47 protein-coding genes and 1 tRNA gene (1 of these 48 running past the window's edge) are annotated in these 57671 nt (G+C 58.2%); 26 read left to right on the top strand and 22 right to left on the bottom strand.

What is annotated here, in order from left to right; all coding sequences use genetic code 11:
* Nucleotides 1-343, top strand: partial view of an iron-sulfur cluster repair di-iron protein gene (ric, locus tag NZK35_RS04260; protein ID WP_259631357.1) — the 3' portion only. It extends 371 nt beyond the left edge of the window; the window shows 343 of its 714 coding nt (coding positions 372-714); its start codon lies beyond the left edge, outside the window; the stop codon is at nt 341-343.
* A gap of 168 nt (nt 344-511) precedes the next feature.
* Here ric and NZK35_RS04255 read toward each other — a convergent pair whose 3' ends face one another.
* A complete protein-coding gene (locus tag NZK35_RS04255; protein WP_259631356.1) occupies nt 512-655 on the bottom strand; it encodes a hypothetical protein in 144 nt (47 codons plus the stop codon).
* A gap of 182 nt (nt 656-837) precedes the next feature.
* Here NZK35_RS04255 and NZK35_RS34585 point away from each other — a divergent pair, with 182 nt between their 5' ends.
* From NZK35_RS34585 to NZK35_RS04220, 7 genes are all read left to right on the top strand, one after another.
* Nucleotides 838-1971, top strand: a complete 1134-nt coding sequence (locus NZK35_RS34585) for a c-type cytochrome (RefSeq protein WP_259631355.1) — start codon at nt 838-840, stop codon at nt 1969-1971.
* An 11-nt stretch (nt 1972-1982) separates the two neighbouring features.
* Entirely contained in the window at nt 1983-2657 is a 675-nt protein-coding gene (locus NZK35_RS04245; protein WP_259631354.1) for a cytochrome c3 family protein, read from the top strand.
* Nucleotides 2645-5809, top strand: coding sequence for a TAT-variant-translocated molybdopterin oxidoreductase (locus NZK35_RS04240; protein ID WP_259631353.1), 3165 nt, complete (start codon nt 2645-2647; stop codon nt 5807-5809). Before NZK35_RS04245 ends, NZK35_RS04240 begins: the two co-directional genes overlap by 13 nt.
* Nucleotides 5810-5889: 80 nt before the next feature.
* The gene (gene nrfD / locus NZK35_RS04235) at nt 5890-7365 is read left to right on the top strand and encodes an NrfD/PsrC family molybdoenzyme membrane anchor subunit (RefSeq protein WP_259631352.1); all 1476 of its coding nucleotides are present in this window, start codon (nt 5890-5892) and stop codon (nt 7363-7365) included.
* Nucleotides 7366-7386: 21 nt separating this feature from the next.
* The gene (locus NZK35_RS04230; RefSeq protein ID WP_259631351.1) at nt 7387-7956 is read left to right on the top strand and encodes a DUF3341 domain-containing protein; all 570 of its coding nucleotides are present in this window, start codon (nt 7387-7389) and stop codon (nt 7954-7956) included.
* A 3-nt stretch (nt 7957-7959) separates the two neighbouring features.
* The gene (locus tag NZK35_RS04225) at nt 7960-8718 is read left to right on the top strand and encodes a c-type cytochrome (RefSeq protein ID WP_259631350.1); all 759 of its coding nucleotides are present in this window, start codon (nt 7960-7962) and stop codon (nt 8716-8718) included.
* Nucleotides 8715-10037 (top strand): hypothetical protein, encoded by a 1323-nt coding sequence (locus NZK35_RS04220; RefSeq protein WP_259631349.1) that lies wholly within the window; start codon nt 8715-8717, stop codon nt 10035-10037. Before NZK35_RS04225 ends, NZK35_RS04220 begins: the two co-directional genes overlap by 4 nt.
* A 715-nt stretch (nt 10038-10752) precedes the next feature.
* On the opposite strand, the gene NZK35_RS04215 is transcribed toward NZK35_RS04220, so the two are convergent.
* Entirely contained in the window at nt 10753-11160 is a 408-nt protein-coding gene (locus tag NZK35_RS04215) for an RrF2 family transcriptional regulator (protein WP_259631348.1), read from the bottom strand.
* Between the two features lie 253 nt (nt 11161-11413).
* On the opposite strand from NZK35_RS04215, the gene NZK35_RS04210 reads away from it, so the two are divergent.
* From NZK35_RS04210 to NZK35_RS04180, 7 genes are all read left to right on the top strand, one after another.
* Complete coding sequence (locus tag NZK35_RS04210; protein ID WP_259631347.1) at nt 11414-14896, top strand: molybdopterin-dependent oxidoreductase; 3483 nt, start codon at nt 11414-11416, stop codon at nt 14894-14896.
* Between the two features lie 300 nt (nt 14897-15196).
* The gene (locus NZK35_RS04205) at nt 15197-16324 is read left to right on the top strand and encodes a 4Fe-4S dicluster domain-containing protein (protein ID WP_259631346.1); all 1128 of its coding nucleotides are present in this window, start codon (nt 15197-15199) and stop codon (nt 16322-16324) included.
* Between the two features lie 12 nt (nt 16325-16336).
* Nucleotides 16337-17350: an ethylbenzene dehydrogenase-related protein gene (locus NZK35_RS04200; RefSeq protein WP_259631345.1), complete on the top strand. Its 1014-nt coding sequence runs from the start codon at nt 16337-16339 to the stop codon at nt 17348-17350.
* Nucleotides 17347-18090 carry a molecular chaperone TorD family protein gene (locus NZK35_RS04195; RefSeq protein ID WP_259631344.1) on the top strand — a complete coding sequence of 248 codons (744 nt, stop codon included), beginning with the start codon at nt 17347-17349 and terminating at the stop codon, nt 18088-18090. Before NZK35_RS04200 ends, NZK35_RS04195 begins: the two co-directional genes overlap by 4 nt.
* Before the next feature lie 25 nt (nt 18091-18115).
* On the top strand, nt 18116-18406 hold the full coding sequence (locus NZK35_RS04190) for a GYD domain-containing protein (protein ID WP_259631343.1): 291 nt from the start codon (nt 18116-18118) through the stop codon (nt 18404-18406).
* Nucleotides 18407-18585: 179 nt separating this feature from the next.
* A complete protein-coding gene (locus tag NZK35_RS04185; protein WP_259631342.1) occupies nt 18586-20082 on the top strand; it encodes a nitronate monooxygenase in 1497 nt (498 codons plus the stop codon).
* 83 nt (nt 20083-20165) lie between these two features.
* A complete protein-coding gene (locus NZK35_RS04180) occupies nt 20166-20570 on the top strand; it encodes a globin domain-containing protein (RefSeq protein ID WP_259631341.1) in 405 nt (134 codons plus the stop codon).
* Nucleotides 20571-20681: 111 nt separating this feature from the next.
* On the opposite strand, the gene NZK35_RS04175 is transcribed toward NZK35_RS04180, so the two are convergent.
* Both NZK35_RS04175 and NZK35_RS04170 read right to left on the bottom strand, forming a co-directional pair.
* Nucleotides 20682-22607: a sialidase family protein gene (locus tag NZK35_RS04175; protein ID WP_259631340.1), complete on the bottom strand. Its 1926-nt coding sequence runs from the start codon at nt 22605-22607 to the stop codon at nt 20682-20684.
* Nucleotides 22608-22699: 92 nt separating this feature from the next.
* Entirely contained in the window at nt 22700-23452 is a 753-nt protein-coding gene (locus tag NZK35_RS04170; RefSeq protein WP_259631339.1) for an MIP/aquaporin family protein, read from the bottom strand.
* Between the two features lie 63 nt (nt 23453-23515).
* Here NZK35_RS04170 and NZK35_RS04165 point away from each other — a divergent pair, with 63 nt between their 5' ends.
* Nucleotides 23516-23698, top strand: coding sequence for a hypothetical protein (locus NZK35_RS04165; RefSeq protein ID WP_259631338.1), 183 nt, complete (start codon nt 23516-23518; stop codon nt 23696-23698).
* On the opposite strand, the gene NZK35_RS04160 is transcribed toward NZK35_RS04165, so the two are convergent.
* The gene (locus NZK35_RS04160; protein ID WP_259631337.1) at nt 23695-25461 is read right to left on the bottom strand and encodes a sialidase family protein; all 1767 of its coding nucleotides are present in this window, start codon (nt 25459-25461) and stop codon (nt 23695-23697) included. The two genes, NZK35_RS04165 and NZK35_RS04160, sit on opposite strands and share 4 nt — an antisense overlap.
* Before the next feature lie 352 nt (nt 25462-25813).
* Here NZK35_RS04160 and NZK35_RS04155 point away from each other — a divergent pair, with 352 nt between their 5' ends.
* The 4 genes from NZK35_RS04155 to NZK35_RS04140 all read left to right on the top strand — a co-directional run bounded on the left by NZK35_RS04155 (nt 25814) and on the right by NZK35_RS04140 (nt 29769).
* Nucleotides 25814-26893 (top strand): DUF3500 domain-containing protein, encoded by a 1080-nt coding sequence (locus NZK35_RS04155; protein ID WP_259631336.1) that lies wholly within the window; start codon nt 25814-25816, stop codon nt 26891-26893.
* A 281-nt stretch (nt 26894-27174) separates the two neighbouring features.
* Nucleotides 27175-28467 carry a 3-keto-disaccharide hydrolase gene (locus NZK35_RS04150; RefSeq protein ID WP_259631335.1) on the top strand — a complete coding sequence of 431 codons (1293 nt, stop codon included), beginning with the start codon at nt 27175-27177 and terminating at the stop codon, nt 28465-28467.
* A gap of 104 nt (nt 28468-28571) precedes the next feature.
* Complete coding sequence (locus tag NZK35_RS04145) at nt 28572-29381, top strand: hypothetical protein (RefSeq protein ID WP_259631334.1); 810 nt, start codon at nt 28572-28574, stop codon at nt 29379-29381.
* A gap of 148 nt (nt 29382-29529) precedes the next feature.
* A complete protein-coding gene (locus NZK35_RS04140) occupies nt 29530-29769 on the top strand; it encodes a hypothetical protein (protein WP_259631333.1) in 240 nt (79 codons plus the stop codon).
* Between the two features lie 178 nt (nt 29770-29947).
* Here the strand turns inward: NZK35_RS04140 and NZK35_RS04135 are convergent, their stop codons facing one another.
* From NZK35_RS04135 to NZK35_RS04070, 14 genes are all read right to left on the bottom strand, one after another.
* Nucleotides 29948-31297, bottom strand: coding sequence for a Gfo/Idh/MocA family protein (locus NZK35_RS04135; protein ID WP_407699764.1), 1350 nt, complete (start codon nt 31295-31297; stop codon nt 29948-29950).
* 207 nt (nt 31298-31504) lie between these two features.
* On the bottom strand, nt 31505-33025 hold the full coding sequence (gene ilvA, locus NZK35_RS04130; RefSeq protein ID WP_259631331.1) for a threonine ammonia-lyase, biosynthetic: 1521 nt from the start codon (nt 33023-33025) through the stop codon (nt 31505-31507).
* A gap of 207 nt (nt 33026-33232) precedes the next feature.
* On the bottom strand, nt 33233-33613 hold the full coding sequence (gene mnhG, locus NZK35_RS04125; RefSeq protein WP_259631330.1) for a monovalent cation/H(+) antiporter subunit G: 381 nt from the start codon (nt 33611-33613) through the stop codon (nt 33233-33235).
* The gene (locus NZK35_RS04120) at nt 33610-33939 is read right to left on the bottom strand and encodes a monovalent cation/H+ antiporter complex subunit F (RefSeq protein WP_259631329.1); all 330 of its coding nucleotides are present in this window, start codon (nt 33937-33939) and stop codon (nt 33610-33612) included. The genes mnhG and NZK35_RS04120 overlap by 4 nt, the downstream gene beginning before the upstream one ends.
* Nucleotides 33936-34409 (bottom strand): Na+/H+ antiporter subunit E, encoded by a 474-nt coding sequence (locus tag NZK35_RS04115; RefSeq protein ID WP_259631328.1) that lies wholly within the window; start codon nt 34407-34409, stop codon nt 33936-33938. The genes NZK35_RS04120 and NZK35_RS04115 overlap by 4 nt, the downstream gene beginning before the upstream one ends.
* Nucleotides 34406-35962 carry a Na+/H+ antiporter subunit D gene (locus NZK35_RS04110; RefSeq protein ID WP_259631327.1) on the bottom strand — a complete coding sequence of 519 codons (1557 nt, stop codon included), beginning with the start codon at nt 35960-35962 and terminating at the stop codon, nt 34406-34408. The genes NZK35_RS04115 and NZK35_RS04110 overlap by 4 nt, the downstream gene beginning before the upstream one ends.
* Nucleotides 35959-36306: a Na+/H+ antiporter subunit C gene (locus tag NZK35_RS04105; RefSeq protein ID WP_259631326.1), complete on the bottom strand. Its 348-nt coding sequence runs from the start codon at nt 36304-36306 to the stop codon at nt 35959-35961. Before NZK35_RS04105 ends, NZK35_RS04110 begins: the two co-directional genes overlap by 4 nt.
* Nucleotides 36307-36311: 5 nt before the next feature.
* On the bottom strand, nt 36312-36725 hold the full coding sequence (locus NZK35_RS04100) for a Na+/H+ antiporter subunit B (protein WP_259631325.1): 414 nt from the start codon (nt 36723-36725) through the stop codon (nt 36312-36314).
* A gap of 3 nt (nt 36726-36728) precedes the next feature.
* A complete protein-coding gene (locus tag NZK35_RS04095) occupies nt 36729-39155 on the bottom strand; it encodes a putative monovalent cation/H+ antiporter subunit A (RefSeq protein WP_259631324.1) in 2427 nt (808 codons plus the stop codon).
* Nucleotides 39156-39642: 487 nt separating this feature from the next.
* Nucleotides 39643-40818, bottom strand: coding sequence for an AGE family epimerase/isomerase (locus tag NZK35_RS04090; protein WP_259631323.1), 1176 nt, complete (start codon nt 40816-40818; stop codon nt 39643-39645).
* A gap of 307 nt (nt 40819-41125) precedes the next feature.
* The gene (locus NZK35_RS34580; RefSeq protein ID WP_323379609.1) at nt 41126-41611 is read right to left on the bottom strand and encodes a c-type cytochrome; all 486 of its coding nucleotides are present in this window, start codon (nt 41609-41611) and stop codon (nt 41126-41128) included.
* A 157-nt stretch (nt 41612-41768) separates the two neighbouring features.
* Nucleotides 41769-43151: a sigma-54-dependent transcriptional regulator gene (locus tag NZK35_RS04080; protein ID WP_259631322.1), complete on the bottom strand. Its 1383-nt coding sequence runs from the start codon at nt 43149-43151 to the stop codon at nt 41769-41771.
* A gap of 48 nt (nt 43152-43199) precedes the next feature.
* A complete protein-coding gene (locus NZK35_RS04075; RefSeq protein WP_259631321.1) occupies nt 43200-44465 on the bottom strand; it encodes a two-component system sensor histidine kinase NtrB in 1266 nt (421 codons plus the stop codon).
* Nucleotides 44466-44591: 126 nt separating this feature from the next.
* Nucleotides 44592-44676: transfer RNA gene (locus tag NZK35_RS04070), tRNA-Leu, on the bottom strand.
* Between the two features lie 563 nt (nt 44677-45239).
* Here NZK35_RS04070 and NZK35_RS04065 point away from each other — a divergent pair.
* Nucleotides 45240-47387 (top strand): esterase/lipase family protein, encoded by a 2148-nt coding sequence (locus NZK35_RS04065; protein WP_259631320.1) that lies wholly within the window; start codon nt 45240-45242, stop codon nt 47385-47387.
* Nucleotides 47388-47534: 147 nt separating this feature from the next.
* On the opposite strand, the gene NZK35_RS34575 is transcribed toward NZK35_RS04065, so the two are convergent.
* Entirely contained in the window at nt 47535-47912 is a 378-nt protein-coding gene (locus NZK35_RS34575) for a carbon storage regulator (RefSeq protein WP_323379608.1), read from the bottom strand.
* A 336-nt stretch (nt 47913-48248) separates the two neighbouring features.
* On the opposite strand from NZK35_RS34575, the gene NZK35_RS04055 reads away from it, so the two are divergent.
* Nucleotides 48249-48524, top strand: coding sequence for a hypothetical protein (locus NZK35_RS04055; protein ID WP_145217078.1), 276 nt, complete (start codon nt 48249-48251; stop codon nt 48522-48524).
* 183 nt (nt 48525-48707) lie between these two features.
* Here the strand turns inward: NZK35_RS04055 and NZK35_RS04050 are convergent, their stop codons facing one another.
* On the bottom strand, nt 48708-50363 hold the full coding sequence (locus NZK35_RS04050; protein ID WP_259631319.1) for a PDZ domain-containing protein: 1656 nt from the start codon (nt 50361-50363) through the stop codon (nt 48708-48710).
* Between the two features lie 315 nt (nt 50364-50678).
* Here NZK35_RS04050 and NZK35_RS04045 point away from each other — a divergent pair, with 315 nt between their 5' ends.
* From NZK35_RS04045 to NZK35_RS04030, 4 genes are all read left to right on the top strand, one after another.
* The gene (locus NZK35_RS04045) at nt 50679-51101 is read left to right on the top strand and encodes an ATPase (protein WP_259631318.1); all 423 of its coding nucleotides are present in this window, start codon (nt 50679-50681) and stop codon (nt 51099-51101) included.
* Between the two features lie 2 nt (nt 51102-51103).
* Nucleotides 51104-52558: a hypothetical protein gene (locus tag NZK35_RS04040; protein WP_259631317.1), complete on the top strand. Its 1455-nt coding sequence runs from the start codon at nt 51104-51106 to the stop codon at nt 52556-52558.
* 58 nt (nt 52559-52616) lie between these two features.
* Nucleotides 52617-53645 carry a FliG C-terminal domain-containing protein gene (locus NZK35_RS04035; protein WP_259631316.1) on the top strand — a complete coding sequence of 343 codons (1029 nt, stop codon included), beginning with the start codon at nt 52617-52619 and terminating at the stop codon, nt 53643-53645.
* A gap of 704 nt (nt 53646-54349) precedes the next feature.
* Nucleotides 54350-56068, top strand: a complete 1719-nt coding sequence (locus NZK35_RS04030) for a M28 family peptidase (protein ID WP_259631315.1) — start codon at nt 54350-54352, stop codon at nt 56066-56068.
* Nucleotides 56069-56226: 158 nt separating this feature from the next.
* Here the strand turns inward: NZK35_RS04030 and NZK35_RS04025 are convergent, their stop codons facing one another.
* The gene (locus NZK35_RS04025) at nt 56227-57204 is read right to left on the bottom strand and encodes a sugar phosphate isomerase/epimerase family protein (RefSeq protein WP_259631314.1); all 978 of its coding nucleotides are present in this window, start codon (nt 57202-57204) and stop codon (nt 56227-56229) included.
* Between the last annotated feature and the right edge of the window lie 467 nt (nt 57205-57671).

The raw sequence follows: 57671 nt of genomic DNA, 5'->3' as shown, positions 1-57671 counted from the left end.
TGTGGCTCTCAAAGCTGAATTGGAACCGCACATGATGAAGGAGGAGAGGATTCTATTTCCGATCGTGCGTCAATTAGAAGCGTCCACCGAACGCCAGGAATTTCATTGCGGTAGCGTCGGCAATCCCATTCGCCAAATGGAACACGAGCACGATCAAGCGGGCAATGCATTGGCGATTTTGAACGAGACCACCGACGGTTACACGCCTCCCGAGTGGGCCTGCAACACCTACCGCGCCATGCTCGATTCGCTCGCTCAGCTTGAACGAGACATGCACCAACACATTCACAAAGAGAACAACGTGTTGTTCCCCAAAGCCATTCAACTCGAACAACGTGCATAGGAAGCTGTTTTGCTGAATGTCATCGGCCGCAAGAACCACGGCAAGACGACTCCTGGAGCGAAAAGGGGGTCAGGAACCAAAAAACAAATGGCCCGAGGGGTGCTTCGCATTTTTTGTTCCTGCCCCCTTTCCGCAGACCACTCTGAAAACGAGCGGTGACACGGAGCACTAGGGCCGCGCGTGTGATTGGCCTTGAAATTCCGGCAGCTCGTAATTGTGCGCCGCGTTCTTTTGCGCATAAACCAACACGCTGATGAGCAAGATGGCGATGCCAGCCAAACCGACAATCAAGTTGCGTTTGGACGTGTCCATGACTGTTCAACTCCGGGCAAAAAATGATGATTGGCTCCCGCGGCACAACCGGCAGGATCACGACAAAACGTCGCAGCGACGCATTGCTCGGCGTTCCCCGATTGCCAATTGCGGAATTAAAGAGTAATGTATCCGTGATTGGGATCAAGTAGCCATTTCTCCGTTTTTCGGGAGGGCTGTCCGTGCCAAACCCATCCAGTGCTTCATCCGACCTCGAGCGGTGTGATGAACCGTCGGGTTTCCTGATGCCGCCGACGTTGTTCCTCGGGTTGGCCGCACTGCTACTGATGTTCTTGATCCTGTTGGGCTTTGCGGTCGTGGTCGCAGATACCTATTGGCACTCGGCTGCTTCGGCCGATCACGCCCTCGATCGCGGGTGGGCATGGTTGTCCGCGTTGGCGCTCGGGTGGGCGTTGGTGAATCTGCATTGGTCACGCCTGGCTGCCCGAGACGGCGATTCGGTCGGCAACTCCATGGCCGCCTACTCTCATCTGGCCATCGTGCTGGGGTGCGGTTTGATTGCGTTGGGTATCCACTCGGTGCTCTTCGCCCGGGCGATGGGTTCACAGCCCGTGGTGATGGACTATTCGCAAGCGGGAAAGAGTTCCCACGCACGCGTCCCCGTCCCCGTCATGCTGGCTCAGGGAGATGCGGAAGAAGGTCAGAAGATCTTTTCCACGACGTGCATCACGTGTCACGGACCGACCGGTGGCGGCATTGCGAACTTGGCGCCTTCGTTGCGTGGCAGCGAGTTTATCGCGGCAGCGGACGATGCGGCCGTCGCGGGTGTGATTCGTTTGGGTCGTCCGGCGACCGATCCTAACAACAAAAGCAAGAAAGTGATGCCCGCGCGGGGCGGTAATCCGTTTCTCGGTGACGACAAGATCGTTCATTTGGTCGCGTTCATTCGCTCGGTGCAAGGGGCGGGTGCAGACACCGTAACCGATGTCGTCGATCCCAACGCTCCGCCACCGGCCCAGCTTTCCAAGTGGGTCGTTCCCGCCGGTCCGGCACCTCCTTCCGGAATGGTCTCATTAAAGGGTCGCAGCGACGTGGGTGACGATGCTTCGATAACAGGCCGCGACCAGCAGCGTCGACGTCAATTGTCTCAGGTGCTGGTGCTGGGGCTGACCGGGATTCATGGCCTGTTCTTAGTCGGTGTGATGGTGTTGTCCAGCGACGTGTTGTTGCGACAGCTCAACGGCGCAACAAAGGCGAATGCCGAGCGGTCGAAGTGGAGCCTGTCCGCAGTCGGTTGGATCGTATCAATGGTGGCGTGGTTCGTCGTGTTGGTCATGGTATTTGTTTGGTTGTAGGGGGATGTTGTATGAATGACCGTTTCTACTTCCCGCGCTGGGCGAACTATTTGTTCCCCGCTGCCCTGATCGTCACGATCGGTGTGCTCACCTACCTGCCACTCGTCTTGACCCTCGGCCTGTCGCCGACCACGCGTGCGGTTGGTTACCAGCCGACGCAACCGATCCCGTTTTCGCATGCCGTTCACGCAGGCAAGCTGGGTATGGATTGTCGTTACTGTCACACGACGGTTGAAACGGCTGCCTTTGCCGCGATTCCGCCGACGCAAACCTGTTTGAACTGTCACGCCGCGATCAAGTCCGAAAGCCCACAACTGCAATGGATGCGAACGAGTTATGAAGAGGGAACACCCGTCTCGTGGGTGAAGGTGCATGACCTGCCTGACTTTGTCTACTTCAACCATTCGGCACATGTCAACAAAGGCGTCGCCTGCCAAACGTGCCACGGACAAATCAACGAGATGGAAGAGGTCCGGCAAGACCAACCGCTATCGATGGCTTGGTGTTTGGAATGCCATCGCGCTCCAGCGGATTATCTGCGTCCGCGCGAGCAGGTGACCAGCATGAGTTGGGATGCGCTGGCGTCAACCGGCAAAAATCAGGCCGCGTTGGGCACCGAGTTGGCCGCGCAGTATCACGTCCAATCGCAACAATTCATGACGAGCTGTACCACATGTCACCGATAAAGCCCCAGCCGATGCCGGATGGATCGTGCGGCTCTAAACACAGTGATCCTGGACACCGCGATCCTGAACACAGTGGCCAGCAGTACTATCGCAGTATCGAGCACTTGGCCGGATCGCCGGCAGTGACTGAGTACATCGAGCAAGAGTTCCCAAGTTTATCGCAAGCAATTGGCACGACGGATCGACGTCAGTTCTTGCGATTGCTTGGGGCCTCGATGGCTCTGGCCGGGCTCACCGGCACGGGTTGCCGTCGCTGGCCGGTGGAGGAAGTGCGTCCCCACACATCACGGCCGGAGGGGTATACGCCCGGTGTTGCCCAGCACTACGCGACGTCGATCGAGCTGGAGGGGGTCTCGACGGGGATTCTCGCCAAGAGTTATGACGGCCGACCGATCAAGATCGAAGGCAATCCGGACCATCCGTACTCACGTGGTGCCGCCAGTGCGTTCTCCCAGGCAAGTGTGCTGGAGTTGTACGATCCCGATCGCAGCCGAAGTCCTTGGTTGCGGCGGCGGCCGACGGCAAAAGCTGCGGACGCCAGCGCCAACGGCTCACAGAGTACCTGGCAACAGTTTCAGAATTTCGCCACACCCCATTTCCAAGCGTTGCGCAACCGCCTTGGCGATGGCCTGGCCATTTTGATCCAGCCGACCGCCAGCCCAACCTTCGCTCGGCTTCGCAGCAAGTTCGAGGCGGCCTACCCAAAAGCGCGTTGGTTCGAATACCAACCGCTGCACCGCGACCACGAGTTCGCGGGCAGTCGCGCCGCGCTGGGGCGAGTCTTGCGTCCCCAATATGATCTGCAGCAAGCCAGCACCACCGTGACGTTCGATGCTGACCTACTCGGCAGCCACCCGGCTTCCCTTCGACACGCTCGTGATTGGTCCTCCGGTCGTCGCTCGGTCGATTCCGGCAGCATGAATCGGCTGTATGCCGTTGAACCGGGGCTCACGATCACCGGTTCCGTCGCCGACGTTCGGCTCCCCATGAAACCGACGTTGGTGCAGCAGGCGATTGCCTATGTCGCCTACCGCCTGGGTGTCCTGTCGGCAGAGCCGGGCGGATTGAGCGAAGAGCAGATTGCTGTTCTCGAAAATGCCGCCCGCGAACTCGAGCAGGCCGGAACCGCCGGACTCGTCGTGGCCGGGCCGGCTCAAAATGCTGCTTCGCACCAGCTGGTCCACGCGATCAACCATACGATTGGCAGCGTCGGCCATGCCGTATCTTACACCGAGGAACCCCTGGCGCGAGCGGAAGGCAGCATCGAGCAGATCGCGACACTGAGCGAACTGCTGCAAGGCAACGTCTTGAACACACTGGTCATTATCGGTGGCAATCCGGTTTACGACGCTCCCGCCGACACGCCGCTGAATCTGGTGTCCGACGAGGCGCGGCCGTTGACGTCGATTCACCTGAGTCTGCATGACGACGAAACATCCAAGGCGTGCACGTGGCATTTGCCGATGGCTCACTTTCTGGAAAGTTGGGGTGACGGCCGAGCCTGGGATGGCAGCTACACACTCCAGCAACCTTTGATTCTGCCGCTTTACGATGGCAAGTCTCCGATCGAATTGTTGGCCATGTTGTCGGGACAGTCGCCGGCGAAGTCGATGAATCTGGTTCGTTCAACATTCGACAAACAATTCGACGGTGCGACGCAGCAGGATTGGGAACGGGCATTACACGCGGGCGTCAGGGCCGACAGTGCCTTCACAACCGTCGATCCTCCTGCCGCAAAAGTCGATTCGACCGACGTACCTGCCCCTAACGATGCCCCGTTGGAAATCCGTTTCGTCCCCGACCTAAAAACTCACGACGGCCGGTTCGCGAACAATGCCTGGTTGCAGGAATTGCCCGAACCGCTGACGAAGATGACCTGGGATAACGCGGCGATGATCAGTCCGGCGGACGCAAAATCGCTCGGCCTGGAGATGGGCGACGTTGTCAAGCTATCCAGCAGCGATCGCGGTACAAGCATCGAAGTGCCGGTCTGCATCCTGCCGGGACACGCTCGCGGTTGCATCACGTTACCGCTGGGCTACGGACGCACCGCTGCTGGACACATCGGTAACCAAGTCGGCGTCAATGTTTATCCGCTGCGGTCGAAACAATCGAGCTACTTGGCCAGCGATTGTGAACTGACCAAAACCGGTGAAACGCATGAACTGGTCTCGACGCAAGTTCACGACGTGTTGGATGCCGTCGCGGAAAGCGCGAAACTGAAACGGCTGGGCGAGCGTGGCACGCCGGGGATGATTGTTCATGAAACGCTGTTCGCCGAATACCAACACGACCATCATGCGGTTCACGGCGATGCGCACGCCGTCCATGCCGCTCCGCTGTTCGACTTGCCGCACAAGTTTGACTCGCCGCATCGCTGGGGCATGTCGATCGACCTGAACGCCTGCATCGGCTGCAGTGGTTGCGTCGTTGCCTGCCAAGCCGAGAACAACATTCCGGTGGTCGGCAAAGCGAACGTAGCGGTCAATCGCGAGATGCATTGGCTGCGAATCGATCGGTACTACAAGGGAGACATCGAATCGCCCGATGTGGTGCATCAACCGATGGCGTGTGCGCACTGCGAAAACGCACCATGCGAGCAGGTTTGTCCCGTTGCGGCGACGGTTCATGACAGCGAAGGACTGAACGCGATGGTCTACAACCGCTGTATCGGCACTCGCTATTGCGCGAACAACTGCCCCTTCAAAGTGCGGCGATTCAATTACTTCGACTACCAAGCGTCTGACCCGCGAACGCCCGCAAAACCCTGGGTCGGGCTGCCGGACCAGCAGCAGATTAAAGATGTTTCGACACTCAAGAAGATGGTGCACAACCCCGAAGTGTCGGTGCGGATGCGCGGAGTGATGGAAAAGTGCACGTACTGCGTCCAGCGCATTGTGGACGCGCGTATTCATGCCAAAAACGAACACTCGCAAGGCTTGCGGGAGTCGGATTTGGTGGCCGAAGGCGAAGTGCAAACGGCATGTCAGGCGACCTGTCCGACTCAAGCGATTGTGTTCGGCGATCTGAACGATCCGGAGTCGGCGGTTTCCAAAGCTAAGAAGAACGCGAGGTCGTATCAGGTCTTGGAAGGAAACAACTTAGGGGCCAGGACCACGTACCTGGCAAAAATTCGCAATCGAGAATCCTAGTGGGATAGGCGTCCAGCCTGTCTAGGAACGAGTAACGAAACATTGACGACAGGCTAGAAGCCTATCCCGCGGAATGAACCATGAGTACCATCAGCACAACGATGACCGAGCCGTCTCAGTGGGAGTTGCAGGCCAACCATCCCAGCGAGCGAGTGCCTTTGGTCTTGGGTGACAACGATTTCACAACCGTAACCGACACCGTGACCGAACTCGCTCTGCGACGCACGCCGCCAATGTGGTATGTTGCGATGGCGATTTCGTTGTCGCTGCTCTCGGTGTTGCTGGTCACGATCACCTACCTGCTGGTCACCGGCGTTGGGGTTTGGGGCAACAACAACACCGTCAGTTGGGGGTTCCCGATCGTCAACTTCGTGTTTTGGGTCGGCATTGGTCACGCGGGCACGTTGATCTCCGCGATCTTGTTTCTACTGCGGCAAAACTGGCGAACGGGGATCAATCGGTTTGCCGAAGCGATGACGATTTTTGCGGTGGTCTGTGCGGGCCTGTTCCCCGGCATTCACGTCGGACGAATCTGGTACGCGTATTGGCTGGCACCGTATCCGAACGAACTGGCGATGTGGCCCCAAGCTCGCAGCCCGTTGTTGTGGGACGTCTTCGCGGTCAGTACTTATGCGACCGTTTCACTGTTGTTTTGGTACATGGGGATGATCCCGGACCTGGCCACCCTGCGAGACCGCAGCACCACGCGGATCAAGCAGCTCGCCTACGGCGTGTTCGCACTCGGTTGGAACGGTTCGAATCGGCACTGGTTGCGTTTCGAGAAAGCCTACTTGCTGTTGGCTGCATTGGCGACACCGTTGGTGTTGAGTGTTCACAGCGTCGTGTCGTTCGACTTTGCCACGTCCCAGGTTCCCGGTTGGCACACCACGATCTTTCCGCCCTACTTCGTCGCCGGTGCCGTCTTCGGAGGCTTTGCGATGGTGCTGGTTCTATCGATTCCGGCGCGAGAATGGTTCGGACTAAAAGACCTGATTACCCATCGGCACATCGAAAACATGGCCAAGGTGATGCTGGGGACGGGGATGATCGTGGCCTATGCGTATTCGGTGGAATTCTTTACCGCTTGGTATAGCCAGCATCACTACGAACAATTCGTGTTCATGAATCGTCCCCTGGGCCCGTACTGGTGGGCATTCTGGTTGATGGTGTTTTGCAACGTCATCGCACCACAAGCGTTGTGGTCGACTTGGGTGCGGAAGCGTGTGTGGATCATTTTCGCGATCGCCATTTTGGTGAACGTGGGCATGTGGTTCGAGCGATTTGTGATCGTCGTGACTTCGCTGCATCGTGATTATTTGCCGTCAAGCTGGGCGATGTTCTCACCGACCTGGGTCGACCTGTTCATGTTACTGGGCAGCTTTGGATTGTTCTTCACGCTGTTCTTGTTGTTCTGCCGGTTCCTGCCGATGGTGGCGATGGCAGAAGTCAAGACGGTGATGCCGCAAGCACACGGTGATCATCCGCCGACGCGATTCGATTATCAGCCTTCTCCCGATACACCCGAGGAGCTCCGCCGTGGGCACTGGTTTACCTAGGCCGTGTGGGATTAAACAATCATGACTGACAAACAACCTTACGCACTGATCGCCGAGTTTGATTCGGTATCCGCCGTCATGCACGCCGCCGAGCAGGTTCGCGACGAGGGGTACATGATCTGGGACGTTCACAGTCCGATGCCGATTCACGGCATCAACCAAGCGATGGGGCTGCGTCCGACCATTTTGCCGTGGATCACGCTCGCGCATGGTGTGGTCGGAGCCGTGTTCGGACTCGGACTGACGTGGTGGATGAACGCGACGACCGTGCCCGGTCTCTCGCCGAGTGTGCAAGGTTACGAGTTCCTGATCAGCGGCAAGCCGACATTCAGTTTGCCCGCCAACATCCCGATCATTTTTGAGACCACGATTCTATTCGCTGCCATCGGCACGTTGCTGGGGATGCTCGGCTTGAACAAGTTGCCGATGCTGCACAACCCGCTCGCCAAGAGCGAGCGGTTTCTTCGCGCGACAGCGGACCGATTGTTCATTGTGATCTCGGCGAAAGACGAACACTTTGATTCGGAAACAACACATCAGTTTCTGCAACGGCTCAGCCCGCTGTCAATCGAAGTCGTGATGGAGGATTGACCGATGCCGACCTACCAAGACGAACGGTTTCCGCTACCGACGCCACGCCGTTTGGTGCGAGAATTGAATCTCCGACGACCTCCGTGGTGGATGACCCTGCTGCTCGTCGTGGTCGTGATCGGGACTTGGGTCCCCCTGCTCTTGATCCATCGTGTGCGTGGCACGACCTCGCGTCAGCCTCGCGTTCATTTTTTCATGGACATGGATAAACAGCCAAAATTCAGCACCCAAGCGGCGCACCCCTGGTTCGAAGACGGACGTGCGATGCGGCAACCGATCGAAGGCACGATTCCTCGAGGTCACCTGCGAGACGACCCTTACTTTTTCGACGGATTTACCAAGGATGCGGCCAGCGGTGCGATCCAGTTCGTGACGACGATGCCGGCCCAAATCACCATCGACGAATCCTTGTTGCGGCGCGGCCAGCAGCGATACGAGATCTTCTGTGCCCTTTGCCACGGAGCCACGGGAATCGGCGACGGGCCGATCAACCTGCGGGCGATCGAATTGAAAGAACCGAAATGGGTTCCGGCGACAAACTTGATGACGCAAGAAATCCGTGATCGAGCGGATGGCCAGATCTTCCAAGCGATCCGCGATGGCGTCAGAAACATGCCCAGCTACGGATCTCAGATTGACCCGCGTGATCGCTGGGCGATCGTCGCGCACTTGAGACAATTGCAAAGCACATCACCAGTCGCGGCGCCCGCCGCACGGCTCGGCGGCACACCGCAAGTGGCACCCACGGGAGCCAACCCATGACCAATGTTCACCTTTCGCTGCCGCGCAAACTGACTCAGTTTCTCGCCGGCGGAGCTCTCATCGGTGCGGTGCTGTCACTGATTGGAGCCGCGGTCTACTCGGGCGGTAGCCGCCGCGTGATGTTGGCGTACCTCGTCGCCTTCGCGTTTGTCCTCAGTCTCTCGCTGGGATCGTTGTTCTTTGTCTTGATCGGGCACCTGATGCGTGCCGGATGGAACGTGTTGGTTCGTCGCCCGGCGGAAATTTTCAGTTTGAACATTGTCACCGTGGCCGTGTTGTTCCTGCCGATCGCGTTGTCCGTCGTCCTCGGCGGCGAGCTTTACCCGTGGGCCAAACGCGACGCGGTCGAGTCCACCCACCGGGCAACGCCCGTCGCACTGAATGAGCCGACGGCGCTCGCCGCGGGTGCCCCGCACGGAGCCGACGATCACCATAGCAGCCTCTACGTTCATCAAACCGTTGATGAACTCACTCGCAGCAAGCAGGGCTGGCTCAATCCAACCGCGTTCATTCTCCGCAGTCTCGTGTTCTTCGGCATCTGGACGTTGATCGCATGGTTCTACTTCAGCCGTTCGCGTCATCAAGATTCTCTCGCAGGCGGTGACGACGACACGCGACAAATGGAATGGTGGGCCGGAGTCTCCGTCTTCGCGTTCGGGATCACGTTGACGTACGCCGCCTTTGACATGTTGATGTCGATCGACCCGCATTGGTACAGCACGATCTACGGAGTCTATTTCTTCGCCGGTTGTGCCGTCGGCGGGTTTTCCATCAACCTGCTGGCAATCCTGCTGTTGCAGCGATTCGATCTCTTCCCGGTTGCACTGTCCGACGAACACCGCCGCGATCTGGGACGATTGTTGTTCGCGTTCGTGTTTTTTTGGGGGTACATCGCATTCAGCCAATACATGCTGTTGTGGTACGCCAACGTGCCCGAAACCACACGCTGGTTTGTTGTTCGTGGTGCGTCGATGGCGGAAGGCTACACGAACAGTTGGGGATACCTGCTGGTGTTGCTGTTGTTTGGGCATTTCATCATCCCATTCCTCGGGATCATGTCACGGCATGTGAAGACCAACTCGAACGCGATGATCTTCTGGACCGGCTGGCTATTGTTGATGCACTACTTCGATTTGTACTGGTTGGTGATGCCGGAACTCGGGCCGCATTTCACGTTCGGCTTGCCGGAAATCGGAACGCTGCTATTCGCCCTCTGCGTCTACCTGCTCGGAGCGTCAATGATCGCCACGCGCACATCGATGGTCCCCACGGGCGACCCACGACTGAGTGCTTCAGTCGCCATCACCGATGCCTATTGATTCAGTGATTCAAAATGCCAGAGTAGGTCATGCTGTGCATGACATCCACTATCGGTCAAGTCGCAACGTCTCAAGAACGGATCCATCCGTACTGCGTCGTTGAACAAGGAAGACCATTTCCGTAGGGTGGCACCAAATCAGGATCCAATTTTCTTACCTCCGAAATCTTCTTACCGTTTTCCAGCGGCCGATTCGGGAAGGAGTGACAAAACAATAGTGGCAAAACAATTCCAGATTGTAGTCGTCTTGCCCCGCGTCGTTTTCCCCCTACCTGTTCTGTATTTTCACTCGGTCGGACGAACCGCCGCCCGAAATCAGAAACAGCCCGCAAGACGAGAATAAGGGGAAGGGGGTTTTAAATGCGACCTCGCCGTCCAACGTTCGCCCCGCTCGCCCCAGAGTTGCGAGTAAATTGGTGAGTCCGCGAAAGTGGAACTGAGACTGGAAACGATGATGACAAGTGTGCAGATGGTCCTCATGGTAGTCCTCGATGGGTTGGCGAAGCCGCCGTGCGGCCAATGCCACTTACTATGGCGCCAAGCCGGGGCTCTTGTTAGCGGCAGGGCGCGAGCCCTCCGGTCTTTCAAGGTCAAACCGGACGGCTCGCGCCGGTCCGCTCACTCATTCAGTGCCAAAGTGAGTGGCATTGCGCGTGCGCCGTCAGGCAAATTGAATTGATGAATGTACTGATCGGCTCAGGGCTGCTTTGGATTGCTCAGGGCTGCTTTTCAAACAAAGCGAACGTTGTGTTGGTTAAGTAGTCTTCAAAGACTTGCTTCATGGCAACCACCGAGTTGTGCAGAGGACAGGGATCATTGTGGCCGCACCAACCGGGGCCGTAGGCACAGAGAGTTTCCGTTTCACGCTCAAATAACATCGCAACATCTTTGAGTGAAATCGAAGCGGGCGGTTTTGCCAAACGGTAGCCGCCGCCGGGTCCGGGTGATCCGCTGACCAATCCGCCTCGCGAGAGCTCCGTCATGATCTTGGCGACAAGCGGTGCCGGCAGGTTGCGACTCTTGGCCAGTTCACGCGACGAAGCGACGGCGGTTGAATCGGAATAGAGTTCCGCCAACCGGCTCATGACCGCGATCGCGTTTTGAGTGGTTTTTTGCTGCAACATGATGGTTCTCTCTGTGGTTCGCATCGGTTGAATGCGACGGGTCAGCTTGGGGTGGCCGCCACCTAGCAACGAATCTCGCCGCACGCCACCAGCCTGCGGCAATTCGTATCAGCGGCCGAAATCGACGCTCCGAAGCTTGACCCATCACCGCCGATTAAGGTAACATCCTATTACCGAATTGCGTATCCGGAATTCGCCATTAGCTCTTTTGCTCAGAATCGTTGCACAAACCGCCCACCGGGAGGGATTCGCAATGGCTGGTCGTCAAGGGAATCGTCGTCAGTTTCTGTTTCAGCTGACCCTGGCCGGGGCCGGCGCGGCAACCGTCAACAGCTGGGCCCAGGACGCGGTTCAGAATATCGAACCGTTGACGATCGACAACCCGCTGGGCAGTTATCCGAATCGCGATTGGGAACAGCTCTACCGCGACCTGTACAAGTCGGATTCGACGTTCACGTTCTTGTGCGCCCCCAACGACACGCACAACTGCCTGCTCAACGCCCACATCAAGAACGGCGTCGTCACACGCATCAGTCCCACGTTCGGTTTCTCAAAGGCAACCGACTTGGCGGGCAATAAGGCGAGTCCACGTTGGGAGCCGCGTGTTTGTCAAAAAGGTCTGGCGTTGGTGCGGCGATTCTATGGCGATCGTCGTTGCAAACGTCCGCTGGTTCGCAAGGGGTTCAAGGAGTGGGCCGATGCCGGATTCCCTCGCGATCCGGAGACGGGAGCGGTTGACGCGGATCGCTACTTGAATCGAGGTCGTGATCCCTGGGTCGCCGTGACTTGGGACGAGGCGTTCCAATACAGCGCCAAAGCGATGAAGAACATCGCCGAAACATACAGTGGCGAAGACGGCAAGCAGCGTTTGCTGAAGCAGGGTTACGACCCGCTGATGGTTGACGCCACCGAAGGAGCTGGAACACAAACATTAAAATTCCGCGGCGGCATGGCGGCACTGGGGGCGACGCGAATTTTCGCCCAATATCGCATGGCGAACTCCATGGCGCTGTTGGACAGCAAGGTACGCGGCGTCGAACCAGAAGATGCAATCGGTGCCCGCGGATGGGACAACTATTCTTGGCATACCGACTTGCCACCCGGTCACCCGATGGTCACGGGGCAGCAGACCGTTGACTTTGATTTATGCAACGTCGAGCGATCGAATTTGATTTTGGTCTGGGGCATGAATTGGGTGTGCACCAAAATGCCCGACGCGCACTGGTTGACCGAAGCCAGGATGAAAGGATCAAAGGTGGTTGTCATCGCCGCGGAGTATTCGGCGACGACATGCAAAGCCGACGAAGCGTTTATTGTTCGTCCCGGCACGACACCCGCGTTGGCACTCGGCTTGGCCCAAGTTGTCATGCAGGAAAAATTGTACGACGAACAATACGTGACGTCTCACACTGACTTGCCGCTGTTGGTCCGGATGGACAATGGCAAGATGCTTCAAGCCACCGACGTGTTCCCCGACTACCAAAACCAAACGCTCAAAAACGGCGTCGTGGTGACTCAGCCCGGTGAAAAGTCACCAAAACCCTACGCCCAGCCCGGAGCGATCTTGACGAGCACCCGACGCGAAGAATGGGGGGATTTCGTGTTGTGGGATGGTGACCAGCAGGCTCCCCATGCGATCCATCGGGACTTGGTCGGAAAGATCTTTTCAGACACAGGTGTCCATCCGGCACTCACGGGTACGTTTGACGTCAGGTTGACCGACGGACAGACCGTCAAGTGCCGCACCGTTTACGACGTCACGAAGGAACTGCTCGACGGATCGTACACGCCCGAGGATGTCGAAAAATTAACTTGGGCTCCCGCGGACGCGATTCGTTCGCTGGCGAAACAAATCGCCGCCAACCCTGAAAAGACGTCGTTTGTTCTGGGCATGGGGCCGAACCAGTACTTCAACAGCGACCTCAAAGACCGCGCCGTGTTCTTGATCGCGGCGTTGACTCGCAACGTCGGTTTTGTCGGGGGCAACGTCGGCTCCTATGCCGGAAATTACCGGGCGGCGTTCTTCAGTGGGCTGGGACAATACATTGCCGAAAATCCGTTCGCGCCGCAGCTGGACGCCGACCAGCCGGTCACGAACCTGAAGAAGTATTTCCGCGGCGAATCGGTTCACTACTTCAATCACGGTGACACGATCCTGCGCTACGGCGATGCGGTGTTGACCGGCAAGACGCATTTGCCGACGCCATCGAAGTCGATTCATGTGTCAAATTCCAATTCATTGATCGGCAACGCCAAGGGACATTACGAAACTGTCGTCAACACACTGCGCCGCGTCGAGTATGTCGGCGTGAACGAATGGTGGTGGACGGCGAGTTGCGAATACGCCGACGTCGTCTTCCCAGTCGACAGCTGGGCCGAGATGAAGTTCCCCGACATGACGATCAGTGTCACCAATCCGTTCCTGTACATTTTCCCTGAGACACCCCTGCCACGCATTCATGACACTCGCGGTGATGCGGAGGTTGCCGCCGGCTTGTGTTCGGCGATGGGCAAGTTGATCGGCGACGGGCGGATGGACGACTACTGGAAGTTCATTCACGCGGGCACATCGCGGCCCTACTTGCAACGCATCCTGGATCACTCCAACGCCACACGCGGCTACAAGATCGAGGATCTGGAAGCCAAGGCAAAACAGGGCATCCCGACGATCCTGGAAACGCGAACGTATCCAAAAATCGGCGGCTGGGAGCAATCCAACGAGCATCGACCTTGGTACACGCGATCAGGACGATTGGAATTCTATCGCGACGAACAGGAGTTCATGGACAGCGGCGAGAACCTGATCGTGCATCGCGAACCGATCGATTCGACATTCTATGAACCCAACGTGATCGTCGCCGGCAAACATCCACTGCTCAATCCCAAGACCCCCGAGGATTACGGTGCCGATCGCAAGGATCTGTCGGGCGACGCGCGTCAGGCTCGACACGTGATTCTGACGGTTGATGAGTTGCTGCACACCCAGCATCCGCTGACGAAGTATGGCTACGAGTTTATTTTCCATACGCCGAAGTATCGTCACGGGGCGCACACGACGCCGACGGATGTGGACATCATCGCGGTTTGGTTCGGCCCGTTCGGCGACATGAACCGCGAAGACCGCCGGATGCCGATGGTCGGAGAGATGTATGTCGACATGCACCCTCTGGATGCCAAGAAGCTTGGCATCGAAGAAGGTGATTATGTGTGGATCGATGCAGATCCCAAAGACCGTCCGTTTCACGGGTGGGAACACAACCCGGAAGCCTACGAGATGGCTCGCCTGATGGCCCGGGCACGCTACTACCCCGGCACGCCGCGCGGCGTGACGCGGATGTGGCACAACGCCCACGGAGCAACCTTCGGCACGGTGCAGGGTGCCAAGGAACGGGCCGACGGCATGGCGCAATCGCCGACGACGAAATACAAGGCAATGTTCCGCAGCGGCAGCCACCAAAGTTGCACACGCGGATTCATCAAGCCGACCTGGATGACCGATTCGCTGAACGTGAAAGAGATGCTGACCCAGGACATGACGCAAGGCTTTGTGCCCGATGTGCATTGCCCAACCGGTGCGCCACGCGAAGCGATGGTGAAAATCACGCGGGCTGAACCCGGCGGCGTTGGCGGCAAAGGCCTCTGGCGACCGGCCGGACTGGGATTGAGACCGACCTACGAGAATGCATTGATGAAAAAGTTTATGGCGGGAGATTTCTGCAAGATCAAAAAGGCGTGACGCATAGCGAGTCACGCTGAGCCGACGGCGCTAGCCGCGGGCTCCGGGTGAGCCGACGGCGCAAGCCCAATACCACTTACTTTGGCACTGAGGGACGTAGCGGAACGGCGCGAGCCGTCCGGTTTGACCTTGAAAGACCGGAGGGCTCGCGCCCTGCCGCTAACAAAAGCCTCCCGTTTACCGCCAAAGTAAGTGACATTGGGCGCTAGCCGCGGGCTCTGGTGACACGGCGAACAAGAAATCGAGCCACGAGGCTAGCGTTTACGGCTCACAGGCAAAACCGAAACGGAAAAGCGAACCATGGTCAAACGATTCAACTGGCACATCGGACGCGAGCAAGAGTACCCCTACGACGCGCCGCCGCCCAAGCGACAGGTCGCTTACGTCTTCGACACCAACAAGTGCATCGAGTGCCAAACGTGCACGGTCGCGTGCAAGACCTGTTGGACCAGTGGGAAGGGGCAAGAAACCATCTTCTGGAACAATGTTGAAACCAAGCCTTACGGCGGCTATCCGCAGGCGTGGGACAGCAAACTGATGGAGATCCAGGGCGACACGACCTGGGACGGCAAAAAACTGCATTCGATCACGATCTTTGAAAAGGACGGCGAAGGCAAACCACCGGCCGGTCATCTGCCCACCGAACGTGATTACTCGTCGCCCAACTTGGGCGAAGATGATTTGTCAGAAATGATCGACATGGGGTCGCACTTCGACGGCACCCACAACGGCTGGATGTTCTATCTGGCGCGCATCTGCAACCACTGTGACAGTCCCGCGTGCTTGGCCGCCTGCCCCCGCAAGGCGATCTACAAACGTGAAGAAGACGGCATTGTCCTGGTCGATCAAGAACGCTGCCGAGGATACCAGGAATGCATCAAAGCCTGTCCGTACAAAAAAGTGTTCTTCAATGTCATCAATCGAGCCAGCGAGAAATGCATTGGCTGCTTCCCGCGAGTGGAGCAAGGGAACGTGGCGCTGTGTGTCGAATCATGCATCGGAAAAATCCGAATGCACGGTTTCCTGTCGACCCAGGAGGAACCACGCGAAGACAATCCGCTCGACTACATCGTCAAAATTCGCAAGCTAGCACTGCCGTGCTATCCACAATTCGGCACCGGACCGAACGTGTTCTACATCCCTCCCGTCCATGTGCCGGACCCGTTCCTGGAACAGTTGTTCGGTCCGGGGGTGGAGGAAGCGAAGGAGATGTATCGCAACTTGAAGGACGACAAACAGCTGCTCGGCGCGTTGATGTTATTCGGTGCGAGTCCACGGATCATCACGCGATATGAAGTGCAAGGCGATGAAGCAGTGGGCTGGGACGTGGATGATGTGGAAGTCGTTCGCGTTCCGTTCACCGAACCGAACTATTTCCGCAAACACTACGACGAGAAGAACGATGCGTACCGACACAACACGGCATAGGGAAGCACAGAGATGAACGGTAAACAAGACAACAACCGAATGTTGATGGGCATTGTCGGCGGCGCGCTGCTGATTTTGGTTGTGATGATCGCCACCCTGTTCATCGTCACCCGGCGGCCGGTCGTGGTCGTCGTTCCGGCTGCTGGTGAGAGCCTTGATTCGGCTGCGTCGGCAATGCCCGGCGCGTCGCCAGCGGTCGGGACGACGCCCACCGCTGAAGTAGCGCTACCGGAAATCAAAATCAGCAAGGTTGCGACTGCTCCGACGACCGACGATCCGCTCGACCCGTTCTGGAACAAGATCACGGTTGCCGATGTCGCCATGCTGCCGCAGCAAGTCGCACCACCGGTACTGCAAACCGGTTCGATCACCAACGTGCGTGTCCAAGCCGTGCATGACGATCAACGTTACGTGTGGCGATTGAGTTGGGACAAGCCCGAAATTGCGGACCAAAGTGATGTCGGGCAATTCTCAGACGCCGTGGCGATGCAATTTCCTCTCAGCGAGGGCGCGCCGTACACGATGGGTGGCCCCAAGATGCCGGTCCGAATGTTGCACTGGAAAGCGACGTGGCAGAAGGACGTGGACGAAGGTTTTCAAGACTGGGCCAAAACACACCCGAATTCCGATGCCGATCTGTATTGGTTCGCCACGGGCGAGAAACCATTCACGATGCAAAAATCGTTTCGTGACCCCCAAGCCCAGCAATACATGATTGCCTCATCGGCCGGCAACCCGATGGCCGACTTTGACCGCAAGAACCCGGTGGAAGAACTGACGGCCCATGGCTTCGGCAGCGCGACCCACATCGGCCAGACGCCGAGTCGCGGTCGCGGTGCGTGGCGTGACGGGATTTGGTACGTCGTGATCGACCGGCCCATCGAGACTGCTGATCCGCTGATCGCCCGGTTCAACGAAAACCCCGGCCAACAGCTGATCGCATTTGCGGTCTGGGACGGAACGGCCGGCAATCGCGGCGGACGCAAAAACATTACCAACTGGATACCGATGAGGATTGATCCGTGAACGAACGCTCTGTCACGCTGGCCGCGCAGGCCGACCTGGTCTTGTTGACGGTTGAGATGCTGCGGCCCCAGTGGGACTTTCCGGCCGAAGGCGATCAGGCGGAGCCGTATGACGAACTCTTGCGTTATGCCTTGGGCGATGCCGCGGAAATTTCCGATGAAGCTGCAAACCGCCCCAGTCCACGCTCTGCACTTGCTGAAGTGGTCCGCTGTGCGAACCAACTCAGTTACGAAGACTGGTCCGACGAATACTGGAGGTTATTCGATGGCGCGCAAGCCTGTCCGCTCAATCAAGCGTCCTACATCCGTCGCGACAAGGGGACGATCCTCGGCGATTTGAGCGGGTTTTATCACGCTTTCGGTTTCCGTGGCAGCACGGTGCAAGGTGAGCGTCCCGACCACTTGCTGTGCCAACTCGAATTCGTCGCGATGATGTTGGCAATGGCATCACAAGCATCCGACGAACCGTCTCGCCAAACCGTGATGCAGGCACTGTCGGGCTTCGCTTGCGACCACATGCACGACTGGTTACCGGCAGCATGTTGGCAAATGTGCGAAGCAACTCATGTCGAATACTTCGCCGCGGTCTCGCAGTGGATATTCGTGCTCTGGCAAACGCTTTCCGATGGACACCAATGGCCATCAGATTTGTTGCCCGACAATCACCTGACACCGATCGTCGACCCCGACGATCCGTATGAATGCGGCGCCCCAGACCTGCACCAAATTCGATCTCACTAAACCGCTCCGTTTCCAGGGAAGACACATGGTTCGATATCTGACTCTGCTCAATTTCACCGACCAAGGCATACGCAATGTCGGTGATACCATCAAACGCGCCGTCGATTTCCGCCATAGCGTCGAAGCAGCCGGCGGAAAACTCGTTTCGCAATACTGGGCCGTGGGCGATGTCGACGGCTGCGTCGTCCTGGAGGTGCCGAATGAAACAGTCGGTGCATCGCTGCTATTGTCACTTGCCCAAAAAGGCAACGTTCGCACTCGCACCTTGCAAGTTTTTGACACGCAGGAGTTTGAACAAGTATTGAGCAAGACATAGCGTGGGTGACGGCGAAACCTATCGATCGTTTTGTGAGCGTCACCGAATCGTGACGAAAGGCTTACACAACGGAGACTTAATTGAAGGTGACGTTGAGACGGCAAGTGATAAAATGGATTTACAACCATCTCGCCGGCAGCACTGGCAGATGAAGTCCTCTCAAGCACGGAGCAAGTTCCATGAACGATCATCCCGTCAGTCAGGATCCCGTCAGCCAGGATCCCGCCAGCCAAGCCGAGCCGATCATTATCCAGGGTGGTATGGGAGTCGCGGTATCCGATTGGAGACTGGCTCGATCGGTTTCCCAAACGGGGCAACTCGGTGTTGTCTCTGGCACTGCAATTGACGCGGTCTTGGTGCGTCGACTGCAACTCGGCGATGCCGGTGGGCACATGCGTCGCGCCCTGGCGCAGTTCCCGTATCCACCCATGGCGCAGCGGATCCTGGATCGCTATTTCATTGAAGGCGGACTTACCGACGGTGCGGCACATGCAACCACGATGGTCTTGTCGCATCAGCCCACGCAAGCCGAACTGGAATTGGTGGTGATCGCCAACTTTGTCGAAGTTTATTTGGCAAAAGAAGATCATGACGGGCTGGTTGGAATCAACTATTTGGAAAAGATCCAAACGCCGACACTCCCGTCATTGTTCGGCGCGATGTTGGCAGACGTCGATTATGTGTTGATGGGGGCGGGAATCCCAAGAGCGATCCCTGGCATCTTGGATCGACTGCGAGACGGCTTGCCAGTCGAGTTGCCTCTGCACATCGTCGGCGCACAACGTGACGATGATTTCGTCAGCCGCTTTGATCCGATCGAGTTTGGTGGCGGGGAGATCCCTTGGCTCCATCGTCCAAAATTTCTGGCCATCGTTGCCTCTGCGACGTTGGCGACGATGTTGGCACGAAAATCCAGTGGTCGCGTCGATGGATTCATCGTCGAAGGACCGACCGCAGGCGGACACAACGCACCGCCGCGAGGAAAGTCGGGCCTAAACGATCGCGGTGAACCTGTGTATGGAGCACGCGACTTAGTGGACCTGGATGCGATCGCAGCGCTGGGGTTGCCATTTTGGCTGGCCGGCTCGTACGGTTCACCGGAGCGAGTTCGCGAGGCAATTGAATCCGGAGCGACGGGGGTGCAAGTCGGAACGGCGTTCGCCTTCTGCAAGCAGTCGGGGTTTCGCAGCGACATCAAAGAACGGATTATCAGCCAATGTCGCGACGGCAAAGCCGATGTGGTAACCGATCCCCTCGCGTCGCCAACCGGATTCCCCTTCAAGGTTTTTCAGATCGAGGGCTCATTGTCCGACCAGGCGGTCTTCCAGCAGCGTCAACGTGTGTGTGATCTGGGGTTTCTTCGCCAAGGCTACCGCAAACCCGACGGCAACGTTGGTTGGCGATGCCCCGGTGAACCGATCAAGTCATACTTGCGCAAAGGCGGCGAGAGGGACGACACCGTCGGTCGCAAGTGCGTTTGCAACGGCTTGATGGCGAGCATCGGAATTCCGCAGCGTCGTAGCGGCGACCGGCAGGAGCAGCCGTTAGTTACCTGCGGCAACGATGTCGCCGGCATCACACAATTTCTCGAATCGGACAACGCGACGAGCTACACAGCGGCTGATGTCGTGAACTGTCTGCTCAGTGCGTCTCGCGTGGAGAGTACAATCGTTTAAAACGGGGGGACCAGCGTGGAACGCAAACGGTTACCGACCGTGCTGCTAGCATCAATCATTCGTGAACACCAGCCGAGTGAAACATGATTCCAAACAGCCTTGACCCGGTGACGGCCAGCTACCACCGCTGCATGCACGGTGGCGGGTTCGTGGATTCGTTTTATGAAACGTTGATGGCGAGTTCGTCGGAAGTCGCATCCAAATTTCGTCATACAGATTTTCCGCATCAGAAATTAATGCTGCGAGAATCCTTGCTGGTGATGATACTGTTCAGCCAAGGTCAGTCGCATGTTCGTGAGGAAATCGAACAATTGGCCGTGCGTCATGATCGTGATCATTTGGACATCCCGCCGCCGATGTACGAACTGTGGATCAACGCACTGTGTCGCGCCGTCAGGGAGCATGATCCAAAATTCACCCCGGAAGTTGAACAGCAATGGAGGGACGCGATGCAGCCAGGAATCGACTTGATGAAGTCGCACTACTAAAAAAGCGGAAGGGGGGCGGACACGATTTCTCCCTCCCCCTTTTTCGTCTGCGGATCGGCAGGCTGAGCAACCGCCCGCCGAACTCTCGTCTCGATCCGTTTTCAGCGTTTTCTATTTCTGCTGCGGATCTTCGTTCGATTTGTACAGCCAACTGACGGGCACGCGTGTGATCTGAAGCGAATTTAGCCCGGGAAATTCACAGTGGGCCAAGAGCAGATGGTCGTCGACAAACTCGATCGCGGTGTAGCAGTACCAGCCCTTCGGATCGGCACCGATGTTTTGAATGTGTTGCCAAGTGGCTCCATCATCTTTGGAAATCGCAACGGTGAAAGGACGACGGCCGACCGGCTTGAGTGCCGCCAGCGGATCGTTGCCGTTGTTCCACACCAGCAGCAAATCACCCGTTTCAGGAATTCGCTCGATCGATGCGGGCGAAACAGTGGGCTGGGCGATCGAGGATCGCGTTAGCGGCGACCAGGTGTCGCCGCCATCTTCGCTGCGCGCAACCAGCTGACAATCGCGGCTGCGGCAAAACATCAGTAGCGTTCCGTCCTTCAATTCCACCACGCCCGGTTCCTGAGCCAGCAGTTCTGATTTCAGCGTGCTGGTGCTGGCCCGCCACGACGCCCCTTGATCATCAGACAAATAGCAAACCATTTCAGCGGAACTCTGAAACCCCGGCCGACCCGGCAAATAGTGGACAGCCAGCGGCACGACCAAACGGCCGCTCTTGAGTTGAATGACTCGGTCGTTGTTCAGCACGCGATAACCAGGCTGATTCTCCGGCACGACGTACGTCGGTTCGGACCAGGTCTGGCCTTCGTCGGTGCTGGTCCGCATCAGAATGTGATCGAGATACGGATACTTCGAGCCATCCGGACTGTCGTACTTGCGAACGTAGAAGAGTGCGATTCGGCCATCGGCCAATCGCAGCAGCGAGACGGACATCAGATTCGCGTCGCGACCTGTTCGAGCGATGATCGGTACATCATCGCTACCCCAGGTCTCGCCACCGTCGGACGAGTATCGCCCCACGAGTTCGGCAGGAGCATGGTCCCCGGTACCGGTGAATTTCGAGTACACCAACAGGAGACGTCCGTCTTTGAGCTGGATGAAATCGCCTTCGCTGTTGCGGCCGTTTCCGGGCCGAGGAGCGATCAGTAGCGGCTTTTCGATTCCCGGCGCGACGCCTTGCGGTGGTCTCTGCTCAGTCCCGGCCGCCGTGGACACTTCCACGAGTCCCCGAGTTGCATCGGGACGCGCCAGATGCAGCGAACCCATGTGGCGGCCGGCTGCATTCCTTGGACCTTTGGCAAACATCAACCGACCTGGACCGACTCCAATGATTCCCAACGAGCAATTGAACTCATGACGCCCGATGAGATTGAAGCCGGCGTCGGTCTTCAACAGAATCGCCGGTGATCCGTAGCAGCCGAACCACCAGGCCCCGTCGTGAAACGTGGCGGTTTGAATGCCCAGATGTGTCCACTTGCTTTGGAGGGTGTGCTGTTTCACGAACTGAAAATCGGCGTCGTATTCGTAGACGTAGTTTTCTTGCACACCGTCGGGCAGTCCCCCCACCACATAGAAGTGGCCATCCGTCGTGCCGATCCCCCCCGCACCGTGAAACACTTCCTGAACTTCGTGCTCGGCCACAAGATCCAGGGTATTGGCGTCGTAAGCATACACCCACGAATCCGCGTTGCCTTTGGGATCGTTGAACCGTCCCAGATTTACCGCGACGTAGATCTTTCCGTCCTTGAAACACAGGTCGCCATGATGGTTCGCAACAGGGATTGTTTTCAGCACTCGGCCCTGTCGATCAGTCTTCACCAGTTCGGTCGTGAAGGACCAGAAGATCGCCGCCGTGTCGTCGGTACAGACACCTTGTAAATGATGTTGATAGTCACCCTCGCATTTCACTGCGTTCAAGCTGAGATCCTCGGATCCCGCATCCTGAGACATCGCGGGTAAAACCGAGAACGAGAACGCAAATCCGATGACGAGTGACGTGACGAAGTAGCGTCGATGGAACATGAAGCGAACGACCTATGATGATGTTGAAGTCTGAACAATGAGCCACTGGCTCGTGGCGGACTCTGTATAATTCGAACGTAAAACGGGCAAGGCTAACTCGACAGCACATAGCGGTACAGCAGCGCGGCCAGCACTGCGCCCAGCAATGGTCCCATCACGGGGACCCACGCGTAACTCCAGTCGCTGTTGCGTTTGCCCTTGATGGGCAGCAGGGCATGCACCAGACGTGGCCCCAGGTCACGAGCCGGGTTGATCGCATACCCGGTGGTTCCACCGAGAGACAAACCGATTCCGAAAACAAGCAGGCCAACGGGCAACAACCCGAGTGAACCAAGTCCTAACACCGGGTCGGAATCTGACGGTGCTTCACCTTGAATCAGGCTCGGTGTCGCCATCAGGAAAATGGGCAGGATCAAGGCGAATGTGCCGACAACTTCGCAAAAGAACGCTTGTCCCAACTTGCGAATGTTCGGGGCGGTGCAAAAGCACGCAAGTTTGGCATCAGCGTCTTCGGTGACGTCAAAGTGTTCGCGATAAAACAAATAGACCAGTGCCGCCCCGAGAATCGCTCCAATGAATTGAGCCACGATGTAAGCACCGGCGTCAACGATGCTCAGTTTTCCGGCCGCTGCCATCGCGACACTCACCGCCGGGTTGAGGTGCGCTCCACTGAACTCGCTGGCACAGAATGCCCCGATGAACACAGCGATGCCCCAACCTGCCGCAATCACAATCCAGCCGCCATCGTTTCCCTTGGTGCGGGCGAGAACAACGTTCGCCACCACGCCATTGCCAAACAGAACCAGCATCATGGTTCCAATCACTTCAGCAGTATAGGCCGACATCAGAAGACTCCTTGTTCGTCGTTGATTCGTTCGACTAACATAACCCACATCGGAGACGACAACATGCCTGACCCGCTCGTCATCACTCAGCGCACGTTTGCAGCCATCATGGTAGCAGCTTGTCTGCTCAGCATTTCGAGCGAGCGAAGTGTCGCCGGCGGAAAGGAAAACGGGGAAGGTTTTTTAATGGGGTTCGCGATGCTGGCGTCAGTCAGTTGCTTGACTTCGGTCAGCAATGCCGACTAATCAGGCCGACCATCCGAATCAGTATCGTTGGACGTATCGCAGGGCATCGGCGAGGCTGAGTCGATGGTCGGTGCCGGAAGCACTGTTACCAAGATTGCCGTGTCAGAAGCCTCGCCAGAGTAAAAGGCGAGGTGGTGTGTGCCCCCGATCGCGGTGGCGTTCACGTTGCCCGCATCGAATGTGACCCGACTGCCGGTGGCGACGGCCTCCGAATCGGGCCAATTGAGCGGATTGTCGAACACACAATCTGGATCGACGACTCGACGACGAAGGATCCCCCGCCCACGCTGATAGTAGTAGTTGCTCAGCAAACCGGTTTCGGCGTCAAGGACCAGGCTCGGCGTGGAAGCGACGACCTCGCCGATGTTTGTTTGCGTCCGCGTCCACGTCGCACCATAGTCAGTTGAGACCATTTGGAATTGAGACCGTGCTGTTGAAATGCCCCCCTGTTCTGTCCGTGCGACTGCCAGGATCCTACCATCGCCAAGATAGACCGCAGAGGGCTCGGTCGGCCACTGCGGTTTGGTCAGTTCGGATTCGATGGTGGCCTGTGTCCAGGTTGCGCCATCATCACGACTGGCCAGCGTGCCCCACGAGTGACTCGGGCCATCGTCGCCGTAGTCCCCTGCAAACCACAGTGCCATGAGCCCGACGGTTGGGACTTCGAAGATGTCGGTGATCTGGATCGGCATCACGGCGAGCTTCGGCGTCGCCACGAGCGAGAACGTCACACCATCGGTGCTGCGGTAAAGGTCGTGGTTCCACTTCGATCCGATTCGACGCACCCAGAGGAGCATCGCCCCCGCGGAATCCAAGCCCTTCCCGATGGCGACCTCGCCATCGTTTGGCGTGTCGGCGACGACCGTTTCCTTCGTCCATGTTTTTCCGTGATCGATGGATGTGCGTGCGTAAACGGCGCGGGCGTCTTCGGCGATCGTATGCGCCGAGCCTCGGCTGTACACGCAGACCAGTTTCTCCCCGATGGCCTGAATCATCGGCCATGAGTTATAGCCGCGTACGTTCTGCACGACATGCGCCCTTGGCAGCGCGTTCAGCGGTGTCACCTTGATCATTGCCAGGCCAGTGGGGTGGGTGAACGAGTCCGCGGGATCGCCAGGCTCCCGTTGAATACGCACCCACAGGGGCGCGTTCGGATCCACCGGATAGTAGGACTCCAGGACGATGGTTCGCGTGTAGAGCGGTGCGGCTGGGAGCGACGTCCGCACGGGCGTTCCCAGCACATACCGGGACGTGAAGGCGGCACCCTCCACCATCTGCGAGAGGTGGCATCGATAGACGTCCTCATCCATCGGGCTCGTCGACTCATCCGTCGTGGTCACGACGATCTCAACCTTCACTGCGGCGCACCCTCTCGGTAACCCCGACACGAGTCCGGCGACAGACTGTCCCACCGTGGAACCCGACAATGACCATACCGGGATGTGCGTGGAGCCACTCGACATGAGCACTTGCGAAGGCTGGCCCGTGGCGATCGACAGGTTGTTTGCGCTCAGGCAAACCGGAGGCCCCGCCGAGCTGTCAGGCAATCGCTGTTCACCCCCTCGCCCACCATCCCCCGCAATCGCTGTTTTTTTTCCGCCGGGTGAATCGGCAGGATTCTCCACCCCGAAGCTGATGGCGGCCGAGGCAAGCATCGCAGTGGTCAGGAGAATGAACCGCGTGACGAGCCGACCCGAAACGGAACAGCAATTCGCCAATGCGGCATTGATGGCATTTAACTCTATAGGTTGGGTAAAAGGCACGAAGCGGTTTCCCATATTTGGTAGGTCGGGTTTGGTGTTTATGGCTGGATGCAAGTGATCGCGTGGATGCCCACCATCCTGCGGATCAACTCGTCACGCGTCAATTGACCCTGCGGCCTTGAACTGAACACAGCCTCCGTCAGGCAGACAGACAATCCTGTCCGCGATGTCGAACACTTGGTCCAGATGGTACGAAATGTCTGCTTCTCGGCAACGAACCTAGCGGGAAAGCGGATGTGGGACGACGCGAGTGGCAGTATCATGATGATTAAAGTCTTTTCGAATACACTTACTTTTTGCCGAAGCTTGTTGGGTACCGTTTTCCAAAACCAGGCTCCAAGGAAATCCGAAGATGAAACGACTCTCTCTCGCCGCGTACCTTTTTGCCTGCATCACAGTCGCACATGCTCAGGAGATAAAGGAGAAACACAAGGCTCCCGTCACCGAGATGCGTCAATCCGCGGTTGCCTTCCTCGAAGGTCTCAGCCCGGAACTGCGAAAGCAGGCCATGTTCCCGCTCGACGACAAAGAGCGTCGGGCGTGGAGCAATCTCCCGTCCACTTCGTTTAAACGGGAAGGCGTCAGTTTCAAGGAGATGTCACCGGAACAACGGACGCTCGCACATCAATTGCTGCAAAGCACCCTCAGTAGCCAGGGCTATCTGAAAACAACCGGGATCATGCATCTTGATGAGATCCTCAAGAGTCTGGCCGAGAAGCGCCGCCCCAACAATACACCGATGTTTGGGCATGACCTTTACTGGATCGGTCTCTTCGGCGATCCCGCGAAGGACGATTCGTGGGGATGGCAATTAGACGGCCATCACCTCGCGCTCAACGTCACGGTCGTTGGCGATGAAGTTTCCGTCCGACCTGCATTCATGGGCTCGGATCCTGCCAGGCTGCCCGAGGGGACGTACTCGGGCTGGATGGTCCAAAACGCGGAAGATGAAAAAGGAAAACGGCTTTTCGCGTCACTGAACGATCAACAGCGAGCCAAAGCAATCATCGACAATGTGGCCCCCCGCGACGTGGTCACCGGTCCGACGCGTGGGGATCAATTGAAAACCCCAACGGGCTTGCCGGCATCGGAACTGAACGCCGCCCAGCGACGCCTCCTGATGTCACTGATTGACGAATATGTTCACAACTACGAACACAACATCGCTCACATCCAATTGGATCGAATCTTGAAATCAGGCTTGGACAAGATTCATTTTGCCTGGGCTGGCACGGCCGAGGGCAAGCCTTATTACTACCGAATCCACGGCCCCACCGTGATCATCGAGTTTGACAACCACTTTCCTCCAGGACGCAACTCCGGTCCCGTCAATCATATTCACACCGTGTTTCGTGAACCAGGTAACGACTACGGTGACGACCTGCTGAAGAAGCACCTACTGGAAAGCCCGCACCACCAGAACGAACGGTAGCTCGCCAGCGTCGGTTGCGTCACGCCTTTTGTCGGGAAGCTCCAACCTTCATCCTGCCATCGTCTTCTGCTTCAAATGAAAACTCAGCTGAGAGACGATCCAAAAACATCATGCCGAGTGGATCGATCGGATGCCCCAAGGCGACAAACTCGATTGAGCCGCCAAGTCGTCATCCTCCACTTCTTGATCAAGCCAGCCGTAGATTTGTCTCAACACTCCGCAATCCGAGCGTCCGGAGACAGTATTCCCAATCACCCATCCCAATTTCCAGAGTAACAACGATGAGAGTTCCTATTTTAGCGACGATGATGATCGGGCTTTTGGCGCCCCTGAATGTGCCCGCGTCGGCGGCGGACGACGAGGAGGGATTCGTTTCCCTGTTCAACGGCGTCGACTTGGCAGGCTGGGTCAAACGCGGTGGGTCGGCGGAGTACGCAGTCGAAGATGGATCAATCGTCGGGAAATGCGTTCCGAACACACCGGGCAACACGTTCCTCTGTTCGGAAAAGGAATTTGGAAACTTCGTGCTGAAGCTGCAATACAAATTTCTTGAAGCCGGCAATTCAGGCGTCCAGTTCCGCTCCGCCGCACGCCCGGAAGGCGGTGGCCAACGTGTCTACGGCTATCAGTATGAAATGCGTCCCGGCGGCGACATGACCGGTCGCATCTACGACGAAGGGCGTCGCGGCCACCAACATGGCGTCATTTGGCTCGATGCCTACACTCCGCAGGATCGCCTTGACGCTGCTCAGGCAAGCTGCCGGGACGGTGAATGGAACGAGGTGGAAATCCAGTGCGTCGGACCGTCCATCAAGACCTGGCTGAACGGCAAGCTGGTCGTCGATCTATTTGACAGTTTCTCGATGAAAGGTTTTCTGGGACTACAGATTCACGCTGGAAAATCCGGGTCCGTCGCCTGGAGAAACATCCGCGTGAAGGACTTGGGCGAGAGCAAGTGGGAACCGTTCTTTGTCAAAGCAGACGACGGCAGCTACCAACTCGCTGATGCCAAGTTCGTTCTCCCAGAAGAATGGTCCTTCACCGAGGACGGCGTTCTGCATGGTGTCCATTCCAAGAGCCAGGGCAAGGACGGGCTTGTCATTTCCACTAAGAACTACGACAACTTCATCGCTCGCGTCACGTATCGGATGCAAGGCGGCAACAGCGCCTTGTATTTCCGCGCCGAAGAAACGAGCGCCCCGTGGGTCCTGCGTGGATTTCAAAATGAAATCGCCAACAACGGCAAGGACTCTGCGCTCTGGCACACCGCCGGCATCATCGACGGCAAGACGATTCCCGGACGCGGTTGGATCGTGACCAACGACGAGTTCGTCGAAAAGGTCCGCAACAAGGACGGACAGTGGAACACGACCTGCACCGCAGCGTACGGCGACCGCCTGGTTCAGACGCTTAACGGATTCTGCACGTCAGATCTCATCGACGAAGCGTGCGAGAAGACGGGCAAGCTCGGCTTGCAGATGCACGGTGGCACCGACTGCGAAATGTTCTTCAAAGACTTTGAAGTCATGCCCATCACCGATGACATGATGAAGCTCATCGATCGAACACCCTGAAACCACTCGGCTCTGTCCCTACGTCAATCACCTTCGGCTTGATGCAGAAATGGGGTCATCCGCCGGGTGACCAAACCAGTTCAATTTCTTCTTGCGGCATCAGCATGGTTCAACAATCGATCGGTCGATTCTCTCTCACGCTCGCTTGGGCAGTCTTGCAAGCGAACCTCTCAGCGGCCGATCTTTCGGTCCAGCCGCTGCGACGCGTGAGCATCGCAGAAGCGCACCAAGCGGTGGCCGTCGATGCGCCGTCGTTTTACGCCATTTCAAACCGCACGATCGCTCGCTATGACAAGCAGTCGGCGAAGCAACTTGTTCGCTGGCAGGCACCTGAAAACTCTGGGATCCAGCATCTCAACAGCGGCGTGGTCGTCGAGGGGCGTCTTTATTGTGCAAATTCCAACTGGCCAACCAAACCCCTCAAGAACACCATCGAGATTTTTGAGGCCAAGACTCTAAAACACCTCGAATCAAAGCTGTTTTCCGAAACACAGGGAGCGATCAATTGGATCGATCGGCATCAGGGAGCGTGGTGGATCGTGTTCGCCTTTTATGGTGATGCCGAAGTCCGCCACACCAAGCTGGTTCGCTATGACGACGATTGGACCGAGACAGGCGAGTGGTCGTTCCCCGAATCGGTGATTCAGCGTTTTCTGCCCAACAGCAATTCCGGTGGCGCGTTCGGACCTGATGGACGACTGTTCGTGACCGGACATGACCACGGGGAACTCTATGTCCTGGACGTATCGGCCGACGAGAGCGAACTCAAGCATATCGTCACGGTGCCGGCACCGATTGCAGGCCAAGGAATCGCCTGGGACCACGATGATTCGGGTATCTTGTTGGGAATCGTTCGCGCCCGCCATGAAGTCGTCTTCATGCGGGTTTTCCATTCAAACCGAGACCTCCCATGAATCATCGAGCGTTTGTTGTCTTGCTGGCAGTCGCTTGCCTTTCGCATGCATCTCATCGATGTCGAGCCGATGAACCGCTGACAGTCTTCGCGACCAGTTCATCGATCTTGCCTATGCAAAAATCAGTCAGATCAAACCCATGATCCCGATGAGTCGGCAGCCCAAAGTGACCGGATCCAATTATCATCCGCTTTGGCGACAGATCAGCGCCAATTGGGTCAGCATGAATGGAAACGCGGACACCGTGAGCTTGTGCTTGGAAACGATTTGGAATTCACCGAAGAGCACGACAACGGGTTATCGGGCGGTCGGCGCCAGCCTCGCCTCCGCGGTGCAGGTGTATCTCGCCGAGCGAACGGTGTCACCACCGAAGTTACCACAGCGGTAAGCGGGCTAACGATCAAAAACAACACCCACGGATGGCAGCGTGAACCCACGGATGACAGGGTGCCAAAATCCGTGGGTTCGCGCTGCCATCCGTGGGCTCACTGGTAACTTCATTGCTCCGCCAGTTCCAACCCGTCCCGCTTTTTCGCGGCTTCTTCAATTTAAAAACTCATGGAGCACTAGATCCAGGTTGGTTCCCAGCCTTTTCGATAAGGCTTGGTGACCCACTGTTGCGCTTCAGCATGGTTGGTGATCGTGAGAGCGTCGGCATCCCAAGCGAGCTCTTGCCCCGGAAATCGGATGCCGATGGTTCCCAGCAACACGGTCTCGGTCAGCGGTCCGGCGTAGTCGAAGTGCGAAGTGGTTTTCCCGTTTCCCATGCAGGCATCGGCCCACTGCGTGTAGTGGTCGACCCCATCAATAACGGGCAGTTCCTTCGCGGGAAATTTCTCTTCTGGAAAAATCGTGGGCATCGCCACGTGCGGAATGACCAGCGATCCTTTCTCGCCGACAAGAACCGAGCCTGCCTTCGGGAGCTTATAGTCCGCGGGCACATCCCCCAATCTCTCTCGCGGCGGCAACACCCCCGCCGCGTCGTACCACGTGACGCGCAGCGTGGGCTCAAGCGTATACTCGGTGCCGGGGAACTCGTAATACACCGTCGCGCGATCCGTCCAAGACTCCGAAAGCAGTGTCGGCGCCTCCACGATGAGTTTGGTTGGTGACATCAGCTTGAGCGATTTGAAAACGGGATCCAAAATGTGGCATCCAAAATCTCCAAGTTGTCCGGTCCCGTAGGCTTGCCAACCACGCCAATTGAACGGGTGGTACATGTCAAGCTTGAAGGGACGCTCTGATGCAACACCCTGCCAAAGGTCCCAGCGGACATGCTCGGGTACGGGATCGCTGCCCTTCGGTCTAGGGATGTTCCTTGGCCAGGACGGTTGTCCTCCTTGCCACGAATGGACTTCCTTTACCTTTCCGATCATACCGGTGTGAACCATGTGCACCGCCGTGCGATAGGCGGAATGGGATTGGATCTGATTGCACATTTGCGTCGTGACGTTGAACTTCGCGGCGGCCTTTCGCATCTGCCTCGCTTCGTAGACGGTGTGCGTCAGAGGTTTTTGGCAGAACACATGTTTTCCGAGTTGCATGGCGGCCATCGAAACCGGCGCATGCATGAAATCGGGTGTCGACACCAACACGCCGTGGATGTCACTTGACTCCTCAAGAAGCTTTCGCCAGTCGTCGTATTGCCTCGCCGATCGATACCTCTCTGCAGCTTGACCAAGATGCTTGGCGGAGCTGTCGATATCGCACAGCGCGATGACTTCCACATCAGGGCTGGCGGCCACACCGTTTAAGTCGCTCCAGCCTTTGCCGCCAGTTCCAACACTGGCGATCCCCAGTCGTCGGTTCGCGCCGTAAACTCGCGAATATTGAAGGGCGTTCAGGCCGATTGCCGCGCTACCCACGGTAGCTGACTTTAGGAACGAGCGGCGGGTGGGAAAGGAGGGCATGGCCATTTTCCGAGGCGGGTTGGATGGGGAGGAAATTTTCTGGCGAAGGTGGGAGGCAGCACGTCTTCAGAGCATCGCTTTGCAGAAACCCTTCGTTCGCGGAGCCCACATCCTACCTCGCCCAAGCACGCGTCACAACAAAATGGACGCTTTTGGAGCGTGTCGAATGAGCGAGTGATGCTTTGCGTTCCCTCGACGTAGAACTTGGCACCGTCAACACAGGAACAGATGATAGACCGGATTTTGGGTTTCTTCGGCACAGCGGTAGCCAAGGTTGCAAATGAAATCCTTGAATGCATCGCGGTCGTCCTCGGGAACCTGGATCCCGACCAGAATCCGACCGTAATCGGCGCCTTGATTGCGATAGTGAAACAGGCTGATATTCCAATTGGGATGCATGCTGGACAGGAATCGCATCAGCGCACCGGGGCGTTCAGGAAATTCGAAACGGTACAACTGCTCATCACCGCTGTGGTGACTCCGTCCGCCGACCATATAACGGACGTGCTGCTTGGCAAGTTCATCGTCGACCAAATTGATCGATGCAAATCCTTGGTCCGCGAGATCCGAGCGGATCGCTTCGGCTTCTTTCCGGTCGGTTGTTGCGAGCCCCACCAGCACGTGTGCATGTTCTGCATTTGCCATGCGGTAACTGAATTCCGTCACGCTGCGATGGCCGATCACTTCGCACAGTCGTTTGAAACTGCCCCGTTCTTCCGGGATCGTGACGACGAACAGAGCTTCCCGTTCTTCACCGACTTCCGCTCGCTCGGCGACGAACCGCAAGCGATCAAAATTCATGTTGGCGCCGCAGGTAATGGCGACAAGCGTTTCGTCGGTCAGTTGATGCTGCGCGACGTACTTTTTCATGCCGGCAATCCCCATCGCCCCGGCGGGTTCCAAGATGCTGCGGGTATCCTCAAAAGCATCCTTGATCGCCGCACAGACCGAATCGCTGTCGACGGTGATAAAGTCATCGACCAACGCTCGGGTCAGCCGAAACGTTTCCTCACCGACGTACTTCACCGCGGTGCCATCGGAAAACAGTCCCACGTCGTCCAGCTTGATGCGTTTGCCTTCGCGAACCGAGCGAATCATGGCATCAGAGTCCTCCATTTGGACGCCGACGACGTTGATTTCGGGCCGGACGGCTTTGACGTAGGCCGCGACACCCGAAATCAGTCCGCCGCCCCCGATGGCAACAAACACCGAGTGGATCGGATGTTGATGCTGACGCAAAATCTCCATCCCGATCGTGCCTTGCCCGGCGATCACGTCGGGATCGTCGAACGGATGGACGAACACCAAATGCTGACGCTCGGCCAATTCGAGTGCGTGGGCGTGGGCATCAGAATAGCTCTCTCCGTGCAGCACCACATTGCCACCGAGTGCTTTCACCGCATCCGATTTCAGCTTCGGTGTCGTGACAGGCATCACGATCACGGTGTGGCACCCGAGTCGCCGAGCGCTGAACGCGACCCCTTGTGCGTGGTTGCCTGCGGAGGCACAAACCACGCCCCGCTCTAGCTCATCGGGCGACAGTCGCGCCATTTTGTTGTAGGCTCCGCGCAGCTTGAAACTGAAAACAGGCTGCGTGTCTTCTCGTTTCAACCAGACGTGGTTAGACAGTCGTGCCGACAATTTCGGGGCACGCTCCAGCGGCGACTCCACCGCCACATCATAAACACGAGCGTTGAGAATACGTTGCAAGTAGTCGCGTAGAGTTTTCTGCATGACGCTCTTGATGGCGTTGGCGGGAAATCCGCTCGCTGGTCGTGCCGACACGTGAAATCGAATGGACGAATCAGACTATACTGAAACAGGGTCGCCAAACAACCAACCTTTCCACCGCCCCGCATGGGGCGAGCGTCTGGATCGAACGAAACGACGGATGTTCGCCTCGATGACGCGGGGCGTCTTGCCAGCTGCGACTTGGTGGTTTCACAGTGGGCCGTCTCCGCACGAACGCGGTTCGCCGTCCTCGTTTGCATCGCTTGCCGAATCCGCCAACGGTGACTCATCGACAACTGTGCCGCTCCATTTCGGAACCTTTTGTTGGTGGGCGGCTCTTCCAATCATGTGAGCGGCCACCGGCGTCGTCAGGAAGATGAACCCGATGACGAGAATTGCGACGGTCGTCGTTTCCATGTCGGCGAATTGAACGGCGGCGGCGAGAATCGTGCACCCGACGCCCAGAGTGGCACTCTTGGTGGCACCGTGCATGCGTGTGTACAGGTCTGGCATTCGTACGACAGCAACCGACGCCAGCAGAGCAAAGGCGGTGCCGGTGATCAGCAGCACGATCGTCACCACGTCATTCATCGGCCAGTCTCCCGTTGCAGATACCAACAGAAGCCGATCGTCCCGACAAAGTTGAATAACGCCACCACCATCGCCACCCGCAGAAAGATCACGTCACCGGTTTCCACCGCACTGACGGCAATCAGCCCGACCAGCAGCGAGGCGACCAGATCAAGCGCCACCACACGATCGGGAAGCGACGGCCCCAGCACCAGCCGAAGAAACGCTAGGCCGAGTGCGATCACCAGCACCACCAGCGAAATCTGAGCGGTGAGGTTCACCCCTGCCGCCGATGCCAACACGGAGAAGGCCGCAGCACCAGCAGTTGCAGCGCAGTCCAGCATCATCGGATCAACTCCAATAAACGTCGTTCGAAGCCGTTCTTGATGCTGTCCCGGACACTGTCGGGGCTGTCCACAAACATCGCATGCACATACAGCGTGCGTCGATCGTCGGACAAATCAAGACTCAGCGTGCCCGGTGTCAGCGTAATCAGATTCGCCAGCAAGGTGATTTCCCGATCGCTGGTCGCGTCCAGCGGCACCGCGACAATCCCCGGCCGCATGTACAGATGAGGCGTGATGACGTCATAGGCCACGCGGAGATTGGAAAGCAGCAATTGCCAAATGAAGAAACCCAAGAACCGAATGGCGATTGGCAGTTTCTGGAAATATCGAGACGGCTCCATCAACGGCTGTGCAAACCACAAGACACCGTACCCTAGGACGAACCCGATCGTCAGGCTGAGCAGAGAGATCCGTCCGCTGGCCAGTGCCCAGACCAGCGCCAAAAAGACATTGAAAAAGAAGTGCTTCATGGACTTCTCCTTTCACGAGAGACGGCAGGCACCTGGCCGGTCGGCCCGTCCGGCAACACGGCATTGATGTAGGCGTTTTGATCGAGTAGTTGTTCGGCGGTCGCCATGGAAGCATTCATCACCGGCCCCGCCATGACGCCGATTCCCACGGTGATCGACGCCAGCAGAATCGTCGGTCCGTAAAGGCAAGCTCGGCCTGTCCTGGAACGATTTCTGGAGGACACATCCGTCACCGCATCCCCCGGCGGTGGCTTCCAAAACGCCTCGGACCAAATCTTCGTCATCGAAAACAACGTCAACAGACTCACCACCAGCGCAGCCACAACGATGGCGTAGCGTTCCGCTTCCAGCCCGCCTCGGATCAACGTCAGTTTGGCGAAGAAGCCCGACAGAGGTGGAACTCCGGCCAGCGACATCGCTGACAGAAAGAACACGGTTGCCAGCACCGGGGCCGAGCGATAGAGCCCACCGATCCGCTCAAGACGCCCGGTTCGAAACCGCTGCTCAACAACTCCACCGATCAGAAACAGATTCGTTTTCACAACGATGTGGTGAATGATGTAGAAAACGGTACCGGCCAGTGCCAGCGGCGTGAACAATGCCAGCCCCATCACCATGTAGCCGATTTGGCTGACGATATGAAACGACAGGATGCGACGGACTTCGTTCTGCGCCATCGCTCCCAACACGCCCGTCACCATCGTCAGTCCGGCGATCAGCAGCAGCAGGTTGTGAGTGAACTCCAGATCGGTCACAAAGAGCAGCGTGAACGCTCGAATCAGCGAGTACACCCCGACCTTCGTCAGCAATCCGGCGAAGATCGCGGACACGGCGACCGGCGGAGTGTGGTAAGACGCGGGCAGCCAGAAGAACAGTGGGAACACAGCGGCCTTGGTTCCGAACGCGATGAGAAACAGCATCGACAGCACGGACACGGTGCCTTCGTTAGGAAAGCTACGAAGTTTCAGAGCAAGGTCCGCCATGTTCAGCGTTCCGGTCGCGGCGTAGATCACCCCAATGGCCGCCAGAAACACGGCAGATGAAATCAGGTTCAACGTGACATACTTGATCGCTCCTTCCAGTTGCCCTCGCTCACCACCGAGCGTGAGCAGAACGAACGAAGCAATCAGCATGACTTCAAACCACACATACAGATTGAACAAATCGCCCGTCAGAAACGCTCCGCAAACCCCCATCAGCAACAGCTGAATCAGCGGATGAAATCCAAAACGCACGCGGCTGTTGTCAACCGACGCGAGCGAATACACCGACACTGCGAAAACCATCAAGCCTGCCAACAACACCATGATCGAACTCAGCCGATCGGCAACCAGTGTGATACCGAACGGTGCGGGCCAGTTTCCTGCTTGCAAGACAAGGATCCCATCGCGATCCACCAACCACGCCAGCGTTGCGGTCGACAGCAGCAGCAACGCCGAACCGACCACGCCGATGAGTTTCTGCGCGGGGATGGATTTTAACGACAGCAACAGCATCACCATCGTGGCCAGAGGCAGTGCGATCGGCAGAATCACGACAGCCTGAGCATTCATGTGTCGGTCGCCTTCAGTTCGTCCAGATCTTCGGTCCCCAGCGTTTGGTAGGTGCGGTAGATCAGAACGAGAGCGAATGCCAACACCGCGAAACTGATCACAATGGCAGTCAGGATGAGGGCTTGGGGCAACGGATCGGCGACGATCACCAGCGGCCACGTTCCGCCGTCTGGAACGACCGGGACACGACCGCGAACCAGCCCGCCCGCGGTGAAGAGCAGCAGGTTGGCGGCGTGGCTGAGCAGGCCGAGTCCAATCAGCAGCTTCACAACATTTCGGCGCAGCATCATGTAAATGCCTGCCGCATAAAGTCCGCCGACGGTGATCGCTAAGAGAATGTCCATGCCGGTTATTCTTCAAGGAGTGAAAAGACGAAGACGAGCGTGACTCCCGTTACCACGCAATAAACGCCGAGGTCGAACAACAGCGGCGTTCCGATGTGCAGTTCCCCCAGGCCTTCGGTCGTGATCTTGGTCCACAACCCTGTCAGAAAAGGTCGGCCAAAGAACAGGGGCGCCACTCCACTGACCAATGCAAACAGCAGCCCCGCACCAATCAGAAAGCGAGGCGGCAGCCGAACGACCTGACGTGCGGCAGCCGCACCGTGTGTCATCGCGTAAAGCGCAATGGCGCCGCTGGCCAATAGACCGCCCACGAAACCGCCGCCCGGTTCGTTGTGACCGCGAAGGAACAGAAACACGGACGCCAACAACAACAACGGCAACAGGAATCGAATCGCGGTCTTCAGAATGACGGAATCCATCGTTCAAGCTCCCTCCGGCTGAGAGGCGTGACCGGCTGCGCTGTCGTGCCGCGTCTCGGGGGAACTTTCTTTGAATGAGCCTGCCGCCCCATCCGCAGCATCGCCCTCTCCGTCAGCCTGCTTGGAAGGCCGCAGTGACAACAGCGAATACACACCGATCGCCGCAATCGCCAGTACAGTGATTTCTCCGAGTGTATCGAGCGCTCGAAAGTCCACCAGAATCACGTTCACCACATTGCGACCGTGTGCTTCGGAGACGCTGTGTGCGAGGTAATAATCCGAGATGGGATGACTGGAACGGACGGTCATGGCGAACAGCAATAACACCGTGATCGTCGCCCCCGCCACCACGGCGATCAAGGCGTCTCGGCCACGCGTGGCAACGGATGTCAGGCGGCGGAAATCGGGCAGCCGTGAAAATGCCATCACAAACAGAACGACCGTCAGCGTTTCGATCACGAACTGCGTCATCGCCAGGTCCGGGGCACCAAACAACACAAAGATCCCCGCGACGCAGTAACCCACGACTCCAAGTGCCCCGACCGCGAGCAACCAGGTCGTCGCTCGAACCGCCACGACCGCCGCGGCGAGAATCAGGCAAGCCAACAGGACTTCATGGACGCGAACATCCAGTGGCATCGGTTTCAGGTGCGAATGCAATTCGCCCCCCAACGCCATCCACACACTGGCAACGGTGAGGCCGACCATCGTGAACAAGTAGAATCGCAAGTAGCCGTTTTGCAGCATCGCCGTTTGACCGCGAGCGAACTGATTGACGGTACGCAGAAGCCAATGATAGACCCGCGATGGCCCATACTGCATGACACCCTCGAAAAAGTAGAAGTAGGGTTTCAGCCGATGCAGTTGCCCTTGACGCAGTATCCAGTACAACGCTCCCCCTCCCGCCAAAGTCAGCAGCGACAACAGCAGCGTCACGTTGACTCCGTGCCACAACGCTAAATGCACGGGCACCGCTCGCCCCGCGATCGCACCACTTCCGGCGGCCAACAGTTCGCTGATGCGTGTCGGCAACAATCCCAACGCCAGTCCAGCGATGCCCAGCACGACAGGTGGTCCCCACATCGCCGGACCACCCTCGTGCGCATGATGGGTGCTTTCGGTTCGTCTTCCGAAGAACGGCTTGACACAGACGAATCCCACAGCCGCAACCAAACCAAGATTGGCCAGTATCGACGCAGCCAGGAAACCGTTGCCGGCAACATGGCCGATTGATTCGTACCACGTTTCCTTGGCAATAAAGCCGAACGTCGGCAAGACGCCCGCCATTGAACAGCCAGCCAGGCAGGCCGCCGCGAACGTGGCAGGCATTGCCATCCTGAGTCCGCCGAGTTCACGAACATCGCGCTGATGCACGGAGTGATCGATCGCACCGGCCACCATGAACAAGCCGCCTTTGTAGCATGCATGAGCCACCAGCACCGCCAAAGCGGCAACCAAAGTGGCTTCCGTCCCGATTCCCAGCAACAGGGTCAGCGTTCCCAGCACGCTGATGGTGGCATAGGCCAGAATTTGCTTCAGGTCAGTCGCCCGTAGCGCCAGCACCGCTCCGAGCAACATCGTGATCGCGCCGACCGAAGCAATTATCCAAAACCATTCCGCGGTCCCGCCCAAAATCGGATGCAGCCGCGCGATCAGATAGACACCCGCCTTCACCATCGTGGCCGAATGCAAGTAGGCGCTGATCGGCGTCGGAGCTGCCATCGCATTGGGCAACCAAAAATGAAACGGAAACTGCGCCGACTTCGTGAACGCGCCGACCAGAATCAGAACCAACATCGGCAGATAGAACGAGTGCTCTCGGATCTGTTCGGCGCTGGTCAGCAAGGCCGAGATTTCAAAGGAGTTGCCTGCCAAACCCAGCAAGATCAAACCGGGAAGCAGCACCAATCCACCACCGCCGGTCACCAGCAGCGCCTGCAATGCGGATGCTCGTGATTCAGGACGGTCGCTGTTGAAACCGATCAGCAGGTACGACGTAATGCTGGTCAGTTCCCAGAAAATAAACAGCGTCAACAAGTTGTCGGCCAGAACCAGCCCCAGCATGGCGGCCATGAACAACAGCAACAGCATCCACAAGCGACCCAGCCGATCGTCGCCTCTCAAATAGGCTCCCGCATAGACCAGGATCAGCGCACCAATACCGGTGACCATCAAGCCGAACAGCAGACTCAGACCGTCCAACCGCAGCGACACGGCAAGATTGAGTGCCGGAACCCAATCCACAAAAACCGACACATCCTGTTGGTTCACTACCGACGGCCACAGCGTCAACAGCGCGATGAACACGCCCGCCGGCACAGCGGCCAGAACCCATCCCCCCAACGTAACTCCATCCATCGAACCAACGACTCGGTTCACCGTCGGTGCGACGGCAGCAGCGATCAGGATGGCCAACAACCACAAGAGCATCAGTTCGCCTCGTGGGGCATCGTCGCAGGCGTTTCCCGTACTCGGGTCTTCGTTTTACCGTTCTTCCAATGCACAGAGATGCTCCTGAGCGCGATCCCAGAGAGAAACGTGGCTGCACCGACGGTCCATGCCATCACAACGATGCCAGCTGCGGGCGACGACGCAAAGACTAATCCGGACAGAAGGAAAGCGACACCGCCCGTTGTCACCGGCCACCAGAGTTCAGAGCGTCGAGTGATCGGTCGAGTCTCTGGATTGTCGAGCATTGGTGTAGCAACATGACGTTTGTACTTTGGTATCCGATCCACCGTCGCATCGCACGCAAATTCCGGACCAAACCATCCAGATTGGCAGATCCGTTTCGAAAGAACCATCGTGAAATCCTCGTTCGCGTGCTGTCGGCACGAGACGCCTGCACCCTTTTCCGAGGCCCCCTCAATCTAAACGTTGACGAAGCAGTAGGCGATCATCTACTTCACAGACGCAATCACCCCGTCGATTCGGCAAGCAGTTGCCAACCAACGAGCTGCATCCGAGGCAGATGAAAAGGCCCTTTCCAAAGGTTGCCTTTCAATGTCGAGCTGAGGGAACCGTCGCGGTGGAGGTAGCCGAACCATTCGCCGTGATCCGCGTCGGGAAAGTGCGAGTAGGTCCAGTCGTGAATCATCCGATGCCAGCGCTCGTACTTGGGGTCGGACGTCAGCTGCGACGCGAGCAGCGTGGCAATGATCGTTTCGTTCTGTGGCCACCAAAATTTCATGTCATGCCAGTATTCCTGAATCGGCCGGTCATTCACGTCGACGAAGTAGAGAATCCCGCCGTACTGCGGGTCCCAGCCGCGCTGCCACATCCAGTCCAGCATCTGACAGCCGGTGCGAATCAGTTCCTCATCCCCCCGCCGCTTGCCTTCCAGCATGATGAACCAGGCGCCTTCGATCGCGTGTCCCGGATTCAGTGTACGGCCGTCAAAATGGTCGATAATCTCGCCGCTGGGACCGACCGTCTCCATCACGCACTGAATGTCCTCTTTGAGATGATATTGGCGGATGTCGTCGATGCTGCGGTCGATCCACTCCTCAGCCTCGGGTAAGTCGATCGACTCGCGTAGCTCTTGGGCGGTCGCGATCGTGATCATCGGAAATCCGAGTCCACGCATGGGACGCGTTTCGGTAAATTTTGGATCGGTGCCCCGTGGATCAAGGTTGTGGTCAATAAAACGTTGAAACGTCCGTTTCGCCTTTTGGGCATATCGCTGGTCGCCAGTTGCCTTAGCCAATTCCCCGAACGCGATCGCGGCAAAACTTTCGGAGAATGCGTAGCGCCGCTTACGAATCGGTTTGCCCTCGCGAGTGACATGAAACCACATCCGACCGTCACGGGGATCAAAGCAATGCTCGTCGAGAAACTGTGCGCCGTGCTTGGCCAGTTCAAGCCATTCCGGCCGTTGCTCGACGTTGTTGTAAAGTTCCCCCAGCAGCCAAGTGAAGCGGCCCTGCTGCCAAACGCCCTTGTCGGTGTCGATGACGGTGCCGTCACGATCGAGCGACATCATGAAACCACCATGCTCTCGATCGACACAGTGCTTGATCCAAAAAGGCAGCGTGTCGTCGAGCAAACCGTCGCGGTACGTGGAAATCAACTCATCTCGGCGAATCTTATCCATCGACATTGATACCAATATTCCGTATTCGGTTGAACAATCGCAGACCAGGACTGAATCGCAGACCAGGACTGAATCGATTTTCCAGGGACTCGGATGGCGAGGAGGATCGTTGCGGCGGTCAACATCATAACCAAATCGAGCTGGTGAACCGTTTGCAAAAGGACAGGGGCAAGAACGCCGCAAGATTGCAACGTCCGTTCACGAGGATCACAGGCTGGAAGCTTACGCCACTTTCATCAAAAATCACTCTTCCCTAGACGGGACCTGAAGGATTTAAATCCGTGGGTTCGCGCTGCCATCCAAGGGCTCAATGGTCATTTCTTCGCTTCGCAAGTGACAGACGGCCCCGTTTCCGCTTCCATGTTCGCCGACGCAACCGGCTCCTGAGAAACCTCGATTCGTCGAGCTTGCTGTCCTGGGGAAGATGCTCCGAGAGCAAAAACGTGGGACGCGGATGACTGTTGATGAAAGCGGCAAGGTCCCGCGATTCCTGCGTGGTTAATGACGCGTCATCGAGCGGCATCGCGACTTTCAACCAGGACGCCAGCTTCGCAACGCGGCTCAATCCGGCGCCGTCCTTGTACGATTTGTCGCCCCACACCGGAGGGCCTTCGTCGCTGCCTTGCCCATTCTCGCCGTGACAGTCAACGCATCGGTCGGTCGAGAGCATCGCGTTGCGCTGCACGTTTGCCGTCAGTCCATCCAGACTCAACGGCGGCGTACGATGGGGGCCGAGTGGATTCGCGGCGTCAGACCTCCGACGATCGGATCGCCAACCGTTTAGCAACTCCACTGGCGTGACTCGACGATTGTCAGTCCGATTGAAGGGAACCGATCGAGAAGACGCTGAGAACAGACGGGGATTGCGTTCGATGATTGAATCGTTTCCACGCTTCATGTACCGATAGCCGGCGCCGGAGACGCGCCGACGCGCCGACGGCGTCGACAGTTTACCTGAAATCGTCCGCTTCGATTCCGTGTCGTTTCAGTAGTTTGTTCAAGCCTTGACGCGACAGACCGGCTTGTCGAGCAGCGCTCGCGATGACGCCGTTGTGTTTTTTCAGCACCGCCGCCAGATAGGCCCGATCGGCATCATCGAGCGCTTCATCACGCGAAATTTCCGACAGCGCCGCTGCATCGACAACGTCCGCTTCCGGTGATTGCAATTGCCGCGGCAGGTCGGAGACCTCGATCGTGTTGCCGCGTGCAAGCGTGATGGTGCGTTCGATCACGTTTCGCAGTTCCCGGATATTGCCGGGCCAGCGGTAGGTGCGAAAGCAGTCAATCACTTCGTCAGAAAATCCCACCACCTTGGATCCGCTCGGACGCAGACGCCTCAGAAAATGATCGGCCAACGTCACCACATCATCACCGCGATCACGCAGGGGGGCGAGTTCGATTGGAATGACGGCAAGCCGATAGTACAGGTCTTGTCGAAATCGTCCCGCGTCGACTTCGGCTCGCAAGTCTCGGTTGGTCGCACAGATGAACCGCGTGTCGACTTTGATCGGTTTGCTGTCGCCGACGGGTGTGAAGGTTTGCTCTTGGACCGCCCGCAACAGTTTCGCTTGAGCGGCCGCAGGCAACTCCCCCAGTTCGTCAAAGAACGCGGTACCGCCGTCACAGAGACGCAGCAAACCCTTTTGGTCCTTGATCGCTCCGGTGAACGCTCCCTGGACATGCCCAAACAGGACCGACTCGAACAGCGCTTCGGGAATGGCTGTGCAGTCGATCACCTGAAATGCGTGCTCCCGACGAGCACTGCGGTTGTGGATCGCACTGGCAATCACTTCTTTTCCCGTGCCGCTTTCGCCCGTGATCAGTACGTTCGTGTTACTGGCGGCAACCCGATCAACGATGTCCAGCAATTCCAACATCGCTGGACAGACACCAATGATTTCGGGGAACGTTTCATGCCGCTCGGTGTTCGACACCGACTCCGTTGCAGGTTCGGCGGTCGCCCCGGGATGAAGCAGTGCTCGCTGGACCGCCGTGTGCAGTTCTTCAAACTTAACCGGTTTGAGCAGGTAGTCGGCGATTCCCAACCGAACGCTCTCGATCGCCGTGGGAACCGAAGGCACCCCCGTGACCACGATCATCGGGATGTGCGAGTACTTCGTGCGGCCCTCTTGGAGCAATTCCAATTTCAAATTGCCGGGCATGTTCAAGTCGGTCAAGATTAGATCGAACGAGTGTTCACGCAACAGGCCGATGGCATCATCCGCGTTTTCGACGCAAATGCACTCGTAACCTTCCTCTCGCAGCAAGTCCGCCGTCGTATCGCGATAAAGCGGCTCGTCGTCGGCGATCAAGATTCGTTGTTTGGTTTTCATGGGATCGTATTGGAAGTAGCGAAACTCGGGGAGAGTTTCAGCAGTCGTTCAGATCGAACGTCCTGCCGACGTTTGCGAGGTGCTGGTCACGTCGTCATCGAGTCGCCGGGGCAAACGAACCACAAACTCGGTGCCTTTCCCCGGTTCGCTCGTCACGTCAATGGTTCCGTTCATCGCTTCCACGATCCCCCGCGTGACCGACAAGCCGAGGCCCATGCCCTGGCCGACCGTCTCTGTCTTGGTGCTGAAGAAAGGGTCAAAGATTCGTTCGATGTCTTCCTCCGCGATACCGTGCCCATGATCGGTCACCGTCAAGATGGCGTGTCTCGCGTCCGTCCGAGCGTGGACGTTGACCTGAGCCCCCGCCTCGGAAGCTTGGATGGCATTGTGGATCAAGTTCAACAGCACTTGTTTCAATTCGCCTTCACGCAAGACCACTTCGTCGGCACCAAGGGCCGCGATTTTCCCCGACGCTCCGACCGCAACCGGTGAACCGGAGGAGGCCGAAACCTTCACGTTCGCTTTTCGCGACATGGGAAGTGCCAGTGTGATGACGACGTCCACCGTCTGCTTCAGCGAGAAGGACGACGCCCGCTGCTGACTGGGCCGATAGAGTTGATACATCTGATGAATGATGCCGCTGATCCGTTCAATCTCGCCGTCGATCAAGTCGAGCTTGTCGTAATGCTTGACGCCGGTGGGAATGTGTCGTTTCAATAAAGCGAACGCGTTGCGAATGCCGGCCAGCGGATTGTTGATTTCATGAGCCACACCTGCGGCCAGTTCACCGAGCGCCGCAAGCTTCTCCATCTTCAGCCGATGCTGCTCCAACTCCGCCACCCGGGCGGTGCGTTCTTGAACGAGTTGTTCCAGATGCTCGTTGTGCAAACGCAACTGCTCACGCATCTGTCGCTTTTCGGAAATGTCTCGCACACTTGCCCGAAAACCCAACGATCGCCCATCGGAGTCGGTCATCGGTTGCCAAGACACGGCCACCCAAGACGTCGAGCCGTCGCGGTGCAAACACTCGAATTCAATGTTGTTTTCCGTACTGCCTCGAGCGGCTTCGGCAAAGTAACGCGCAATCCTACCGCGGTGCTCGGGGGTCATCAGCGGCAACGGATAATCCGTCATCGCCAAACACTCCGCCGGCGAGTAGCCCGTGAATCGCTCGACAGCCCTGTTCACCCACAAGACTTCGCCCTCACAGGACAGCCAGCTTTCCCAGTCGACGGTGCAATCGGCAATCGAGCGAAAGAATTCAGCTGCAATGGGTTCGCTGCGATTGGGAATGTCAGGTAATGATCGGCTCATTTCCTGATTTTAGCTGCGCCGAGACTGAGATCGCAGGGGGATCACGACCACCTGTCGCGGCAACTCAAGTTGTCGCCGCGGCAACAGAGGATGGCAAGATAGCCGTTTTTCCTTAGAAAAACGGAATGCGGCCGAGAGGACTCGAACCTCCACGGGATTATCTCCCACTAGGCCCTCAACCTAGCGCGTCTGCCAGTTCCGCCACGGCCGCGTCAAACTGGGAGCGGCAGTTTCCGAGAATCTGCGTCCCTCGTCAAGCTCCCCCCAACGTTTCCTCGCGAACTTCCTCAGTTACCGCTCCGGCGGTGTTCGCTTCGCTCGACCGCCGGCTAATTTCCGCCTTCCCCTCCCGGCAAGGCTGTGAAGCATTTTTGAGCGGCAGGGCGCGAGCGGGCTGTCGATTTAAGCCCGCACGCGTAAGCAAGGGGCAGCGCGGCGCCCCTCGCTCACGCGTCGGGCTGAGATGATCACGCTGATTTCGAAACATCGACTAAACCGACAGCCCGCGAGCCCTCCGGTGTGTTGGCAGAGATGAAGAACCGGAGGGCTCGCGCCCTGCCGCTAAAACCTCAAGAAACGCATGGGAAAAATGCTTCACAGCGTTGCCCTCCGGGATGCAAAGATGTGGGTAAACCTAAGCCACCGGCTCCTCTCGGTCGTGAAACTCGGGCGGTCCCGCGGTCTGCGTTGACACGGAGGCCGGCGGCTTTCTACTGTCCGGCCAGCGGCGCGAACGTTGTGCGCTTCTTGCCCCCCACCGCTTCGATTGACAGGATGTTGCTCGAACCCACGACCGCTCCGTTTGACCGATCACGATCCGATGCCGATACGATCACGCGTCGCGCCGCATCGTGCGGTGCTGCGCCGGCCTCTGCAGCAGGGGAATTTGAACCAGTGTTAGCGATCGCGGCGACGTCGGTGGTCTCGCAACGCGTTTGCCGGCTGCGGATTGGGCAACTGGTTGGGCTGATTCTGCTGCTATGTCTTTCCGGCGGATGCTCGACCGCTCGGTATTTGACGGCTCGGTCGGTTCGCGACAACCCGTTGGCCGCCCAGCTGCGGCTGATGACGCGTCAAGGCCCGCAAATCAGCGAGCGGACGTGGAACACGTTGCGACGCTATGGGCTCCGCGACGGCTATGACCAAGACGCCCACGTTTGTCTGAAAAAAATCCAAACCACGCTGCGGGACAACCGTGACCCCGAGCTGATTCATGCGCTCGCCGAATTGTCTTACGTCGAAGGCAAGAAGGCGGAAACCAAGGGCGACCAGAGTGACGCCCTGGGCCACTTTGGCGTCGCGCTGACCAACAGCTACGACTATCTGTTCGACGAAGACCTGTCGGAAACGCGAAACCAGTACGACCCACAGTTTCGTGCGACGTGTGATCTGTACAACGAATCGTTGGAAGACACGCTTCGTCTGCTGTGCGAAGAGCGTCACATCAAACCGGGCCAAACCTACCGGGTCAAAACACCCGACCGCGAGTTCGTGATCCAAACGCAACTGCGCGGAAATTGGAAACCCGACGAGTTTGACCACTATGAATTTGTCAGTGACTACGAGATCGCGACGCTGCGGAGCAAGCACACGACGTTCGGATTGGGCGTTCCGATGATCGCGGTCCGCAAGAGCGACGAAAACGCCGATCCTCGCGAGAAATACTATCCCGACGGGCTCAGCTACAGCGTCACCGCGATGATGCGCTGCGCCAAACCGGAGAACGGAGAATACGGCGACGCCAACACCTGTGTCCTCGAGTTCTTCGATCCGCTGTCGGCCAACCAAGTCAAGCTGGCCAACCACTGGGTGCCGTTGGAAACCGATCTGACCACGCCGCTGGCTTTCTTTCTCGACACGCCGCGATTCCGAGAACAAAACCAGGAAACCGAAGGCTTACTGAACCCCGCCGATGCCGCCAAAAACCGCGGCCTGTACATGCTGGAACCGTATGATCCCAACCGGATCCCCGTGCTGATGGTGCACGGCCTGTGGTCCAGCCCCCGAACATGGATGGACATGTTCAATGACCTGCGCAGTTTCCCTGAGATTCGCCAGCGCTATCAGTTCTGGTTCTATCTGTATCCGTCCGGTCAACCGTTTTGGTTGAGTGCGACGCAATTGCGTTCGGACCTCCACGATCTGCGTCAGACGTTTGATCCGACACACAGCGACGCACCGATGGAACAGATGGTGTTGGTCGGCCACAGCATGGGCGGATTGATCAGCCGCATGCAGACGATCGATAGCGGTGATGATTTCTGGAGAATCGTCAGCGACCAACCGAGAGAAAAACTCCGTGGCGAAGCCGAAGAACGCGACAAGCTGGTCAGCACGTTGTTCTTCAAACCCAATCAATCGGTCAGCCGAGTGATCACGATCGGCACGCCCCACCGCGGCAGCCAGTTCGCCAATGAATTGACCCGCTGGTTGGCCCGAAAATTCATCAAGCTTCCCAAGTTAAACAAGACCGTGGGCGAGAATCTGGTCAAAAACAATCCCGACCTGTTTCGCGATACCGAACTGCTGACGATGGCCAACGCGATCGATTCGCTGGCCCCCGACTCGCCGATCTTCCCCGTCATGCAGCGGGCAAAGTATTCACCGTCGGTCAAGTACCACAACATCATCGGGATCCTGCAAGACCCGACGCTGCTGCAAAAGAAAGCCGGCCGGGGCGATGGCATTGTCGCTTATGAAAGTGCCACGATGGACGACACCGAAAGCGAACTGATCGTCGATGCCGAGCACACCAAGATCCACATGACCGGTCAAGCGATCTTTGAAGTCCGTCGTATCCTGCTGGAACACCTCCGAGAAATCGATTCGGCCGACCGGGTTGCGACGATGCCGGAAAACGCAGTCGAGTCTGCAGCACCGGACGAATCAACTACGGTTCGGAAAGTTGGCTTTGAGCAGTGAAGTTTCAAGTTTCAAGTTTCAAGTTTCAAGTTTCAAGTTTCAAGTTTCAAGCTGGACAGCCGGGGCTGAACGCGTCGCAGGGGAGCAGGCCGCGAGTCCATTCGCGGAGACGGGAGGTGTTGAACGGGAACACACATCGCTTCCTGCCTAGGATGCCGAAACGAAGCTGGCCAAGGGTGCCGGCTTGGCCTTTCGCGACGGCGACTCGCCCCTCAATTCCACCGTGCCGCCGTCGGCGGTGACCGATCCGGTGAAAACCTGCGGCCGGACCGACGAACTCGTCTTGGCGGATTTAATTCGATCCGATGCGTTTTGGTGGGCGAAGGCGAATTCTCGCTCCGAAAGCTCAAATTCAACCTCTTCATTGATCGCCTGCTCGGCGTTCAGTTCGCCGCGGAGGATGCGAACGTCGCGGGGAGCGCTGACTCCGATTCGAACTCGATTTCCTTCCACACGAACCACGGTCACCGTGATGTCGTCGCCAATCTTGATCTGTTGATCGACTTTCCGTGAGAGAACTAACATGGCAGTTTCCTTTGCCGATACCGGCGAGAGAGGGTGAGAAACTCGTCAAGGCTGTCACATCCTTGTACGTGGCAGTCAAGTTATGCAGGAATTGTGCCAATCGCCGGAGCAAATTCCTCCCATTCTCCCTAACCTGTTTCCAGGCAATCGGTTACGCCAAACAACGGGTCGGGAAGCCGGATTCGGTCGTCCACAGAATTGGAAGACTTTACACCGATTTGAAAGATTGACGCGCAAAAGAGAATCATTAAACTTCTCTGTTGTTGAGAATCACTTTCAACACCGCGCAGTTTTTTGACGTCCCTCCTTCGTCCGCGTCAGCTATCCAGGTCTCTGATGAATTCGATGATTCTGAACGTCTTCCCGAGCGATTCCGGCGACCAGCGGTTGGTGCTTGCACGCGAAAGCGATGGCGACGGTTCCAGCACCCTGGTGCTCCGCCAAGAAAGTCGCTCGCCGCACGTCGGCTGGTTTGTGCAAAGCCGAATCGCGATCGAGCCCAATCAGGTTGCGGCGTTGAAGATGACGCTGACCAGCAACCTGGTGAAGGAAGCGTTGCCGGCCGACGAGACGCCCGCGGTGTTGAGTTTCCGCTCCGCCATGGCGGGGTAGTGCTTCGGCTGGGTTTAAACCTATGCGCTGCGGTTGTCGACCTGGAAAATCGGGGCAGGCGGTGACTTGTGGAGCGATGAAATAGCCACTGAACCCGCGGATAGCAGCGCGAACCCACGGATTGTTGTCACCCTGTCATCCGTGGGTTCGCGCTGCCATCCGTGGGAAATTTTGTTCGATGGTTTATTCCTCGAGTTGCGACTCGAGCTTTTGCAGTTGGTCGCGAAGCCGTTGAATCTCGGCTCGCACCGATTCCGATTCGCCTGACGGGCCAGCTTGCGTCTCGCTTTCCTGCTGTGGCTGCTTTGCCGCCGGAAGCAATTCCGGCTCAGCGGCCTGTTTCGCCTTGCCGGCTTGCGTCTCGGTCGTGTCGGAGGGTGTTTGCGCTGGCGGGGCGGACTGGCCGAACATGCCGCCGAGCACCGAACCGAGGCCGCCGACTAATGTATCGCTGGCGGCGGGCGTGGGGCCGGTGGCGTCCGTCGCTTGGCCCGCGACCGCTGGTCCATCATCGGATCGCAACGACAACGTGGCGTTGACCAGACGATTCTCTCGGATCAATTGCAGATCCACGGAGGCGTCAGCCGGAGCGAGCGCCAGCAAGTCGAACAGACGCTGTGAGTCGGAGACCAGTTTGCTGTCAATCGCGACGATGCGATCTTCGGTTTTCAGGCCGGCCTTGTCTGCCGGTGATCCGGGTTGGATCTCCATCACTCGGACTCCGCGTCGGCCGGGCACATCGCGAACCTCCGCGCCGATCTTCGGCTGCACGGCGGTCGGTGTGGCGGTCTGCACGGCGGACGGTGTGGCGGTCGGTGTGGCGGCCTGGAGGGGCACGGCGATTGAATTTCCGCCCGATGCCGCAGGGCCGGCCGCGGGCGATCTCGTCCGTCCGTCGGTCGGGGCCACGTTGGTACCGGGCTTGGCAACCAATGTGATGTCAAGATCACTGACTTGTCCGCCCCGCCCGATCCGCAAGCGAACCCGGTCACCGGGCTGATGGGCGGCGACCTGACCGACCAAGGCGGCAACCGAAGGCGTGGGCACCCCGTCGATGGCAAAGATGAAGTCGCCGACCCGCAGTCCGTCTCGGTCGGCCCGGGAATGACTGGCGAAGTCGGTGATTTGAACACCCGGGTAGCCCGGATCGGCGTCAATCGCCTTGATGCCGATCGATGCAGCGGTGCCGGCGGACGCTCCAGTCCCGGCAACGGCCGGACCATCTTCGTCGTCGAAGTCGAGCGGGGAGAGAATCGATCGCCCGAAAGAATTGGAACGCTGGGGGGCGGAAGAGTCGGCGTCGGCCTGGGCCTGGGTCTCAGCCCCCGCCTGTCGGACGCCGCTGGGCCCGAGCGCCGGTGTCGGACTGACAGCCGGAGCCGGGGGCGGGGTGACGGACGGAATGCGACTGACTCCGCCGCCCGGACGAGCCAGGGAGCGATAGCGCGCCCGCGGATTCGCTTGGTCGGTTCGGCTGGCGGCGGCGGGATTCTGGGCCGATCCGTTTGCCGGATTACCTGCACCAGGCTGATTACTTGCACCGGGCAGATTGCTTGCACCAGGCAGATTGCTTGCACCAGGCAGATTGCTTGCACCAGGCAGATTGCTTGCACCAGGCAGATTGCTTGCACCAGGCAGATTGCTTGCACCGGGCAGGGGGCGAGCCGGCAGGGCGTTGCTGGCAGCTTCACCGTCTCGCGGTTGCAGCTGATCTTGCAACAGCGGCACGACCCGACTTCGCAGCCGTTGCAGCAGTCCTTGCCCGCGGGCATCGTCGGCAAAACAGGTGACGGAGACGACCAGGATGGTGATGGCCGACAGGGAAGGCAGTGAACGCATGCAAAGTTCGAATTTCTTGTGGGGCAGACATGCCAAAGACTCTACGTTCATCATACGCCTGATTGACAAAAAATCGAGGCGTCCGAGCGAACGCGGCTCCCGGCTCGTCGCTCTCGGTTGCACTTTGCCGGCCAATCCGCCTTGCGACCAGCGCCGAGAAAAGGCTATGCCGGTCCATTGTGGAGAACGACTTGAGCCATTCCGACGATTTTCCCCTGTTTTTGCTCAGGTGAGATTCATCGCCGGAGTCGATGGCGTGTCGCATCCCGCGGGTCGTCAAAATCATTTGAACATTCGATAAATGCGGAGGCCACGATGGCCAAAGGATGGATGGAACCGGAACAGTGCAGGAACCTCTTGGTTCTTGTCGAGACTGTGACCGCACCGTTATTGATCCAACACCAAGCTCCGGTGTGCCTGGAATTGGACATCGACTTGGAAATCCCCATCCCCTGCGACCACCAACGCACGGCGGATCTGATCACGGCGCTCAGCAAGCAGGCGTTGGAGGCGATGCCTGACGGTGGCGATCTGATGATCACCGCTTGCCGGAGCGAATCGGGATTGGAGTTGGAGATCGCTGACAGCGGGACCGACGCGACCAAACGCGAGCGTCACCTGCCGATCGCGGCGGCTGCCATCAACGCAGAACTACAGTGGCAGAACTGCCCACAGGGCGGCGTGGCTGTCACCATCGTGTTCCCATCGCAATCATCCAGTAGTCGAATGGCAGCCTAAGCGTGTTGCGTCAGCGGACCGAACGATTCAAATCCCATCTCGACACCGTCCCGCCTCTCTCCGGGGCGTCGGCTCTGTCACGAGCGGTCGCCTGTGTGATCGCCGGGCTGCTGATTGTCGGTGGAATCTATTACATCGCCCCCGCCGGTTCGACGGAAACCATGGAGCCGCTCTTTGGCGGGAGGGTGCTCCGGGAGATGGAACTCAGCCAAGTCGAGTTCGCGTTCAGCAAAGCGGGTTTGAGCGATTGGCGGCGCGAAGAAGGACGGATGTTAATTCCGCGTGAGACCCGGCATGAGTATTTGGCGGCGCTCGAGCAAGCTTCGGCACATCCCTATGCATTGCAAAGCAGTGTCGAAGAAGCGCTCGGTGAGGCACCTTACTTCGAATCGGAATCGGCCCGACGCACGCGTCACCAATATGCCAAGGCACACGACCTGGGAAGAAAAATCGCGGCCTTCGACGACATCCTCTGGGCCAGTGTCGACTATGACGAGCAATCCGCCGGCGCCTTTGACGGCCGCACGATCCAATCCGCAAGCGTGCTGCTCGTCTCGGACAGTGGCAAGCCGATTGCGCCGGGACGGATCAGCATGATCCAGAACCTTGTCGCCGGAGCTTACGCCGGCATGGAAGCGGATCAAGTGACGGTCACGGACACGTCGGCGCGGAAAACGTACAACGGATCGGACGATCCATTGACCCGCCAACAACGTCAAGCGGAGTACGAATTGGAACAACGCCTGACCGAACTGCTCGGCGGTTATCGCGGGCTGCACATCGCGGCACGGTCGGTGTACTGCGAGTCGGGCGACGGTAAACCGATCGCGCTGTCAAAATCGATTCACAAGGAATCGATACCGGGCGAGTATCAAATGCGTGTTTCGGTCGGTGTGCCCGAAAGCCAATTCCACGCCCAATGGGTCAACGACTATCGGTCGCAACATCCCGAGGGTGCCTTGCCACTGGCGCCGACCCAAGATCAATTCGATGGCGTTCGTGCCAAAGTCATGGACAACATTCGCGATGCGGTCAAACCGCTGGTGGCGAGTGATGCCGACAGCGACGAACAAACGGTGCGTGTCTGGAGCTTCCCGGATCCCGACAAGACGCCCAAGTATCCACCACCGGTCGACACGGTCGGTCGGTGGGCCGGCGTGATCGAACCGCTTCAAGCCAATCCGGTGCTATCAATTTCGCTGGGCAGCCTGTTGTTGGTCGCCGGCGTGTTTGCCATCGCCACCATGCGAATGCGATTGCGAAATCCTTCGATGACCGCGACATCGGTCACCGAAGTGCCAACCGGCAAACCTTCACCGCGACACCCCGATCGGCCTGCCAAGACCCAGCCCAACGCCGCCGATACCACGATGCGAGACGACTTGGCCGAATTGGTCGAATCCAACCCCGAACTGGCCGCCCAGATCGTCCACAGTTGGATGGCCGACGCCGCCTGAGCGGGTTTGACGTCTGCAGGCGGTGCCCGATCGTTCCAATGACCTGACCCATCCACCCATGATCACCCCGACCGAAACACACTCCGGCACTCAAGCCGATCGCGGCGATTCGATCCGCCAGATCGCCATCTTGTTGCACACGCTGCCACGTCGGACCCACCGCGTCCTGCTGGGACAACTGGGCAACGATGACAAACAACGCATCGCCGAGGAGATGTCGGCGATGGGTGAAATCGACGCGATGGAGCAGGTCCATGTGATGAAGCGGATGCGCGACGAGCTGCAGACCGAAACCAGCCGCGTCGAAAAAGTGGAATCGGAGATTCAGGACGAGATTCAAATCGGCCGGGCCAGAGTCTCGCCCAAACGGTCCAAATCGATCTATCGAGGTACCGATGCCGTCGCCGACACGGCTGCGGATTTTCCATGCGAAAGCGGCCACGGCCAACGGTCTGCGGTGGAATCAGTCGCGGTCGAAGTGCCGCCCGCGGAGCACACTGAACCCGCTAAAGCCACTGAGCATCCAGAGCAATCCCACGCCGATGCCACGACTGCGGCGATGCCGCCGAACCGCGAATCGGTGGAGAGCATGTTTGCTCAATTTCACCAAACACAGGCCGCCGGCGTGTTGCCTTCGGCGCTGCTGCAAAACGAAAGCCGCCCGTCCCGGCAACCGCAAGACGACGCGTCGGGCCAGTTTCCCGTTGTGTTGCCGATCAATCAAAGCCGGTACGCGGTGGACGACCAACACGCCAACGAAACAGACGCCTACGCCGAAGAAACACTCTGTCATCCGGCGGAATTGGCCGAGCGAGTCGACCGATTCCTGACGCAGCTGCCGCCTCAGGATCTGTGCCGTGCCCTCGGGATGGTGTCGACCAAACAAGCGTTCTTGGTCTTGTGCGGTCTGCCCAACGAGACCGCCGAAACCGTTCTCGACATGTTGCCGCGACGGCAATCACGGAAAGTACGCAGCGACATGCGGCGGATGGGACAACTGCAGCTTTCCGATATCGACGCCGCGAAACAAATCGTCGCGCAAATCGCCCTCCGATTCACACAACAGTCGACCTCGTTCGCGGCATAAAAATGGAGTGAGCTTCCGGTTTTCCATGGGTAAGCTGCAAGCTTACTCTCAATGCCACCTCCTTTGACGCCAAGCGGAGTGTTGTTGTTAGCGGCAGGGCATGAGCCCTCCGGTCTGTCACAGTGTTTTTGAAGCGTGACCGGACGGCTAACGCCGTTCCGCTAACACCTCGAGTGTTGTTGTTAGCGGTAGGGCACGAGCCCTCCGGTCTGTCACGGTGTTTTTGAAGCGCGACCGGACGGCTGGCGCCGTTCCGCTAACACCTCGAGGGTTGTTGTTAGCGGTAGGGCGCGAGCCCTCCGGTCTGTCACGGCGTTTTTGAAGCGCGACCGGACGGCTGGCGCCGTTCCGCTAACACCTCGAGGGCTGTTGTTAGCGGCAGGGCGCGAGCCCTCCGGTCTGTCACGGTGTTTTTGAAGCGCGACCGGACGGCTGGCGCCGTTCCGCTAACACCTCGAGGGTTGTTGTTAGCGGTAGGGCGCGAGCTCTCCGGTCTGTCACGGCGTTTTTGAAGCGCGACCGGACGGCTGGCGCCGTTCCGCTAACACCTCGAGGGTTGTTGTTAGCGGTAGGGCGCGAGCCCTCCGGTCTGTCACGGCGTTTTTGAAGCGCGACCGGACGGCTGGCGCCGTTCCGCTAACACCTCGAGACGCCAAAGGTGTTAACATTGAGCGTACGCCACCGGGTGGAAGGAGATTCAGGTTTTGAAACGCGACGCCTCACAGTTCGGTAGACGAATCATCGTCTCGACGTTGACGTTGGGCCTTTCCATCTTCTTGGGTTGGTACCATTACCGCGGGCCTGCACCGTTGGGGGCAGATGCCCCGGTCGATCGGCCGTCGGCGGCTCGGATGCGCGCGACCCTGGTTGAATTGTTGGGTGATCCCCCACAGAAACACACGACGGGAACCGCAGCAGGTGAAGCGTTTTTGCAACGCCTGGAACAAAAGCTCGATGGCTACGGGGTCTCGACCCGGCGGATCGAAATCGCGTTCGACCCCGAGCGCCAGGATCGGCATCCCAAAGGACGCATCGATCTGTTGCCGCCCGACCCGGTGCTGAAGAACCTGTGGGTCACCCTCGAAGGCTCGGACCCTTCGTTGGCACCGATCCTGGTTGCCACCCACCATGACTCCTGCCGCTGGGGCCCCGGCGCCGGCGACGCCGGATCGGCGGTCGTCGCCTTGGTCGAACACATTCGCGTGCTGGCGACGACGCCACCGGCCCACACCACCCACTACCTGTTCACCGATGGAGAGGAATTCGGATTGTTGGGCGCCTACGCGATCGCGGCCCAGGACTCGCTGCCGTTCCCCAGACCGATGTTCGTCTTGAACTTTGATGCCCGGGGCAGCAGTGGCGGCATCCCGATGTTCGAAACGCATTCCGGCAATCACGCTTGGGTCAGCGTGCTGATCGACGATCTGGCGCGGCCCAAGATCACGTCCTCGCTGGCCGTCACCGTCTATCGGATGCTCCCCAACGCGACCGACTTCAACGCCTGGCATGGCAAGCTCGGTCTGCCCGGATTCAACTATGCGGTCATCGGGGGCGCCCATCGCTATCACCAGGTGGACGATACGCCGGCCAACCTGAGCGACCGAACACTGCAGCACATGGGGGCGCACCTGTTCTCGATGCACCGCGCCGTCGATCGATTACCGGCCGACGTGTTGCATCGCGTGCAGCAGGCATCCACGCAGCCGGATGCCGGCAACGCCGTCTTCTTCGATCTGTACGGATTGACCGTGATCCACTTCAGCGAACGGGTGCAGAAGGTGTTGGCGCTGCTCGCGGTCGCTTTGATCGGTGTGGCTTGTCTGCGTCAACGGCCGGGGCAGCTTTGGCGACGTTTGCCACGCCACGCGCTCAACACGCTGTTAGCGGTCCTGATCGGTCTGGCTGTCGGCTTGGCAATCCGATTCGCATTGCTGACCACACCGTGGAACCAGGTCAAATACACGCCGATTGATTTGCCGGCGGGATTATTCACGATCGCCGCGTCCTTTCTGGCCGCGACGTTCCTGCTGGAGTGGCTGATATCGCGATCGTCCACGAAAGAATTTCATTTGGTCAGCGATTGGATCTGGCTGGTGACCGCCGCGTTGGGCACCGCGTTGGCCTTTTGGCTGCCCGGCGGAGGCTACGTGTTGGTCGTGCCCGGTCTCGCGTACGCCTTGGTTCGCAGTGTGACGGCCGACGTGCATCTCGCGGCCTGGTCGGGCTGGATGGTTGCGATTGTGCTGGCCGGACCGTTGCTGGTGTTGCTGGTCCAAGCACTGGGGCCGTGGCGACAACCGATTTACGCCGTACTGGCCAGCTTGCTGGCGGTCCTGGCGATGACCACTTGGTCGACGCGGATACGAAAAAAGGCGAGGCCGATTCCGAAGAACCGACCCCGCCTCGCACGGGGGGACGCTTAATATCTCGTTGTTGTGCTTGCTGCGTGTCGCGTCCCTCGCACACCTAGACATTAGTCCGATTCCGGCGGGTTCAATACAAAAGCTTCAGGAAAAGTCTCCTTTTGACCTTTCCGATCCCGGAAACGCGTCCGGTTGTTTCGGACGCGACGATCGTAGCGTCAGACGCCGAGTGCTTCGCGCATCCGATCCAAGGCCGCTGGGATGTGTTCGTAGGGGTTTTCGTCTTCGTATTCCAGCACCACAAACCCCTGGTAGCCGCTGTCACGCAGAATCCCGGCGATCCGATCCATGTCGGCCGGGTACTCCGCGCCGTCGGGTTTTTTCATGTTGACTTTGACTTGAACGTTGACGGCAAAGGGTACACATTTTTCCAGATCGCCGTACGGATCGTCGCTGTAGAAATTGCCGGTGTCCAAGTTGATGCCGACCCAAGGATGGTCGACCGCATGAATAATCGGCAGCAGTTGGTCGGGCCGGAGATTGCCGTGGTTTTCGATGCCCAAGAAAACGCCTCGCTCGCCCGCCCGAAACGCGCAACGCTCCATCGCTTGGACCGCCTCGTTCATGCGTTCGGGGTGGTCATCCAATTCCTGCCCCTTGCCGGCGAAGAAGCGGATGTGCGGAGCCCCCATCACGGCGGCTTTATCGATCCACTGGATCGCGGTTTCAATCTCCCGCTCCATTTTATCGCCTGCACCTTGAGTGAAGTTATTACCGATCGCGGTGCCGGAAATGGTCACGCCACGAAGGAAGGCTTGGCGTTTGAGTTCCAAGAAATACGCGTCGTCGGCATCCGGCGGGAAAAAGTAACTCGTCAATTCAGCCGCTTCCAAGCCCTGCGCGACGCAGTAATCGAGGAACCCCACCATGTCGATCGCTTTGCCTCCGGAGGCCGGTTCTTTTCGTTTCCCTTTCATGAACGAAAAGTAGTTGCGTAGCGAATAGGCGGCCAACCCGACGCGAAAGCGTGCTCCGCCGCTGCGGGCAAACGGCTCCGCCGCAGCGACGGTGGCAGGGCCGACGCCAACACCGGTCGCCGCACAGGCGGCGACGCAAGTCGCACCGGCGGCGGCGATGAATTGACGGCGACTGGGTGGATGGACGGCGCGGTCGGATGGTGTGGGACGTGTCAGCACCGGTGTGTACCTGGGGAAGTGGGGAGCGTGGAAAGGATGCAACGTTCTGTCGACAGATTTTAACGTCTCACGGCGCGGTCCATCACGAAAAATCAACGCGTACTGTGTTGCCTGCGGCCAGGGCTAACGAACAACGGAAAGTGCTAGCGGAACGGCGCGAGCGGGCTGTCGATTTAGTCGAGATCTGCTGAGTCAATGGTGAGCCGTCGGCCGTAAGGCCTCGGGCGGGCGTCGCAATGCCCGGCCGCTTACGCGTCGCGGCTCACAAAAACGACAACCCGCGAGCCGTCCGGTGGCAGATCGCAAACAGCTGCAAGACCGGAGGGCTCGCGCCCTGCCGCTAACAAACAACGCCCCGGTTGGTGTCAAAGGCCCTCTCTGGCGTTTGCTTGCTGCGCAAACGCCGTCTCTCCCAGAGGGAGAGAATCTAAATGGGTTGCAAAATCCTGCAGCAAAAGAATCGACGT

The sequence above is a fragment of the Stieleria sedimenti genome, assembly GCF_025060895.1.
In the GTDB taxonomy this organism is placed as follows: domain Bacteria; phylum Planctomycetota; class Planctomycetia; order Pirellulales; family Pirellulaceae; genus Stieleria; species Stieleria sedimenti.
The sequence above is the reverse complement of the archived record's forward strand: the minus strand, read 5'-3'. Positions and strand labels throughout refer to the sequence as shown.

Bases quoted from the DNA above. Each gene is read 5' to 3' on its own strand.
- NZK35_RS04190 (WP_259631343.1), top strand. From the start codon at position 18,116: ATGGTTCGATATCTGACTCTGCTCAATTTCACCGACCAAGGCATACGC.
- NZK35_RS04100 (WP_259631325.1), bottom strand. From the start codon at position 36,725: ATGGATTCCGTCATTCTGAAGACCGCGATTCGATTCCTGTTGCCGTTG.
- NZK35_RS04105 (WP_259631326.1), bottom strand. From the start codon at position 36,306: ATGGACATTCTCTTAGCGATCACCGTCGGCGGACTTTATGCGGCAGGC.
- NZK35_RS04220 (WP_259631349.1), top strand. From the start codon at position 8,715: ATGACCAATGTTCACCTTTCGCTGCCGCGCAAACTGACTCAGTTTCTC.
- NZK35_RS04115 (WP_259631328.1), bottom strand. From the start codon at position 34,409: ATGAAGCACTTCTTTTTCAATGTCTTTTTGGCGCTGGTCTGGGCACTG.
- NZK35_RS04245 (WP_259631354.1), top strand. From the start codon at position 1,983: ATGAATGACCGTTTCTACTTCCCGCGCTGGGCGAACTATTTGTTCCCC.
- NZK35_RS04175 (WP_259631340.1), bottom strand. From the start codon at position 22,607: ATGTTCCATCGACGCTACTTCGTCACGTCACTCGTCATCGGATTTGCG.
- NZK35_RS04230 (WP_259631351.1), top strand. From the start codon at position 7,387: ATGACTGACAAACAACCTTACGCACTGATCGCCGAGTTTGATTCGGTA.
- NZK35_RS04035 (WP_259631316.1), top strand. From the start codon at position 52,617: ATGATCACCCCGACCGAAACACACTCCGGCACTCAAGCCGATCGCGGC.
- mnhG (WP_259631330.1), bottom strand. From the start codon at position 33,613: ATGAATGACGTGGTGACGATCGTGCTGCTGATCACCGGCACCGCCTTT.
- NZK35_RS04055 (WP_145217078.1), top strand. From the start codon at position 48,249: ATGAATTCGATGATTCTGAACGTCTTCCCGAGCGATTCCGGCGACCAG.
- NZK35_RS04225 (WP_259631350.1), top strand. From the start codon at position 7,960: ATGCCGACCTACCAAGACGAACGGTTTCCGCTACCGACGCCACGCCGT.
- NZK35_RS04185 (WP_259631342.1), top strand. From the start codon at position 18,586: ATGAACGATCATCCCGTCAGTCAGGATCCCGTCAGCCAGGATCCCGCC.
- NZK35_RS34575 (WP_323379608.1), bottom strand. From the start codon at position 47,912: ATGTTAGTTCTCTCACGGAAAGTCGATCAACAGATCAAGATTGGCGAC.
- NZK35_RS04240 (WP_259631353.1), top strand. From the start codon at position 2,645: ATGTCACCGATAAAGCCCCAGCCGATGCCGGATGGATCGTGCGGCTCT.
- NZK35_RS04165 (WP_259631338.1), top strand. From the start codon at position 23,516: ATGCCTGACCCGCTCGTCATCACTCAGCGCACGTTTGCAGCCATCATG.
- NZK35_RS04145 (WP_259631334.1), top strand. From the start codon at position 28,572: ATGGTTCAACAATCGATCGGTCGATTCTCTCTCACGCTCGCTTGGGCA.
- NZK35_RS04140 (WP_259631333.1), top strand. From the start codon at position 29,530: ATGAGTCGGCAGCCCAAAGTGACCGGATCCAATTATCATCCGCTTTGG.
- NZK35_RS04170 (WP_259631339.1), bottom strand. From the start codon at position 23,452: ATGTCGGCCTATACTGCTGAAGTGATTGGAACCATGATGCTGGTTCTG.
- NZK35_RS04110 (WP_259631327.1), bottom strand. From the start codon at position 35,962: ATGAATGCTCAGGCTGTCGTGATTCTGCCGATCGCACTGCCTCTGGCC.
- NZK35_RS04080 (WP_259631322.1), bottom strand. From the start codon at position 43,151: ATGAAAACCAAACAACGAATCTTGATCGCCGACGACGAGCCGCTTTAT.
- NZK35_RS04210 (WP_259631347.1), top strand. From the start codon at position 11,414: ATGGCTGGTCGTCAAGGGAATCGTCGTCAGTTTCTGTTTCAGCTGACC.
- NZK35_RS04155 (WP_259631336.1), top strand. From the start codon at position 25,814: ATGAAACGACTCTCTCTCGCCGCGTACCTTTTTGCCTGCATCACAGTC.
- NZK35_RS04065 (WP_259631320.1), top strand. From the start codon at position 45,240: ATGTTGCTCGAACCCACGACCGCTCCGTTTGACCGATCACGATCCGAT.
- NZK35_RS04075 (WP_259631321.1), bottom strand. From the start codon at position 44,465: ATGAGCCGATCATTACCTGACATTCCCAATCGCAGCGAACCCATTGCA.
- nrfD (WP_259631352.1), top strand. From the start codon at position 5,890: ATGAGTACCATCAGCACAACGATGACCGAGCCGTCTCAGTGGGAGTTG.
- NZK35_RS04150 (WP_259631335.1), top strand. From the start codon at position 27,175: ATGAGAGTTCCTATTTTAGCGACGATGATGATCGGGCTTTTGGCGCCC.
- NZK35_RS04255 (WP_259631356.1), bottom strand. From the start codon at position 655: ATGGACACGTCCAAACGCAACTTGATTGTCGGTTTGGCTGGCATCGCC.
- NZK35_RS04050 (WP_259631319.1), bottom strand. From the start codon at position 50,363: ATGCGTTCACTGCCTTCCCTGTCGGCCATCACCATCCTGGTCGTCTCC.
- NZK35_RS04045 (WP_259631318.1), top strand. From the start codon at position 50,679: ATGGCCAAAGGATGGATGGAACCGGAACAGTGCAGGAACCTCTTGGTT.
- NZK35_RS04120 (WP_259631329.1), bottom strand. From the start codon at position 33,939: ATGATGCTGGACTGCGCTGCAACTGCTGGTGCTGCGGCCTTCTCCGTG.
- NZK35_RS04180 (WP_259631341.1), top strand. From the start codon at position 20,166: ATGATTCCAAACAGCCTTGACCCGGTGACGGCCAGCTACCACCGCTGC.
- NZK35_RS04095 (WP_259631324.1), bottom strand. From the start codon at position 39,155: ATGCTCTTGTGGTTGTTGGCCATCCTGATCGCTGCTGCCGTCGCACCG.
- NZK35_RS04200 (WP_259631345.1), top strand. From the start codon at position 16,337: ATGAACGGTAAACAAGACAACAACCGAATGTTGATGGGCATTGTCGGC.
- NZK35_RS04205 (WP_259631346.1), top strand. From the start codon at position 15,197: ATGGTCAAACGATTCAACTGGCACATCGGACGCGAGCAAGAGTACCCC.
- NZK35_RS04090 (WP_259631323.1), bottom strand. From the start codon at position 40,818: ATGGATAAGATTCGCCGAGATGAGTTGATTTCCACGTACCGCGACGGT.
- ilvA (WP_259631331.1), bottom strand. From the start codon at position 33,025: ATGCAGAAAACTCTACGCGACTACTTGCAACGTATTCTCAACGCTCGT.
- NZK35_RS04135 (WP_407699764.1), bottom strand. From the start codon at position 31,297: ATGGCCATGCCCTCCTTTCCCACCCGCCGCTCGTTCCTAAAGTCAGCT.
- NZK35_RS04215 (WP_259631348.1), bottom strand. From the start codon at position 11,160: ATGTTGCAGCAAAAAACCACTCAAAACGCGATCGCGGTCATGAGCCGG.